This window comes from Afifella marina DSM 2698 (genome assembly GCF_900102695.1).
Taxonomy (GTDB): domain Bacteria; phylum Pseudomonadota; class Alphaproteobacteria; order Rhizobiales; family Afifellaceae; genus Afifella; species Afifella marina.
In genome coordinates this window covers 172,417-214,759 of record NZ_FMVW01000006.1, presented here as the reverse complement: position 1 = coordinate 214,759, position 42,343 = coordinate 172,417, and the positions used below count along the sequence as shown (strand labels likewise).

Below are 42,343 nucleotides of genomic sequence, written 5' to 3'. Positions count from 1 at the left end.
TCGCCGATCAGGAAGGCCTCAAAGGTTGCCAACTTGCCACTGCCGCGCGGTCGCCCCTGACGCGCCGGGGCCGCGGACCCAGCACGACTCTGGCGCTGCATCAGCTTGATCGCAAAGCTCTCGCTCACTCCGAAATGCTCTGCCGTCGAACGACGCGAATGGCCGCTTGCAATACGAGCCACCACCCGCTCGCGAAGATCCATCGAATAGCATCGGCCCATGATCCACCTCCTCAAACAGTGAATCATGCTTCAGCCAATCCGCAAACCTCCGATTCTCATTTCAGGTCCGATGCTCTAGGCGGCGCTTGCCGGCGTGAGCGCCACACCCTTGATCTGCGCATAGAGCTTCTGGCCCACCTCGAGCTGCAGGTGGTGCCAGGAGCGCCGTGTGACGCGCGACAGGAGCCTGGCGCCTTCGCCGTTTTCGCCGAGGCGCAGGACGAGGAGAGTTTCGTGCGCGCCGACTGGTGTTTCGGAGAGGATCCGCACCGGCAGGATATTGATGATCGTCGTGCCTTCGGGCGGCCGGCGGGTGAGGCTCACATCGCCCGCCGCGATGCGGATCCGGCGGCGGGTGCCGGGCGCCCCGGCCGCGGCGGGGATCTCGAAATGCCCACCGGCGACGGCAAGCCGGGCAAGGCCGAAAGAGGCATCATAGCTTTCGACGACCGCATCGAGGCTGACGACGGCCTCCCGGGAGGCGGCAAGCGGCAGGTTCGGGTCGGCCTGCAATTCCGCGAGGGGACCTGCGGCGAGAACCTTGCCCGCCTGCATCAGAACGAGATGGTCGGCAAGCCGCTCCACCTCGGCGATGTCGTGACTCACATAAAGCACGGGCATGGCGAGGCGGTCGTGCAGACGCTCCAGAAAGGGCAGAACGCCGTCCTTGGTCTGCCGGTCGAGTGCGGAAAGCGGCTCGTCCATCAAGAGGAGCTTGGGCTGTGAGAGAAGTGCTCGGCCGATGGCGACACGCTGGCGTTCACCGCCGGAGAGGTTGCTTGTCGAGCGTGCCAGAAGGTCGCCGATGCCCAACAGCTCGATGACTTCCTCAAAACTCGTGCCGGTGGCGGAGGAGGGCGGTTGTCTCCCGGGCGCGCCAAAGAGAAGATTCTGGCGAACGCTCAGATGCGGGAAAAGGCTCGCCTCTTGAAAGACGTAGCCGATCGGGCGCCGATGCGTCGGACGGAACGTCTTGTCGTCTTGCCACACCTCGCCGTCGATCGAGAACGTGCCCTGCAATCGATTGAGGCCGGCGGCACAGCGCAGCACCGAGGTCTTGCCGCAGCCCGACGGCCCGAAGAGCCCGGTGACGCCTCTTGCCGGGACGGAGAAGGAAGCGTCGAGCGCAAAATTTCCGAGCCGGCCGGAAAAGGCGGCCTCGATCGTGCTTCCTGCCATCGGCGGAGGTGTCTGAACCGTCATTTCCCGGGCCGCGCCACGCGTTTTTCGATGAGTGTCATGGTCAAGATGACGATGAAGGCGAAGACGACCATGCCGGCCGCCAGCACCGTCGCCTCGGCCCAGCGCAACGTCTCCACGTAGTCGTAGATGGCGACCGACAGAACCTTGGTCTCGCCCGGAATGTTGCCGCCGATCATCAGGACCACGCCGAATTCGCCGACCGTATGGGCAAAGCCGAGGACGGCGCCTGTGAGAAAGCCGGGCCGGGCGAGTGGCAGCGCGACGCTCCAAAAGGTGCGCAAAGGCGAGGCGCGCAGGGTCGCGGCCACCTCCAGAGGTCGTTCGCCCATCGCCTCGAAGGCATTGCGGATCGGCTGCACGACGAAGGGCATGGAATAGATGACCGAGCCGATGACGAGGCCCTCGAAGGTGAAGGCGAGCGTGCGTGCGCCCCAGAGTGATGCGATCTGCCCGCCCGGCCCCGAAGGGCCGAGCGCAACGAGAAGATAAAAGCCCAGAACCGTCGGCGGCAGGACGAGGGGCAGCGCCACCACGGTGGCGATTGCCTCCTTCCACCACGCCTTGGAGCGCGCCAGCCACCAGGCGATCGGTGTGCCGACGAGAAGCAGGATCACCGTCGTGATCGCAGCAAGCTCGATCGTGAGGCGGATCGCCGAGAGGGTTTCAGACGAAAGCTCCGGCACGGACAATCAGCTTCCCGCGGCCGTGCCGTAGCCGTATTTCTCGATGATGGCGCCGGCTTCCGGTCCCTTCAGGAAATCGAGAAAGGCCTTCGCCGCAGCGCTCTCCTCGCCCTTCTTCAAGAGGACGGCGTCCTGCTTGATCGGCGTGTAGAGATCGACGGGCACTTCCCAGCGCGAGCCTTCGCTGTTCGCCGCAATCTGCGACAGGGCCACGAAACCAAGCTCGGCATTGCCAGTTTGCACGAACTGAAAGGCCTGGGCGATGTTGTTGCCCTGGACGATCTTCGGCTCAAGGTCGTCGTAGACGCCGAGCGCCTTCATCGTCTCAACAGCGGCCGCGCCATAAGGGGCGGTCGTCGGATTGGCGATCGAGATCTTGTTGAAATCGCCGGATCTCAGGGTGTCTTCGCCGCTGACGAGGTCGGCGTCGGTGCTCCACAGCACGATCTTGCCGATCGCATAGGTGAACGCGCTTCCCTCCACCGCATAGCCTTCGGAGACCGCTTTTGCCGGCCGCTCGTCATCTGCGGCAAGAAACACCTCAAACGGCGCATCCTGGCTGATCTGCGTGTAGAGCTGGCCGGTCGAGCCGAAAGACAGAGCCGCTTCGTCGCCGGTCTTTTCCTTGAAGGCCGCGGCGATCTCCTTGGCCGCCTCGGTGAAATTGGCGGCGACGGCGACATTCGTCTCAGCCGCCGCAGCCATCGATGCCGGCAGAGAGATGGCGGCGACCACAAGCCCGGCCGCAAGAGAGCGCAAAGACATCATTTCTGTTCCCCCAATGATCAGTCGATCGCAAGAATGACATGGGCCGCGTCGAAGAGAGCACATGCCGGTTTTCCGGGTTCGAGCCCCAGAGATCTGGCGCTTTCGGCCGTGATGGTGGCGGCGAGGCTTTTCTCGCCGCCGATGTCGAGAACCACTTCGGTGGTAACTTCGGAGGGCGTCAGCCGGCGCACCTGGCCGGCGACGCAATTGCGCACCGACATGGGCGGGGCGCTTTTGCCGGGCGCGATGATGACGAAGGGCGCCTTGATGAGGGCGACGGCCTCCCGGCCGATGCACAGGCCGAGCGCCTTCAGGCTCTCCTGGGTGACGACGGCGTAGATCGTCGTATCCTCGTTGACCTTGATGGCCACCTCGCAGGCGACCGTGTCGGAGACGATCTGCGTGATCGTGCCTCTCAGCGCATTGCGGGCCGAGGTCTTCATGAGAACTCCCGAGACGAGGTTGAGCGGAGAAATGCCGGTGCCGGACAGATGCGGCTCGATGGAGCGCACGACGCGCGCCATCTCCACCTCGAGCTTGTGATAGGCCTCGATGACCTTGATGCCGGTCGGGGTCAGGGTCGCCCCGCCGCCGGAACGTCCGCCGGTGCGCTTTTCCAGAAGGGGCTGACCGAACAGATTGGCCATGGCGTCGAGCGCATCCCATGCGGCCTTGTAGGTGATGCCGGCAGCCTTCGCCCCGGCCGTGATCGAGCCCTCCCGCGCCACGGCTTCGAGCAGGCGGATCCTGTCGCGGCCGACCGCCGGCGATTCCGCGCTGCGCAAAGATACGAGGGCTTCGATTTCCATTGCCGGGGGTGCTCGTCTAACGTCGTATAGTCAAACTACATAACGTGTCGCTAAGTTCATAGATAGTTCGACGTTTGGGGGACAAGGATATGAAGCTTAGTGCGCGCAACCAGCTCAAGGGCAAGGTCGTGGAAGTGTTGAAGGGGGCGACCACGTCGCATGTTCGCATCGACATTGGCGGAGCGGTCATCACCTCATCGATTACCAACGAGGCCGTCGACGAGTTGGGCCTTAAGGTCGGTCAGGAGGCTTATGCGGTCGTGAAGGCTTCCGACGTGATGGTCGGCGTCAGCGACTGACATGAGCGGGCGAGACGTGGACGATCAAAGGGAGCGCGCCGTTTCGGCGCCTCCGCCCGTCGATGCGGGCCTCGTCTTTATCGGCCGTGCCCGTACCCCCTGGAAATCGCGGATGGATTGTCCGCGCATGGGACGACCGGACGGGCCTTTGTGCCGGTTGGAAATCTTCGAGCCGTGGACCGAGGCGCTGCAGACCATCGCGCTCTACGAACGGCTCGAAGTGCTCTACTGGCTGCACCGGTCCCGCCGCGATCTCGTCCTGCAAAGCCCCAGAGGCGGCGGCGAGGCGCGGGGAACGTTCGCGCTCCGCTCGCCGGTGCGGCCAAATCCGATCGGTTCTTCGATCGTCAGACTGGTGGCGGTGGAGGAGGGGGCGCTCTTGGTGCGCGGCATGGATTGTCTCGACGAGACGCCGCTCATCGACATCAAGCCGGACCGCTGCCTCTATAAGCCCGCCGGACCTCCGCATCCGGGCGATCAGCAGGTGGAGGCGACGTGAGCGCGCGTTCGCGCCCTGAGTTGCGGGTTGCGGCGAGGTCAACCGAGGTCTGCGGAGGTCCTATTCCCGTCACGTCATAACGGTCGATCCGAGGCCTTTAGACGTGCGGCAAGGCGCTCCGCTTTAGGCGATGCTAAGCATTGTCCGCCGGTGAAAATTTGTTACAGAAGTGGCGTTGCTCCTGCCTACGGACCGGACAGTGCCAAAGGACAAGCTTCTCAATCCGGCGCGCCAGCGCGCGGCTTTCGAGCGGGTGCGCAAGGCGCACCAATCGGAAGTGGCGGAGGATTATGTCGAGCTGATCGACGATTTGATCGCCGTCCGTGGAGAGGCGCGTGGAACCGACCTCGTGGAGCGCTTCGGGGTGACGCACGCCACGGTCAACCGCACGATTCAGCGGTTGATCCGCGACGGGCTGGTGCGCTCTGAACCCTATCGTTCGATCTTCCTGACCGATGCCGGCAAAGCCCTGGCCGCACGCGCACGCGAACGCCATGCGCTGGTGCGCGATTTCCTCCTCGCGATCGGCACGAGCCGCGAAATCGCCGAACAGGACGCGGAAGGCGTGGAGCATCATGTCAGCGACGAAACGCTCGCGGCATTCCGGGACTTTCTCAAACGCCAGAACTGAACGTGCGGTGCTGAACGGGTCGCCGGGCGTTCGCAAAGAGCATTTTTATGAGCTGGGCAAGGGATCGACGGCGCGCCTTGACGGCCTTCCAGTTGCGCCCGAATTCTCAGTGGCGTGGGCACCTTCGGCACCGTCCGGACGGTGCGCCCTTTGCCGCCGACGCGCAACGTCGCATCCCTGGCTTGCACCATGGGATTGTCATCCGGCGCCGATATTGTGACAAGATCGACGCAAAGCGCACTCAGGAGATGGGATTGTCATGAAGATCGCGGTTTTAGGAGGCGACGGCTTCGTCGGCTGGCCAACCGTCTTGCATTTGTCGAAGCGTGGGCACGAGGTCCACATCATCGACAATCTGAGCCGTCGCTGGATCGACACCGAGCTTGGCGTTCAGTCGCTTACCCCGATGGATTCCATCCAGGAACGTTGCCGGGTCTGGCGCGAACTGACAGGGGTTGCACTGCGCTTCCATCTGATCGACGTCGCCAAGGAATACGAGCGGTTCAAGAACTGGCTTGATGAGAATCGTCCCGCGGCGATCATCCACTTCGCCGAGCAGCGCGCTGCGCCCTATTCGATGAAGTCGGACCGTCATAAGACCTACACGGTCGACAACAACGTCAACGCCACCCACAACATTCTGAACGCCATGGTCGCGGTCGATCTCGACGCGCATCTCGTGCATCTCGGCACCATGGGCGTTTATGGCTATGGCACGGTGAAGGCGCAGATCCCGGAAGGCTATCTGCCGGTCAAGATCCAGAGCCAGACGGGCGAGTGGGAGGATCGCGAAATCCTCTATCCGGCCAATCCGGGCAGCGTCTATCACATGACGAAATGCCTCGATCAGCTGCTGTTCCAGTTCTACGCCAAGAATGACGGCATCCGCGTCACCGACCTGCATCAAGGCGTCGTTTGGGGGACCAACACCGCCGAAACGAAGATGCACGAACAGCTCATCAATCGTTTCGATTATGACGGCGATTACGGCACCGTCCTTAACCGCTTCCTGATTCAGGCCGCGGTCGGCTATCCGCTCACCGTGCACGGCACCGGTGGGCAGACGCGCGCTTTCATCCATATTCAGGATTCCGTGCGCTGCATCGAAATTGCTCTCAAGAATCCGCCGGCGGCGGGTGAACCGGTCAAGATCTTCAACCAGGCGACGGAGACCCATCGGGTGCGCGATCTCGCCGAGCTCGTTGCGAAGATGACGGACGCGAAGATCATCAACCTGCCGAACCCTCGCAAAGAGGCGGACGAAAACGAGCTTTCCGTCTGCAACGAAAAGTTCCTAGCTCTCGGCCTCGATCCGATCCGGCTTGAGGAAGGCCTCTTGTCGGAAGTGATCGACGTGGCCCGCAAATACGCCTACCGAATCGACAAAACGCGCATTCCGTGCGTGTCTGGGTGGACGAAAGAGCGTAACAAGGCGATTAATACCCACCCAGGTTCGCCGAAATTGACGGCAATCTCCTAAAGTTCATAGAAAGTCTCGGCCGTATGGCGAAAGTTGCCTATGCTACCCTTGCCGCAAATCCTGATTACTTGATCGGAGCGACGGCGCTTGCGCGTTCATTCCGTATGACGGAATCGGAAGCGCCGCTGCTTGTCCTGGCCCCGGAGGATCTTCCGGGGCTCGATCAGATGGAAGCGGAAGGGGTGAGGGTGGTTCCGACACGTCCGCCGGAGGTGTCGGAAGCTTTCCGCGAACGCCATAGCCGGGCCGCCCAGCACCGTGAAGCGCCCTTCACGAGGGGAGAGAAGCCGAGCTTTCACGACCCGCTTCTCAATTTTGCCAAGCTGCGGCTCTGGGAGCTCGATGAATACGAGCGCATCGTCTTCGTTGATGCCGATGCGCTCTTTCTGCGCAATTGCGACAAGCTCTTCGGCTATCCGGGGTTTTCCGCCGCGCCGAACGTCTATGACGCGCTCGACGGTTTCCATCGGCTGAATTCCGGCGTCTTCGTAACCGAGCCCAACAAGGCGACCTACGAGACGATGATGCTGGTCCTCGACGCGCCCGACGCGTTCTGGCCCCGCACCGATCAGAGCTTTTTGCAGGATTACTTCGCCGACTGGCACGGCCTGCCGTACATCTACAACGTCCTTCAATACGTCTATTTCCGGTTGCCGCAGCTGTGGAACTGGGATGCCACCAAGATCCTGCACTACCAATACGAAAAGCCCTGGCAGGAAGATCATCCCAAGCGCGCCGAGCTCGGGCCGCTGATCGATTTGTGGTGGAACGTCATGGAAGGGCGTGGATTGCCGGAATCGCTCGATCCGATCGTGCCGGTCGCGTAGGGATTTTCCCTGCGCATGAGCGACAAGTCGCCCCTCGTTCTCGTCACCGGCGGGACTGGCTATGTCGGCCAGCTGATTGCCGGCTATCTGGCCGGCCATGGTCTTCGGATCAGGCTCGCCTCGCGGACCCGGCCGCCCGAGGGGCGTTTTTCCTTTCCCTTTGAGTGGGTGCCCTTTGCGCTCGATCCGCAGCGTGAATTCGGCAACGCCCTTGCGGACGTGGATCACGTCGTCCACGCCGCTTTTCGCCATGTGGCGGGCCGCTACCGCGGTGGCGAGGGCGACGACGTCGAAGGTTTCTACCGCGCCAACCGCGACGCTTCTTTGCGCTTTCTGGCTGAGGCCAAAGCTTCGGGCGTGAAGCGTGCCATCTTCTTGTCGAGCCGTGCCGTCTACGGTTCGCTGGAAGGACCGCTCGATGAGACGATGGTGCCCGAGCCGGACACCCATTACGGCCACGTCAAGCTCGCCGTGGAACGGGGACTGCGCAAACTCTGCCTCGCCCCGCCGGAGGCGTTTGCTCCGCCCGCCGTTCCAGCCGTCACGCCGGCCACCCCGCCTATGGGCTTTGCCGGGGCCTCGCTTAGAGTGACGGGTGTTTATGGTCTCGTGGAACCGGTGGAGCGGACGAAATGGATGAGCATCGCACGCCAGATTCTTGACGGGACTCTTGAAATTGCGCCGCGCGTCGCGACGGAGGTTCATGGCGAGGATGTCGGGCAGGCCGTCGCTATCCTCCTTGGTGCTCCCGCGGAAATGGCTGCCGGACAGGTCTACAACTGCTCCGATCTTCTTCTCAGCAACCGCGAGATCGTGGCGGCGTTGCGCGAGGCACTGGCCCGGCCAGGATCGCTACCTGAAAGGGGCGACGAAAGAAGTGTCGCCATCATGTGTTGTGATCGCTTAAGGAGACTGGGCTGGCAACCGGGCGGGCGGACGCAATTCGCCGGCACGATCGATGTACTCGCCGGCGTTTGTGGAGCCGAAGCGAATGAACACACAAGCTTTCCGTGAGCATCCGCAACGGGAATACCTGATCCGCGAGCTGCATGCGCGGCCGTCCGAGCCGATGCGCGCCCCCTTGCGCATCTCGCAATTTGCCGCCTTGTCTGGCGAGAAGAGCCTGGAGGCGGACCGGGAGCATCTGGCGCGCCTTTGCGCCCGTCTCGGCGGCTCAGCTCCCTCAAGCGACGCGAAACACCATACATCCGAGTTTGGTGGTCTCACCGTAAAATGGGAGCGCCATACGGAATTCTGCTCCTACACTTTTTTCCGGCGGGCGCATTTCACCCACCCCTTCGAAGACACGATCATCGAGGAACTGCCGCGCGACTGGCTCGCGGAAGTGCCGGGGGAGATCTTGTCGGCGGTGCATTTGGCGATCATCCCGAAAGAAGTGGAGATGCCGAGCCCGGAGGAGATCTCGCTCCGGCATTTCAATGGCAATCCTCTGATCGGCAATGCCGTGGCCGGTGGCAAGGCTCTGGTATGGGCCGATTTCCGCCTGCATTCCGACCATTTCACGCGCATCCTGATCCAGGACAAGGGGCTCGAGGAGCGCCATGCCGGCCGTACCGTGCAGCGGCTTGTCGAACTCAACACCTATCGCGCGCTCGCGCTACTGGCTCTGCCGATCGCCCAGGAGGCAACGCCGCGGCTGCGCTCGGTCGACGAGGCGCTCGCTGATATCAGTGCGCGCATGGCCGACCGGACAGACAAGACGAGCGACGCCGATCTGCTGCGCCATCTGTCCCAACTCTCTGCCGAGATCGAAAGCGTGGCGGCGCGCACCAGCTATCGTTTCGGCGCATCGCGCGCCTATTATCAGCTCGTCAAACAGCGGCTGCGCGATCTGCGTTTGGAGCGCATGGACGAGGTGTTGACCATCGACGGCTTTTTGGACCGGCGCATGGGGCCGGCGATGGCGACTTGCGAATCGGCTGAGGAGCGCCAGGAGGCGCTGGCGCAGCGTGCGGCCCGTGTCGGCAGCCTTCTGCGTGCGCGTGTCGAGGTGGAACTCGAAGAGCAGAACCGCGACCTTTTGAAGAATATGGACGAGCGCGCGCGCGTTCAGCTCAAACTGCAGGAAACGGTCGAAGGCCTGTCGGTGGTGGCGATCAGTTATTACGCCATCGGTCTCGTCGGCTATCTCTTCAAGGCCGCGGAAAGCGCCGGCACGCCGATCAATGTTGGTCTGGCGACGGGTCTTGCGGTGCCGTTTGTGGCAGGTCTCGTGTGGTACGGGGTCCGCCGGGCACGTCGTGCAGCTGCCAAAAAGAATCCCGATTAGACCACGACCTGAACCTCAGATTGACGTTGGTCGAAGGCACGGGCTCGCAGGCTATCCCATCCTTGTCGGCGTCGTGGTGTGGCCGGCGTGCGCACAGCGGTGCGGCTTTCTGAAGCTATGTTGTGCCGAGGTTACTCGCTCGCCTGCGCCTGTTCGGCAAGGCGCGAGGCGATCTCCGCGCCGTTGGTGCCGTTGCGGGCGCCGATCGTGCTGAGCGTATCGCCAAGGGAAGCCTTGATCCCGGCCTGATGCAGCACCGCCAGTGCGGTCTCCGGTTCCAGTCCGAAGGCGGGGGCCGCTTTCTCAAGGGGCGCGCTCGATAACGCCTGAAGCACGGTGGTCGGGCTCACATGCTGAGCGTTTCCCGTCATTCCGGTGAGCGCCACCGATGCCACAAGGGCGATCCCGAAGGCGCCCCGGCCGGAACCCCGTTTGAACGACCGCGCAAAAATTCGCCAGTTGCGGACCAAGAGCCAGAGTGCGGCGACGATGAAGAGAACACTCAGCCATTCATGCGCGAAGCGAACGAGATCGCTGTAGCGATGCGTGAGCATCATGATCCCGGTCACGCCCGAGACGACCAGGAGCGCGATCATGGCCGGCTTCACGATCGTGTCGGTCGGGTCGCTGCCGCGCGAGTCCATGTTTGCGTTCCTTCCCGCAGACGGGGAGAGAGAAGGGCGGGCGTCCCGCCCTTCCGACAGAAATCAGTCGCGCGGCGGCAAAAACGTCTTGTTCGAGCGCCAGGCATCGACGCTCCACGGGCCGGGCCCGGCGAAGACGAGATAGAAGAACAAGAAACAGAAGAGGATCGCCGCATCGCCGCCATTCAGCACGGGATAGAAGGCACGTGGGAAATGCGCGATGAAATAGGCGAAGGCCATAAGGCCGGAGAGCACGAAGGCTACCGGCCGCGTGAACAGGCCGACAACGAGGAGCGCGCCCCCGCACATTTCGAGAATGCCGGCGTACCAACCGAGGCTGAACGCCGCCGTCACATGGTCTGCAGGCGGGAAGCCCAAGAGCTTCTGCGTGCCGTGCTCCATGAACAGGAGTGCGGCGACGATGCGCACGATGCTGAGGACGCGTGGCGCCCAAATTGTCTCAAGATCCTTGGTGGTCATGGAAACGTCCTTCTTGATGATCGCCTGGATCCGCGAGCCTTGCCCGCAAACCGCCCCGGCCGCTTCGTTCGCCCGCACGCGGAGGAGGAGCCGCGTCCCACGGGCGATGACGAGCGATCAGCCTGCCCGGAGAAAGCCACAGCATGGCTTCTCCCGCAAATTAACAGCTGGTAAGTCAGGGGCTTAAGAATGGACTCAGATGAGTCGCATGAGGAGGCCGTGGAGCTAAGTTATAGGTCCCGCAGGGTTTTCTTTGTTCCTGCACACACTCTTCAACCTGCCGTGACCCTCTCTCACAAGGTTTCACGCTCAACCTCTGCCTCCACGGGCGCGGCAACTTTCCTGTCTCATGCAGGCAGTTTGCCGATGTCGTCCGGGCGTGCGGCGAAGGCGTTTTCGCCTCGACCGCGCGTGCAAAAAGGGTGCGGGAGACGTTTCTCATGACGCGCGTCCTGGCGATCGATCTCGGGGGCTCGGCTCTCAAGGCATGCCTGTTCGATGCGGACGGGTCGGTTGCGGCGAGCGCGAATGCCGAAACGGGCTTCGAGGAGAAGGCGCCCGGAAATTCCGAGCAGGAGCCGGCGTTCTGGTGGGAGGCTCTGACAAGCGCCTGCGAACGGATCGCAAGCGAGAACGAGGGGGGCCTCGATGGCGTTGCGGCGGTGGCGCTGTGCGGTTTCACCCGCACGCAGGTCTTTCTCGATCAGGCGGGGAGAAGCGTGCGTCCGGCGCTCGGCTTTCGCGATTCGCGCGCTGAAAGCGTGCTTGCGGCTGTGCGCAGAGACGAGGCTCTCTGTGCCGACGGTGTGCTCGCAGGCCTCAACGCCTTCCATCCGACCGCGCGCCTCCTCTGGTTGAAGGAGAATGAGGCGGCGAATTGGGAACGAACGCGGCTCGTTCTGGAGCCCAAGGATTATCTCAATCTGCAACTGACCGGCATCGCCCGGTCCGACCGCGTCTCTCAGCATTGGCTGGCGCAATCTCTCGCAGGCGGCGACGCCTCGGTTGCGGCGCGGCTCGGCATTGCACGCGCGCTTCTTCCCCCGCTCGGGCGGCCGGAAGACATCGTCGGTCAGGTGCGCGAGGGGCTTGCGGGCGCGCTGGGCGCGCTTGCCGGAGCCAAGGTTCTGTGCGGCTCCAACGACAGCTGGACGGCGGTCGCCGGTCTCGGAGGCCTCAAGAGCGGGAGCGCGTACTGCATTTCCGGCTCGTCGGAGGTCTTCGGCCTGCTTTCGCATCGGCGCGGGGAGGCTGAAGGGCTGATCACCATCCCCTGGGGGGAGGAGCTGTGGCATCTGGGTGGTCCAGGTCAAAACGGCGCCAACCTTCTCACCTGGATCGTCGATTGGCTCGATACGACGCCTCGTCCGTTCCAGGAACGGCTGGCGGCGCTTTTGGGAGAGCCTGAAAATCCGCGCCCGCTTCTCTTTCACCCGTATCTGCACGGAGAGCGCACACCGTTCTGGGACGGCGATCTTGCGGCCTCCTTTCTCGGCATGACGTCCGGCCATGGCCGGGGTGATCTCGTGCGCGCCGTCATGCAGGGGGTCGGCTTCCTCAACCGCACCGTGCTGGAGCGGGCGGAGACCGCGACAGGCCTCACGGCGGAAGCCGTTCGCATGGCCGGAGGTGGCACCAAAAGTCCAATCTGGAACCAGATGCGTGCCGATATTCTCGGCCGTCCCGTCCTCGTCTCTCGCCACGTGGAGATGGGGCTTGCCGGTTGCTTTGCCCTTTGTCGGGTTGCCCTTGGATTTGCCGAGAACATTGGCGCAGCCGCACCCGAGGCAGATTTTACCTCCTACCTGCCGCATGCGGCACAGCATGCGCATTACGATGCGCTCTATGCCCTTTTCACCGAGATGCACGAGCCGGTGGCACATGCGGCTCGGTCTCTCGAGAAGCTTCGCCGGGGGGCGAGTTGAATGCGCCGGCCGGGGAGCGACATGCGGCTTTACGAGCAAAGTGCCGATCCGGCCCTTGACCTTACGCCGCATTCTGCGCCACGCGAACGTTCACGCATAATGTACTGAAATGACTCTTGGATGCAGGATGGGGCGAAGGATGAGGCATGGCACAATGCTGCGAGAGCGTCGGGGCGTGGCGAGATGAGCGGAAAACCGGTCGTTCTCATCACCGGCGCCAGCGGTGGCATCGGGCGTGCGACGTCGGCGGCCATGCAACGCGACGGGTGGCGGATCTTTGCGACCGATCTCGATGACGGCGGCAAGCTCGCCGATCTGTTGGGCGAAGATGACGGCTACGCGTCTGCCGATCTTCTCGACCGGTCGGCGCCGGAGGCTCTGGTCGATGCCTGTCTCGCCCGCTTCGGCCGCATCGACGGCCTCGTGCATTGTGCCGGGACATCGCATGTTGCGGCCTTTCCCGATCAGGACGACGAGGGCTGGGAGCGGGTGATCGACGTCAATCTCTCAAGCGCCCACCGTGTGGGACGGGCAGTGGGGCGTGCCATGCGTGCTGCCGGAAATGGCGGTGCGATGGTTTTCGTCTCCTCGATCGCCTGGCTCTCGGGCGGTGCCAATCCGGCTTATGGCGCGGCCAAGGGCGGCGTCAACACGATGACCTTCAACATCGCCCAGGCCCTGGGGCCGGATGGTGTGCGCGCCAATGCGGTCGCGCCGGGCATCATCGCCACCGAAATGGTGCGTGGAGCTTTCCCGGGCGATGCCTTCGGAAAACTTGAGCGGGCAGCCTCGGCGCGGACACCGCTTCGCCGTCTCGGTCGGCCTGAAGATGTCGCTGAAGTCGTTGCCTTCCTCATGTCGTCGCGCGCCGCCTTTGTGACGGGCGCCGTCATTCCCGTCACCGGGGGGCTGGAATTGATCCCGCCGATCGGCAAGCTCGCGGACCAGGCCGGGTGAGGGATTTCATCGCCAAATATGGGACGGCGCTCGCGGGGCTCCTCGTTTTCGTCTTCCTGCTCGTCTTCGCGCGCAATTTCGCCTCCAGCGCCAATCTGCTGAATGTGTTGAAGCAGACGAGCTTTCTGGCGATCCTCGCCACCGGCTTCACTTTCGCGCTTTTGACCTCCGAGCTCGACCTCTCCTTCGCCAATCTAGCGAGCCTCGCCGCCGTCGTCACAGGTGGCCTCATCGCGGGAGGCACGTTTTGGGCGCTTGCCGTCGTCGCGGGCCTTGCCGTCGCCACCCTCGGTGGGTTGGTGAACGGGTTCCTGGTGACCGGCGTGAAGGTGCCCTCGCTCATTGCCACGCTCGGCACGGCTGCGATCGCCAATGGTCTGACCTTCATGATCACCGGCGGTGTCGCTTTCGTCGGGCGCTGGGATCCGATGTTTCTCGCCCTGGCGCGCGGCGAGCTCTTCGGCATTCCGGTCCTCGTCGTGGTCATGGCGGCCGTCGTTCTGATCGCCTGGTTCGTGACGCGTAAGACGCGGCTCGGCACGCATATGCTGGCAACCGGCGAGGCGCAGGAGGCGGCCCATCGCGCCGGCATCGCGACCCGGCGCATGAAACTGATCGGCCTCACGCTCTCGGGCTTTGCGGCCGGTATCGCGGCCGTTCTTCTCGTCGCCAATCTGAGCTCCGCCTCACCGCAGATGGCCGGCGATTATCTCTTGAACGGCATCGCCGCGGTGCTTCTCGGCATGACTATGTTCGAGCCGGGACGTCCGAACATCGCCGGCACCTTCGTCGGCGCCCTGATCATTTCGATGCTTGCCAACGGTCTCGTGCTTCTCGGCGCCCCCTATTACCTGCAGGATATCATGCTCGGCGTTATCGTCATCGCCTCGGTGAGTGTCTCCGCCAGCGTTCTGAAGAAGGCCGCATTTTCCGTATGAAGCGCGCCGAAAAAGCCGCGCTCTGCCAACGATAAGAGGGATGAACATGAAACTCAGATTGCTGCTTTCGCTTGGCGTCGTCGCCTTCGCGGTGACGCGGGCGGTCTCCGCCCAGGCCTTCGAGCTCGGCGTCGTCGCTTTTCAGATGTCGTCGGAGACGCATGCCCGCGTCGCCAATGCCGTCGAAGCCGCCGCGAGAAAAAAGGGCTGGGACGTCGTCGTGCTGAATTCCAACGGCACGCTGCAGACGCATTCCGAGCAGATCGAGAACCTCGTTCAAAGCGGCGTGGACGGCATCGTGCTCGCCATGTCGAAGCCCGTCGAGTTCGATGCGCAGATGCAGGCGGTGAAAGACGCCGGCATCCCGTTGATCACGGTGATGAGCGGGGCGAGCCCGCATGCGCTTTTCGATATCCAGGTCAATGAGTACGCCGTCGGTTCTGAATCGGCTCTCTATCTTCTGGGGCAGCTCGGCTATGAGGGGAAGATCCTGACGGACCGCTTCGAATCCAATGTCGGCACACGCATCCGCGGCAAGGTGCTCGACGTCGTCCTGAGCGAAAACCAGGCCGTGGAGGTGGTCGGAAGCCATTCCATGGCCCGCACCAAGAGCTGGCAGGAGGATGTGCGCAACGGCATGAATGCTCTCATCATGCAAAATGCCGGCAACTTCGACGGCATCTGGGCTTCCTTTGATGGCCAGGCGTTCATCATCGACGATCTTCTGAAGCAGCAGGGCATGCAGAAGGGCGACGTGGTTCTCGTCTCCACAGATGGTGGGCCGGAAACGTTCCGGCGCATCAAGTCGCCGGATTCCATGCTGATGGCGACGGTGGCGATTCCGTTCGAGGCGATGGGCGAGGCAGCCGTCGATGCCATGCAGAAGATCGCCGTCGAAGGCGCCGAGAAGGAAACCATCACCTCAGGCCCTTATCTCTACATGAGTGCCGATCTCGTCGATCAGTCGAACGTCGACGACTTCATCAAGGAGTAGGCGAGGGGGCCGGGGGCGAGCCGCCGGCCACTTTGGAAAAAAGATGAGCGACATCCTCACCGTCCGCAACGCCCGGAAATCCTATGGTGCCGTCAAGGCGCTGCGCGGCGCCGATCTCAGCGTCGCGGCCGGCGAGGTGCACGCGCTCTGCGGCGACAATGGCGCCGGAAAATCGACGCTGATCAAACTCGTCTCCGGCGTGGAGCGTCCGGATGAGGGCGACATTCATGTGCGTGGCGAAAAGGTGCGGCTTGCAAACCCGCATGACGCGCTTGCGGCCGGCATCGCGACCATCCACCAGGATCTTGGTCTCGCGCCGCGCATGATGATCTATCAGAATATTTTCATGGGCTCCGAGCTGGAGAGGCGGGTTCTCGGCATCAAGGTGCTCGACCGTGCCGCCATGATCGCCCGCTCGCAGGACTTCCTGATCTCGCTAAATTCGGTGATGCGCGACATGACCGCCAAGGTGGAGAACCTGTCCGGCGGTCAGCGTCAGGCGGTGGCGATCTGCCGGGCGCTCCGCTGGAAGGCGGAAATCATCATCATGGATGAGCCGACCGCCGCGCTTGGCGTGCGCGAGACGGAAGAGGTGATGAAGCTCATCCGCAGGCTCAAGGAAAACGGCGTCACCGTCATCCTGATCAGCCACAACATGCACGACGTCGTGGCCGTCGCCGACAGGGTCACCATCCTGCGTGGTGGCCGGACCGAAACCTCGCTGTCGACCGACGGCCTGACATCGCAGGCCCTGTCGGAGCGCATCATGGGCGGCGCCTGAGCCCGGTCCTGGGCGCGACGTGAGTGGAGAGCCGCCGGACGCCCGTGTGCCGTCTCGGATCGAGCCTCGCATTCGCCAAAAATAGCAATTGCCAAAGATCGCAGCTGCCAGGGATCGCATCGGCCTGACTAGAACCCGTTCCGTGTAGACACAGACCGCATATGCGCCTATACGCATATGCGCGAAAGGGTGAATACGCGATGGACGCTTTTCTTGTTCTCTCCGCCCTGGCTGAGCCGACACGGCTGGCCGCCATTCAAATCGTCTGGGACGGTGGCGAGCATTGTGTCTGCGAGTTGATGGAAAGCTTGGACGCGACGCAATCGCGGATGTCGAGGCATATGGGCGTGCTGAAATCTGCCGGCCTCGTCGTGGACCGTCGCGACGCACAATGGGTGCGCTACCGGCGCAATCCGGACCTGCCGCGAGAGCTTGTAGCGATCGTCGATGCGGCGGTGGCGGCTGTCGAAAGCAAGCCGCAGAGGGCGGCGGCATGAGCGCCTCCCACCTCGCAGAAAGCGTCACGCCTGCGGCCGGAAGTGTCACGCCTGCGGCCGGCCGGCGATCTTCTCCTCTTCTGTGGTACGGCGGCACCGTCCTCGTGTTGGCGCTGTGGCTCGCCGTCTATATCGGCCTCAGGCCGGCTGCCGACGCGCTGACCGGCTTCCTTCCCGTGGCGCGGGAAAGCCGCCTGGGCGAGGCGCTCGCCTTCTTTCTCTACGACACGCCGAAAGTGCTGATGCTGTTGGCGCTCGTGGTTTTCGTGATGGGGGTGGTGCAATCTTTCTTCTCGCCCGAGAAGACGCGGGCCTTTCTGTCGGGTCGGCGCGAGGGTGCTGGCAACGTCATGGCGGCTGGGCTCGGCATCCTGACGCCCTTTTGCTCGTGTTCGGCCATTCCGCTCTTCATCGGTTTCGTTCAGGCCGGCATCCCGCTCGGTGTGACCTTCTCCTTCCTGATCGCCGCGCCGATGGTGAACGAGGTGGCGCTTGGCCTTCTCTTCGGTCTGGTCGGCTGGCAGGTGGCTCTCCTCTATCTCGCCTTCGGACTTGGCGTTGCAATCGTGTCGGGTTGGGTCATCGGCCGCCTGCATATCGAGTCCTGGCTGCAAGATTGGGTGCGCGAGTTGAATGCGACGGGCGGCTGCTGCCGCGTGCCAGAGGATGAGATCACCGGCGTTGAGCGTCTCCGCGAGGGCCTTGCCTCCATGAGGGAGATCGTCGGCCGTGTGTGGCTGTGGATTCTCGCCGGTATCGCTGTTGGCGCCGGCATCCACGGCTATGTGCCGGCGGAGCTGATGGCGCGCATCATGGGCGCAGAGGCCTGGTGGTCGGTGCCCGCCGCGATCGGCCTCGGCATACCGATGTATTCCAATGCTGCCGGCATCATTCCAGTGGTGGAAGCGCTTCTCGACAAGGGCGCCGCGCTCGGCACGACCTTGGCCTTCATGATGTCGGTCCTGGCGCTCTCCCTGCCGGAGATTGTCATTCTGAAAAAAGTACTGAAGGGACGGCTCATCGCGGTCTTCGTCGCCATCGTCGGGACGGGCATCCTCAGCGTTGGCTTTCTCTTCAATGTTCTGTTCGGCTAACTTCGAGGCGTTTCTGCCATGAAAGACGTGAAAGTACTCGGCCCGGGCTGCAAGCGCTGCGAGACGACCGAGGCCATGGTGCGCAATGCTGCCGAGAGGCTCGGCATTGATGCAAAGGTGCAAAAGGTAACGGACTACGCCGAGATCGCTCGATATGGCGTTGCCTCCACTCCGGGCATCGTCATAGACGGCAAGCTTGTCCATGCCGGAGGCCTGCCGCGCGAGGAAAAGCTGGAGGAATGGCTCACGGCATGAACGCGACGGCGTCTTGCTGCGGCGGGCGCCCTGGAGACGTGTGCTCCGCTCGCACAGGAATGCGCCGCCTATGCAATGAAGACTGATCCAGCCGAGGCCCCAAAAAGGCCCGGACATCGGGGGAGGGGAAAATGGGAACGCCTTACAATGTCTTGTTTCTCTGCACGGGCAATTCGGCCCGTTCGCTTCTGGCCGAGGCGGTCTTGAACCGGGAGGGGCATGGCCGCTTTCGCGCCTATTCCGCGGGTGCACATCCCAAAGACACGCCGCATCCCTATACGATCGACCTGCTGAAATCGCTCGGCTACGACACGTCCTTTGCCCGCTCCAAGAGCTGGGACGAATTTGCCGCGCCCGACGCGCCTGAGCTCGATTTCGTTTTCACGGTCTGCGACCAGGCAGCGGCGGAGCCGTGTCCGGTCTGGCCTGGCCAGCCCGTCACGGCGCATTGGGGCGTCACCGATCCCGCCGCCGCGACCGGCAAGGAAAGCGAGAAGCGGCTTGCCTTTGCCGAAGCCTATCGCATGCTCTTCAACCGCATTTCGGTCTTCGTCAGCCTGCCGATCACCTCGCTCGACCGTCTTGCGCTTGAAAGGCGGGTGCAAGAGATTGGAACGCTCTCACAGGCGCCTGAGAGCGCCTGACGAGAAGGAACTGCGAGCCGACCATGGACGTCGTCATTCATCACAATCCCGATTGCGGGACTTCGCGCAATGTTCTCTCGATCATCGAGAAGGCCGGTTATCGGCCGACGGTCATCGAGTATCTCAAGGAAGGTTGGACCCGCCCGCAGCTTCTGGCGCTCTTTGCGGCGGCAGGGCTGACACCGCGCGAGGCGCTCAGGACGACGAAATCACCCGCGGAAGAGCTCGGCCTGCTCGATCCCGAGGTGAGTGACGAGAAGCTCATGGAGGCGATGATTGCGCATCCGGTTCTGGTGAACCGGCCGATCGTCTGCACGACAAAAGGTGTGCGGCTGTGCCGGCCGAGCGAGATGGTGCTCGATCTTCTCGACCACCTGCCGCCCGGTCCGCTTGCCAAGGAGGATGGCGAGCTGATCATCGATGCGGACGGACGCCGGGTCGCATGACGGGTGTGTCCGCTTACATTTCTGTAACCCGTTGATTTGCCTCAAGCGCGGTATCGCCGGATCTGCTAGATTGCAGAGGATGCTCGCAACTCGGATTCCACGTCTGGCGTCGCTGCTTCTCGCGCTTCTCCTCGCACTCGTCGGCGGACAGGCGAGCTACGCCTCCTCGCATGGCCGGACGATGGCGCCGATGGACGTGTCAGAGATGCGCCTCGTGGCCGAGCAGCCGCATGATTGCTGCCAGGAGGCGCCAGCGGAAAAGACCGGCTGTACCGCAATCTGCGCCGCAACCCTGCAAGCATTCGCCACCACCCACATGCCGACTGTGCCTGCACCGCGCAGCGATGTCGTGGCCACGATGCGTCCGGATGCGAGAGTGCTGGTCGCAACCGATCCGGAAGCGCTGTCGCCGCCTCCACGAAGCATCCTTTCCTGAGAGACGCGGGCAAAGCCCGCAACAGACTGAATCGCCGGGGCGAAACCCGGCCCATCTGCACTTTGGAAAGATGCTTCCGATGAAAACTCGTTTTCTTCTCGCCGGCGCTGCGTTTGCCGGCATGCTCGCGGTTTCTTCCGTTCACGCGGAAGGACTCCCGGCCATGACCGTCTACAAGGATCCGTCCTGCGGCTGCTGCACGGCCTGGGCGGATAAGATGCGTACCGAGGGCTTTGTCGTCGAGATCGTCCCGACCGACGATATCGCCGCCGTCAAGCAGCAGTTCGGCGTCCCCGACGAACTCGCCTCATGCCACACGGCCGTGGTTGGCGGCTACGTCCTGGAAGGTCATGTGCCTTCGGCGATGGTTGAGCGGCTCCTCGATGAAAAGCCCATGACGGCGGGTCTCGCCGTGCCGGGCATGCCGGTCGGCTCGGAAGGTATGGCCATGCCCGGCATGGAGCCGGACACCTATCCGGTCGTCTCTTTCGGAGCTTCCGGGCAGTCGACCTATGCCCGCTATCGCGGCGAGGAACGCCTGTCGGATTAAGACGCTTGATGAAGAAGAAAGGGCGCTCACCCTTGCGGGGGTGAACGCCCTTTCGACTGGCTGGAGGTGCCAGGCTTTTTTCTTGTCTATCGATGACGGGCGGGCAGTTGGGCGTTCATGATCCACGCCAGCGCTTCCCGTGTCTCCTTGGTGGAGCTCTTCGCGTCGAGCTTGCGAAAAATCTCCCGCGCCTCGGCGATCTGATGCAGGTGGTAGAGGGCCCAGCCTCGGAGCATCATCATGCCGCGCGACTTGCCGTCGAACTCGTCGAGAAGCGCCAGAGCCTCTCGATAGCGCTTCGCCCCGAAGAGATCGTTAACCCGCTGCGCAACCCGCGCCGCCCGCACCTGCTGCGCCTGATCGACCGTCGAGGCGGTCCGCGTCGGGCGCTTGAGCTCCGGTGCGATCGCGGCGACGCTCGGATAATCCGGCGAGAAATTCTTCAACAGATCGGCGAGGTCGGACCATTGTTTGAGATGGAAGGTCGCAAGAACGAGGCCGAGTGCCGTCGTGTCCTGCGGCTGCCAGTCCATCGCCTGTCGGAACCAGTGTTGGGCATCATCGAAGGACTTGGTGTTGTAATGGTACCAGGCGAGCGCCTGCGCGCCGTCGCCGGATTGCGTCTGTTCGATGGCGTTGGCGAGTTTGGCGACGTAGTCGCGTGTGAGATCGGGCGGGGGATCCATGCTGAGACGCGCCGCGCCGAGACCGAGAAAGAGGCTGCGCACCTCGGCCGATTCCGCTTCCCATTTGGCGGCAATCGCTTCCGCCTCGTCGGGCTTTTCAAGCGCGCTCAGTGAAAGCACGGACCCCTCCGCCGATTTCACGTCACCACCGCGATCGAGCGCCGTCTTGAACCAGCGCGCCGCGTCCTGCCAGTCGTTCTGGCCATAATAGAACCAGCCGAGAAGCGCCGCATCGGACATGGCGCTCTTGTCGGCCTCTACGCCGTCTTCGAAGCGCACGAGTTCGCTCCGGGACACTGTTCCCACGTCTTCACCGGCGGCGATGGCGCCGATACGCGCTCGCAGAAGATCGTCTTCGACAATGTCGAATTCGTTGCTGCCGTTCGGATTGGTGCGGCCGAGAGAGATGAGCGTTTCGACCTCGCGCACGGGCAGGAGCCCGAGCGCCTTCTGTATGGTCCCGAGCCGCTCGCCAGAGTTTGTCGAATCTTGCAGGATCTTTTCGTAGAGAGCGAGCGCTTCCTGCTCGGCATGGTTGTGCGCCTCGGCTTCCGCCACCCGCCACATGACGTCGACGTCCGCCGTGCTTAAGATGATGTCACCGCCTCCGGCGATATCGAGAACCTTGCCCCATTGCTTGAGATCCGAGGCGTTGACGAGACGCTGACGGGCGCGCTTGTGAGCGACTTTGCTCCTGAGATCTTCGGATGGCTGCCAGCCCGGCTCGGAACGGCGGCGCTCTTCGATCGCAGCTTCGAGATCATCGAGCCGGTCGGCCGCGAAAAGCTCCCAGAATTCTGTTTCGTCGCTGCCTCCGGTCACCTGGGTGAAGAGGTCGTCGGGCGGCGTCCATCCCGGATGCAATTGCTGCAGCCGGTGGATTTCGGCCTCGACACGGTCGAGCTCCTGGTTGCGCGCATAGTAGCGCAAGGCACTTTCATCGACCTTTGTCACGGCAGCGCTCGACACGGGGCCAGGTGCCTTGATGGTGATTGTCTGAGCCTGCGCGGGTGCGATCCAGGCCGCCCCTGCGAGAAGAAGAAGCGGGAGCGTTTTCAGCGACATCCGGAATATGCCTCCTGTGCTGCAACGACAGAAAGGGCCTGTAGGGCACTCGGATAATAGAGGTCGGGAAGGCTGCTGCGCGCCGAGGAAGGGAAGGGCGTGCCTTCGCGTGCGCAGGCAACGAGCCCCGCGACCGCCGCATAGCCGGGGCCGCCGAGAGGCTGGACTGCCCGACCCGACATGACATCGACGGTGCTCGGCTGCGCCCGCTCCCACAGCGCCTGATAGGGGGCGAGGTCGGAACGATCTCCGGCCTTCGCCCAGGCGGCATAGAGAGGAATGCGGATCGCATTGTAGGCAAAGGTCGGGGGGAAGCCGTTGGCCGGCCGCGGTTTCTCGCCCGACAGCGAGATCCAGTCGCTCGGCAGATTGCTTTTGCCGAAGCGGGCGGCCCGCATCAACGCGACACCGCTATCGCGCAGGGCATTCCAATCATATTGTGGAGCGGCCTTTGCGAGCGCCGGGAAAGCCGGAAACACCCAATAGGAGAGATTGATGACGGGCCCGTCGCGGCGATTATCGGCGCGGAAACCGTGGACGCCCGGCAGGATGACGCGGCCGTAGGCACTCTCTTCCGTCGTTTTCTCGTAGATCGCTGCTGCGATATCGGCGGCGGCCTTGCGGTATTCCTGTTCGTTGAAGCGGGTCGCGCCCTCCATCAGCGCCCAGGCGATCAGGATGTCGCCGTCGGTGGCGTTGTTGGGGTCCGTGACGTGCGGATCGGCATCGGGCTCCCAGCGCCAGGCAGCAAGGCCGTCGTCGCGGATTAGGAGCTCGGTGACGGTCCAGTTCCACAGGCGGCGAAAGGTGACGGGGTCATCGGCGAAGGCCGCCAGCAGCAGGCCGTATCCCTGGCCTTCGCTGTGACTGATCTTGCCATTGCCGTCGTCGATCACGCGCCCGTCGTCGCCGATGAAATTGTCACGGAAATTCGCCCAGAGAGGCGCGGGCAGGACTGCCTTCGCGGCAACGGAGTGTGAGCCGGTCGCAGCGCCGGCGGCCGCGATTTCGATCGGCTTCGAGACGGGTGCTGCTGTGGCCACGCCTGCAAACGCCGGATCAACCCTTGTATCTGCGACATGCGAGGCGTTTTCCCCTGATGCCATGGGCAGGCGGAGAGCGATGTTTTGAGGAACTGCGCTCGCCATCGTGACCGCGCTCTCGCCCGGCTCGCAGGGCAGCGCGGCTTTCACCGACGGGCTCTCGTTCAAAAGCGCCGCACCCGCCGAAATCGCCAGAAGCGCGGAGAAGGACGCGACGATAGCGGTGACGGAAACGCGCGCGCTCATGACGAATGCCCCACGCGCCGAAGAAGTGCAGCCGTTGCGAGACCGAGGCATACGCAGGCGGCGATGAGGCCGAGGACATAATAGATGATGTTGAGCGACATCCATCCTGCCGCGACGAGGCGGATATTCTGAAAGGAGAGCGGCTGTGTGGTCACATAGTAGAAGCTGCCGTTCGTGGCCCTGGTGATGTCGCTGTTGTTGCGCCCGAAAGCGAGCGCCCGCCCGTCCAGCCGGTAAAGCAGCGACGCCGTGTTGATCTGCGCAACGGAGGCCGCGAGCTCTCTGCTCGTTGGTGCCGTCACCACCGTCCAGGTGCGTCCCTCGTTGGCCGGCGCTTCCGCTTGGGCAAGGACGAGCGTGCTGCCGGGCTTGATCCGAAGCGGATCCGGTCTTTCGCCGAAGCCGATGTTCCCGGTTGCGCTCCCGACCTGGTCCTTGAGCCAGGAGATCGCCCGCTCGAACGGTCCGCCGAAGCCACCATTCTCGCGCATCTGCTCGGTCCAGTCATCGAGCGAGACAGAGGGTTGCATGAAAAGCCTTTGCGAGACGCGTTGCGGCGCCGGATCGTCGCGGCCGGTTGAGCCCGTGTAGAGCGGGGCTTCTCCAAGACCGGCTGTGCCGACACTGCTGTTGAGCATCTGCGAACGCCAGGCTTGGCGCATGCCGGCGGCGTCGAGACCGACAGCGTCGGCGACCGAGCCTGGCAGAGCCTGGGCGGCCGCCACGACGATCGAGGTGCCGGCGTCGGCCGGGGGTGCAGAGAAGGCAACCTCGAGATTGAGTGGGGCTCCGCTGACCGCTGCAAGATTGGCTGCGAGCGTCCCGGCGGCGGAGAGCGTGTCGCTGTCGGGATCGGGGATGTAGGCGGCTGTCGTTCCGCCCTTGGCGTAAGGGAACCCACCGCTGAGGGTCGAAGCGAGATTGGGCATGCGTGCGACGCGTGCGACCTGCGGCAGATAGAACTCGCTCGTATCCATCATGAGGAAGCGGCTCGGGCTGGAGAGCCCGGCAAGCGTGTCACAGCTGCGATCGCTTTGGGAGCGGAGCTGCGCCTCGATCTCTACCCGATTGATGCCGGGATGTAGCACCTTCAGCGGGATCGGGATTTTGCGTCCCCGCATCAATGCGCCGTCGTCGTCCAAGAGCGGCAGGACGGAGGCGGTCTGATCGTTCACACGCACGAGGAGTTGGCTCTTGGGATCGAGCCGCGGCGCGAAGCCGGCCGTCAGCCGAATGACCGCCTGGCTGTAATCGGCCGACAGAAAGTCATAGGGCATGCGAATGTTGAAGGAGGTGCGGTAGAGGCGACCGTTGAACTCCTCCGAGACGACGCCGAGGTCGCGCAGGCTCACCGAACTTCCCGGCGGCACGAGATGGCCGAGGGCGTTTTCAGCGGCACGCAGCCCGGACGGCGTTCCTTCCGAAGGCTCCGTGTTGCTGCCGGCCTCAAGACTTGCGAGTGCCGCGTCGATGGCGGCGTCGCTGCCTCCCACGATCCAGATGGATACACGACCATGGATCAGATCCATTTCGTCGGGAAGGATGACGGAGACGCCGGGCTGCGCGGTCTCGCCTGGCTTCAGCACACCGAGCCGACGCAGTTCCTCCGGCGTTCCGATCGCAATCTCGACGCCGGGTCCCGAGGCGGGCTCGCTGTCGAAGCGGACTTCGCTGCGGGACGCCTTGGTCATGATCGCGGCGATCTCGGCCACGCGCAAAAATCTCTCGGTCGCCTTTGGCGTGGGCGTCTCAGGTGCCCGCACGCTGATGCTGACGGCGCCGTCGAGCCCCGGATTGACGGCTGCGAGATCGCTCAGGCGCTCGAAGCCGGCACCGGCCCCCGCGAAGGCAAACCCGGTGACGCCAGGATAGATCTGGGTCCACAATTCGTAGGTTCCCTCGAGAGAGCAGTCGACGCGGTGCCGCTGCTGCACCGAGATGCGTACGGAATTGTAGCCAGGCTGGAGCAGTCCTGGGGGAACGGAGAGGCGCGTGCGGGCGAGCTCGTCAGGTGATGCGATCGGGATTTCACCGATGCTGACCTCGTTGACCGTCACCGTCAGCGTGGAGCCCTCCGACATTACCGACACGCTGTTGATGTAGCCGAGCTGCATCTCCGCCCTCGAGGCCGCCTGCGTCCTCGTCAGATAGACGGGCCACTCATGACCGGCGGTTTCGCCGTTGAAATGCAAATCGCTCAAGGCCGCGGGCAGGCGACGAAGGTCTGGATCGACCTCGGCCGCGAGCGGCACGCCGGTGTCGGAGAGCGCCATCTGGCTGGGGGCGGGCTGCGCCATCGCGGGCGCTGCGGATCGAACCTGATCGAGAGATAGGACGACCTTGCCTGCCTGGGCCTGCGGTGCGAGCAGGAGGAGTGCGAGGCCGGCGGTTGCGAGGCTTCTCATACCGCATACTCCCAGACGTCGTGGCCGAGCGAAGCTGTCGCGGCCGTCGATGTTGAGATGGAGCGCCGGCGTTGCGCCTCTGTAAGCTCCGCCTGCTCGACCTGTGGTGTGGCGAGAGCTGCTGCCGTCGCGCTCGGCTCCGCAGGAGGTGTTGCAGGGGTCAGAGCAGGTGTCGTTGCGACGTCGACCGGTGCGCCCGGCGCGACATGCAGATGGGACTGAGCCCGCGGCAAGGCTGGTTCCGATCGCCCGATTTCGGCGCCGAAACCGCTTTCGGCGCTCGTAAACCCTTCCATGTCCGCTGCGGCTGGGGGATTGCGCCTGAGACCGATGCGGAAGGCCCGCAGTGTGTAATAGAGGCTCCAGGAGAGGAAACCGAACGTGGCGCCGATGACGCTCCGCGACTGGCGCCGCCGGCTGCGGAATGTCTCGAAGACATTGGCGCTGTGGTAGAGGAGATCTGCGATGAGTTTGTATTGCGGCGCCGTGAGCTGGATGAATTCCATGCCCAGGAAGCGTCCGCGGTCATCATTGCCGGCCCGGCGCAGAACGACGGCGATCGCCTCTTTGGTGAGGCTGCCGTCGTCGTCGACCAGACGCAGCATGGCAATTGTCGCTCCGGCCTTCATCGGCGGCAGCGCATCTTCCAGCGGGCGCACCCGCACGCCACAGGTGGAGACATCCTCCACCGAGACGGCGATTTCACCGACACCCACGATCTCGAGCACCGCGCGGCGTACGACGGCGAGGCGTTGCGCCCGGCGCCGCTCTGGCATCTCGGACACGACGCCGAGCGCGACACCGGCAATGACGAGATTGATGGCGTTCCACACGCCGCAGATCATCAACAGGTCGTTGCCGGTAGGCTCGGTAAAGTAGCGCCACGCGGCATAGGCACCAGCGACGGCGAGGACGCCGAAGATCGCGAAATAGGGGCCGGCGAGGGCCGAGAGCTGCTCTTTATCGCTCGTCTGGCCTTTCGCGGTGACGTTGAACGTCGGCGCACGCGGATTGACGACGACGCTCAGAATCGCCCGCCCCAGATAGACCGACTGCACGTATTCGTAGAGTTCCGACACCCAGGGCCAGCGCAGCCTGCCGTAGAGATAGCTCTGCAGCATGATGTTCACAGCCATGTAGGCGACGGTGTAGCCGACGAACTCGCGGAAGCTCGCTTCGTAAATTTGCAGCGAGAAGATGATGTAGAGCAGCGGCGCCACCATGAAGGTGAGGCGCGTCAGCGGGAACAGCCAGAAAAGCGACGAGGAGAGATAGGCAATCCGCTGTTCCAGTCGAAGTCCCCGCTTAAAGAGCGGGTTCTTCAGCATCAGGATCTGCACCATGCCGCGGCACCAGCGCGAGCGCTGGCCGATGAAGGAGACGAAGTTTTCGGGCTGCAGACCGGCGATCAGCGGGATGTCGACATAACGGCTGTTCCATCCGCGGGAATGAAGTTCAAGCGCCGTCTCGCAATCTTCGGTGATGGAGACGCCGGAAAAGCCGCCTGTCTCCTCGAGCGCTGCACGCCGAAGCACGGCCGCCGAACCGCAGAAGAAGGCCGCGTTCCACTTGTCCAGACCCTTCTGGATCACGGAGTAGAACATCTCGTTTTCCGATGGCATCCGCTCGAAGGTCGAGAGGTTGCGTTCAAGCGGATCCGGATTGAGGAAGAAGTGCGGCGTCTGCACCAGGAAGAGACGCGGATCGTCGGCGAAATGACCGACGGTTTCGCGCAGGAACGAGCGGACCGGGCCGTGATCGGCGTCGAAGACCACGATCAGATCGGCGGTGGAGCAGTCGAGACCGTTGTTGAGGTTGCCGGCCTTCGCGTGTTCGTTGCGCTCGCGGGTGAGGTAGTGGGCGCCGAGCTGCGCGCAAAGCCGCTGCAGTTCCGCACGCCGGCGCTTGGCGGGGACTGAGACGTTCGGGTCGGGATTGTTGACCTTCTGCTCGGTGCCACCGTCGTCGAGCAGCCAGACCTGTCTTTTCTCATGCGGATAATCCATCGCGAGCGCTGCCGCGATGGTGGTGGCGAGAAGGCTTTTGTCTTCGTTGTAGGTCGGAATGAAGATGTCGACGGTCGGAAGCTCCGCATCCCGCAGTTGGCGCGCCCGCTTCCTTTCCAAAGGGTCGGCCGTGATGAACAGGCTGATGAACAGCATCAGCACTGAGAACATCTCCATGAGGTAGACGAGAAAGCCTGGAACGAAGTTGATCGGTTCCGAAATCGGCGGCAGCGTCGAGGTCGTGCGCCAGTAGACGTAGCGCAGCACCACCGCCGTCGCGAGCGCCAGAAAGACTTGGCGCCAGACGCCTTCCTTGCTGAACATCCACACGGCCGCCATCCCGCCGACGGCCGCTACGCCCATGACGAATTGTGCCTCGATGCTGATGGGCTGCATGATCAGCAGCAGCGTGGCGGTGGTGGCCAGAAGCCACAAAACCGCCAGCGGCATCGTTTTCGACATGACGCCTCTCCTACCCCTTGTTGCGGGGATACTGAGCCGGCGCTCGTATTTAAAAGCTTAATTAAATTGCGAATAGGCCGCAGTTTGGGCGGCATGGTTTCACAAAAATTAATGAGATCAGAGAAGGGCTTGGGGTAGATCCTTCATTTAAGCTGAAAAGGTTGTGTGCGATGCAACTACAAGGAGTTACGCAACGGCAAGGCGGAACGCCGATCGCCTTTCACGGCCGTCGCAGAAGATAGGCATCCATGATCCAGCCCTGGCGCGCGCGCGACGTCTCAATCGTTTCGGCGATTTCGTCCGCCTTCTCCTTCAGCGGTCCGGCAATGAGGATTTCTTCCTCCATGCCGAGATAAGCGCCCCAGTAGATATACAGATCGGTCTCTTTGAAGTGCAGGAAGGTGGCGCGCCCATCGAGCATCACGAGGGTATTGGAGATCTTCTCAGGCTCGGTCTCGGCCAAGAGGCGGGCGGTGGTGACGGTGATTTCTTCGCCGATGCGGTTCAATGGAATGCGGTGACGGGCGGCGAGCGTCTGCAGGCTCGTGATGCCGGTGACCACCTCGAAGTCGATCTCAAATCCCTCGGCGGCGAGCTCATGCAGAATCTGCGTGGTGCCGTCGTAAAGCGCCGGATCGCCGATGATCAGAAAGCCGCCGGTCTCCTCGGGGCCGAGCTCCGACAGCATCTCGCGAAAGATCCGTCGCCGCTCGCCACGCCACCAGTCGATGCCCTTTTCGTAGTCGCGCCCGTCTTTCGGGCGTTCCGGGCTGGTGGCATGAACGCTCCGATAGGAGGCCTCCGGCACGGCCCGTGTGAGCACCTCCTGGCGGAAGGCGATCAAATTCTCTTTGCCGGCCCCGTCCTTGTCCATGAAGAAGAAGACGTCGACGGCCCGCATCGCCTCAATCGCCCGCAGCGTGAGATCAGACGGATCGCCGGCCCCGATCCCGATGACGTAGACTTTCTTCATCGCCGATGTCCCATTCTTCTTCTGCGCGCATGTGTCTTGCGGCTTGCGGTCGGGCCTTCTTAGGACGAAGGTTGCCGCGACCCAAGATACGACCGACGCGAAGCGGGAGTGCGCCACAGACAAATTGTCTTTCGTTGCGTGGCGTGAACAAAGCCGCCGTGCCGACGCAGCGTCACGGATCTGTCATGGGCCGGTTCTAGTGGACGTTCGGCTTGGCGACTCTCTTTCGAACGGGGGCCGAGCCACAGCACGGAGTCGCATAATGAAAACCAAAACTCTATTCGCTGCCTCGGTGTCCGTCGTCGCTTTGCTCGCCACGACGATGACGGCGAGCGCCGAGACGGACCTTGATGCGCTGTACAAAGCTGCGAAGGAAGAGGGGCAGCTCACCACGATTGCGTTGCCGCATTCCTGGTGCGGCTACGGCGATGTGATCGATGGCTTCAAAGAGAAGTATCCTGGCATCCAGGTGAACGAACTCAACCCGGATGCGGGTTCAGCCGATGAGCTGGAGGCCGTCCGCGCCAACAAGAACAACACTGGCCCACAGGCGCCCGACGTTCTCGATGTCGGCCTCGCTTTTGGTCCGCAGGCCAAGGAAGAAGGCCTGATCGAGCCCTACAAGGTCTCCACCTGGGACGAGATTCCGGATGACGCGAAAGACGCCGACGGTTACTGGTACGGCGATTATTACGGCGTTCTGTCGTTCCTCGTGAACACGGATATCGTCGGCGAAGCGCCGTCGAGCTGGGCCGATCTCCTCGACGAAAAATATGCCAACGCCGTTGCCCTTTCCGGTGATCCTCGCGCCTCCAACCAGGCGATCCAGGGTGTCGTCGGAGCCGGTCTCGCCGAAAACGGCGGTGATCTCGATCAGGCCGCAGAGGCCGGGCTGCAGTATTTCAAGCAGCTCAACGAGCGGGGCAATTTCGTCCCGGTGATCGGCAAAGCAGCCTCTGTCGCACAGGGTACGACGCCGATCGTCGTTGCCTGGGACTACAATTCGCTCGCCTGGCGCGACGGTTTTGAGGGTAACCCCGCCGCCGACGTCGTCGTCCCATCTGACAGTGTCGTGGCCGGCGTCTACGTCCAGGCGATCAGCGCTTACGCGCCGCATCCGAACGCTGCGAAGCTTTGGATGGAATACCTTTATTCCGACGAGGGCCAGCTTGGCTGGCTTGCTGGCTACTGCCACCCGATCCGCTTCAATGCGCTCGCCGAGCAGAAAAAGATCCCGCAGGAGCTTCTCGATGCGCTGCCGCCGGCGGAAGCCTACGCCAAGGCCGTGTTCCCGACCATCGAGCAGCAAAATGCCGCCAAGGCCGTGATCACGGAGAAGTGGGATTCCGTGGTCGGCGCCAATGTCGCCGAATAACGGCAAGCCGCTCGCGCTTCCGACTGAAACGACTGGCCCGGATCATTCCGGGTCAGTTGCCTTGCCCACGCCGAAGCGCCGATTTTCGCAGATGTTCGCCGAGTTGAGGCTCGGGGAAGCGATCGCCATCCTGCCGTTTCTGGCGTTTGCGGTCATGTTCCTCATCCTGCCGACGCTGGGCCTTTTCGCGACAGCCTTTTCCGACGGGCAGGGCGGCCTGACGCTCGACAATATCGGTGCACTCTTCACACCGCAGATCCTGCGCTCTTTCTCGATTTCGATCCGGGTCTCTTTCGCGTCCTCAGCGCTTGGCTGCCTGATCGGGCTTGCGATCGCCCTTGCCGTCATCCGCGGGCGTCTGCCGCCGGTGATCCGCTCCACGCTTCTGACATTCTCTGGCGTCGCCTCGAATTTTGCCGGTATCCCGCTGGCGTTCGCGTTTCTCGCAACGCTCGGGCGCGTCGGCCTCGTCACCATCATTTTGCGGGAGGTTTTCGGTCTCGACCTCTACCGCGCAGGCTTCAACATCCTCTCCTTCTGGGGCCTGACGCTCACCTATCTCTATTTCCAGATCCCCTTGATGATCCTCATCATCACGCCGGCGATCGATGGGTTGAAGCGGGAATGGAGCGAAGCGGCGGAAACGCTCGGCGCCTCCACCTGGCAGTTCTGGCGGTATGTCGGCCTGCCGGTCCTGTGGCCGAACCTTCTCGGCACGCTCTCTTTGTTGTTCGCCAACGCCTTCGGAGCGATCGCGACGGCCTATGCGCTCACCGGTTCCTCGCTCAACATCGTGCCGATCCTGCTCTACGCGCAGATCCGCGGCGACGTGTTGCAGAACCAGCAGCTGGGGGCTGCCCTTGCCGTCGGCATGATCGCGATCACCGCTCTTGCCAACGTCGTCTATCTGGTCGTGCGCACCCGCGCTGAGAGGTGGCTCAAATGAGAGGCAATCGCTTCTGGTCCTGGGTCGTCTTCGGTCTCGGAGCGGCCTATTTCCTGCTGCCGCTGCTCGCGACGCTCGAATTCTCGCTGAGCATCCGGCGCGACGGATATACGCTCGACGCCTATCGCAATGTCTTTGCCGATCCGGGCTTCCAGCAGACTTTCAGCTATTCGCTGATAATCGGCCTTTGCACCATCATCGTCGGCATCGTCATCATCATGCCGGCCGCCTATTTCGTGCGCCTGAGGATGCCGCAGATCAGGCCGGTGGTGGAATTCCTCACGCTGATGCCCCTGATCATCCCGCCGATCATCCTCGTCTTCGGCTATATCCGGCTCTACAACTCGTCGTCCTTTCTGCCCCTGACCGGTTCGGTGATGGGCACCAATATCCTGCTGACGCTCGGCTATGTGGCGCTCGCCATGCCCTATATGTACCGGGCGATCGATACGGGTCTCAGGACCATCGACGTGCAGACCTTGACGGAGGCGGCGACCATTCTTGGCGCCAGCCGCCTCCGGATCCTGACGCGGATCATCTTTCCGAATGTCATTACGGCCGTCTTGTCGGGCGCCTTCCTGACGCTTGCCATCGTCATGGGCGAGTTCGTCCTGGCGAGCCTGCTCAACCGTCCGGGCTTCGGCCCTTACATGCAGAATATCGGCGCCAACCGGGCCTACGAGCCCTCGGCGCTCGCAATCATTTCCTTCGTCTTCACCTGGAGCGCGATGGTCGCGATCCAGCTCCTCGCGCGCTTCGCCCCGAAGAGCAGCGCCAGAAAAGATTGATATGGCCGAAGAATTCCTCAATCTCGAAGCGATCACCAAGACCTTTGGCACCAATACGGTGATCAAGGACCTGGATCTTTCGTTCAACAGCGGTGAGTTCGTGTCGCTGCTCGGTCCGTCCGGATGCGGCAAGACCACGGTTCTGCGTATGATCGCGGGTTTCGAAAAACCCACGAAGGGCCGCATCTTTGCCGACGGGCGGGAGATCACCCACCTGAAGCCGTCGCAGCGAAATGTGGGAATGGTTTTCCAGTCTTACGCGCTTTTCCCGAATCTGAATGTGAGGGACAATATCGGCTTCGGGCTGAAGGTCGCCGGCGTGCCGCGGGCGAAGGCGCGCGAGCGCGTCGCGGAGATGCTCGAGCTCATCGGCCTGCCGGATCTCGGCCGGCGCTATGCCTTCGAACTGTCCGGCGGCCAGCAGCAGCGCGTGGCGCTCGCCCGCGCGCTCGCCCCGAGCCCACGGATGTTGCTCCTCGACGAGCCGCTCTCGGCACTCGATGCGAAAATCCGCGTGTCGCTGCGTGAGCAGATCCGCAACATTCAACGTGAGCTCGGCATCACCACGATCTTCGTGACGCATGATCAGGAGGAGGCGCTGTCGATCTCCGATCGGATTGTGGTCATGAATGCGGGGCACATCGAGCAGGTCGGTGCGCCGTTCGAGGTCTACAACCGGCCTGCAACGCCGTTCGTTGCCAATTTCGTTGGCACGCTCAACCGCGTCGAGGCGCGTGTGAAGAACGCTGCGGCGCAGGAAGTGGCGATCGGCGAGCAATCCGTGGTTCTGAAAAAGCTCCCGGCGACCGTCCGTGACGGGGAACCGATCGTCCTGGCTCTCCGCCCGGAGGCGCTCAACCTCGTCAACGGAGCCGATGACGGCATCTGCCTCAACGCCCGGGTCGAAGCGGTGAGCTTCCTTGGCTCGGTGATCCGCGTTGGGGTCGCGGTCGGCGACACGCGTCTCCATGTCGATCTCTTCAACGACCGTCGCTCCGCCCCGCCGCAGCCGGGGGAGACGCTGCGGGTCGGTTTCAAGGACGAGGACGTCATCTCCGTCACAGCGTGAAGGTGGTTCCTCACCAGAACGCGAGAAAGGCGACCCAGGCCGAGAGCGCGAGCCCCGTCACGACGACATAAAGGCCGTTCCAGACGAGCCCGACATAACGGGCGGTGACGCTGCCGAAGCCGCCGACGACGAGCGTGCTTGCGGTAAAGGGCGAACTTGCGGCGGCAAGCGCCCAGCCGGCGGTCATCGCGACGGCGATATCGCTTGCATCGATCCCGACATCGCTGGCGGCAGGCAGGAGCGGCGCGATCAGCGAGACGGCAAGGATCGGGTTCATGCCGAGCTGGCCGGCGGCCGGAATGACCCAGAGAAGCCCGATGAGAAGCAGCCAGCCCGGAAGCGACGACAGATCGAAGCCGGCGCCAAGAACGAACGGGCTCAGGAGATGTCCTCCGAGGCCGCCGATGAAACCGGCCATGGTGAGGAGCACGAGCTCGTTGCGATAACCGAGGAGCTGGCGCGTCACGAAGAGGCCGGTGCGTTCTCGAACGCGCCGCACGGGTGCGTCGTGCCTGTTCTGGAAGGCGATCCACGCCATGGAGAGGATCGGCACAACGAGAATGACGGCGGCCGTCGCCCGCACGCCCGTGGCAAGGTGAATGCCGCCCACGCTCACGCCGAGCACCACGAGGAGGACGGGAAGCGGCCAGATGCTGGTCCAGCTCAGCTCCGTCACGACGGGCGTTGACGGCGAGGCCGAAACTCTGGGTTTGATGAGGGTGTCGAGAAGCCAGCCACCTGCCGCCAGGATGAGGGAGCTGACGAGGCTCGGTCCCAGAATATCCTTCCACGTCGTATCCGGCACGAACGAGATCGAGATCGCCGTGGCGAAGGCGAGCGGCGACCAGGTGAGGGCGGAGGCGAAGCCCCGCTGAATGGCAAGCAACATGCGCCGCAGGCGAACTGCGCGGATATGTGGGTTGTCTTCTCGGCGCGAGCTCTCTTCCGCGAGGGCACCCAGAAGCGCGATCGAGCCGTAATTGAGGACGAGCGTGAAGAGATGTCCGCCGGTCGTTAGCGCGAGGTAACGCCGGCCCGGAGGCTGCTCGGCGAGAAGGCGGCCGCATTCGATGACCGCCGGCGAACTCGTGGCGGCATAGCGGAGCGCGGTCGTCGCGGTGAAAAAGGCGGCAATGAAGGCGGTCGTTTTCAGGGCCGATGTCGTGAGCGTCAGCCAATCCGCACGTGTTGCCAGCGTCGCGATAAGGAGGATCGCGGCGACCGAAAGGAACACGGTCTGCATGCGACCGGTGCGGCGCGCCAATAGAAGCACGGCAGGAATGACGGTGACGATCTCCGCGCCAACCAGAATGCTCTCGCCCGACCATTGCGCCAGGAAGACGAAAAAGCATGTGGCGATTAGCAGCCAGCCGGCGAGCCGGTCGGGAAAGGGGGAGGTGTTCATCGACAAAATTCTGCGGGCAATAAAGCCACTGTAAGCTTTGACGGATTGAAGAACAGCCCACTCAGTCGATCGATCAGCATCCTCTGTCCTGACGAGCTTGGAAACCGCCTTTGCGGCCATTTGCATGGACGCCGTCATCGGATGTGGCAATTGCGCAGGGAGCAAAGTCCGTCATCAGCAGTTGTGCTCCCCAAAGACGAAGTTCGTGGCGGGGAGGTTCGACATGCCCGAAGATGGCACCTTTGCAGGCAAGGAAGCACCCGTCGTTGTTTTTGGCGGCGGCGGTTTTCTCGGGCACCGGATCTGCCGGCGCCTGCTGGAGAAGGGCAGGAGCGTGCGGGCGGTCTCCCGCCATCCGAACAAGATCACCGATCTCCTCGGAAGGCCGCCTGGGCTCGCCGCCGTGGAAGGCGACATCGAGAGGCCGGAGGATGTGGCAAGGCTTGTCGAGGGCGCAGGTGCCGTCGTCAATGCCGTCAGCCTCTATGTGGAGCGGGGTGGCAAGACCTTCCGCAACATCCATGTGGAAGCGGCCGGCCAGCTTGCTGCTCTGGCGCATCGACACGGCGTACCGCTTCTCGTTCAACTCTCCGGCGTGGGTGCTGATCCAAATTCTCCCTCCCGCTACATCGCGGCGCGGGGTGCAGGAGAGGTCGCGGTGCGCCGCGCCTTCGGAAACGCAGTCATCGTGCGGCCAGCCGTCATGTTCGGTCCGCAGGATGGCTTCATCTGCACGTTCTCCGATCTTCTGCGGAGATATCCGGTCTTTCCTCTCTTCGGGAGTGGAGAGACGCGGCTGCAGCCGACCTTCGTCGGAGATGTGGCCGAGGCGGTCGCCTGTATCGTGGTTGCGGGGCCGGACCCCGAGCCGCGCACTTACGAGTTTGGCGGCCCGCGCACATACACCTACCGCGAGCTCGTCGGGATCGTTGCAGACGAGGTCGGTGTCCGGCGCTTGCTCATCCCATTGCCGATCGGCATTTGGAAAGGCCTGGCGGCAGCAGCGGAGCGACTGCCGAAACCGCCGGTGACCTCCACCGAAGTGGAATTGATGGAGGCGCCGAATGTCGCGACCGAGGAGCCAGGCTTTGCGGCCTGGGGCGTGACGCCGACCTCCGTCGAAGACTTCCTGCGGGAGCGCGAGGACCGAAAGGCCGCGCAGGCCCGGCATTCGGTCGAATAGCCGGCGTTGAGTTCGGTATGGCGCCGTCGCAACGCGGCGGCGAGCCTGGAGCGGGCTCAGTGCGATAGCCTCAAGACATGTCCCCGAATGCGACCGTCTTGATCTCAAGAAAATCGTCCAGACCGAAGATTCCGCCTTCACGTCCGTTGCCGGATTGCTTGTAGCCACCGAAGGGGCTGCCTTGCGCGAAGGGGGCGCGGTTGACGCGCACCATGCCGGCCCGTAGCTGCAGTGCAACGTAGCGGGCGCGCTCAGCGTCCTGGGTGCTGAGATAGGCGGCGAGCCCGTAAGGCGTGTCGTTGGCAAGGCGGATGGCCTCCGCCTCGTCCTTGAACGGCGTCATCGCAAGCACCGGCCCGAAGATTTCCTCGCGCCAGATGCGCATCTCGGGCGTGACATCGGCAAAGACGGTCGGGCGGGCATAATAGCCGCGATTGAAGCCGGCCGGGCGGCCCGCCCCGCCGGTGACGAGACGCGCGCCTTCCGCGATGCCGGCCTCGATCAGATCCTGCACCTTGTCGAACTGGGTCTGCGAGACGAGCGGGCCGATATGGTCGCCTTCCTCATGTGGATCGCCGACGGCAACCTTTTCTGCGGTCTCCTTGGCGATCGCGATCGCATCCTCGTAGACCGAGGCCTCGATGAGCATCCGCGTCGGCGCGTTGCAGGACTGGCCGGTGTTTTCCATGCAGAAGCGGACGCCGCCCTCGACCTGCGATGCGAGATCGCAATCGGCGAAGAGGATGTTCGGCGACTTGCCGCCGAGCTCCAGCGTCACGCGTTTGACCGTGTCGGCGGCCGCCTTGGTGACGGCGGAGCCGGCGCGCGTCGAACCGGTGAACGACATCATGTCGACATCGGGATGGGCGGAGAGCGCTGCACCGACGCCCGGCCCGTCGCCGTTGACGAGATTGAAGACGCCGGCCGGCACGCCCGCCTCGTCGATCATCTCGGCGAAGAGGAGCGAGGAGAGAGGTGCGATTTCCGACGGCTTCAACACGACCGTGCAACCGGTGAGAAGCGCGGGCACGACCTTGAGCGTCACCTGATTCATCGGCCAGTTCCACGGCGTGATGAGCCCACATACGCCGATCGGCTCCTTGATGATGCGCTCGCTCGGCGCCTCGGCACGCAGCGGCCGCTCCCATTCGATTTCGTGGATGGCCTTCAGGAAGCCTTCGATGTGCCAGTCGCCGGCGCCGACCTGTTCGTCGCGTGAGAACGACAGTGGCGCACCCATTTCGGAGCTGATCGCCTTGGCCATCTCCTCGGCGCGGGCCCGGTAGATCGTCAGGAGCCGTTCGATCACGGCGATGCGCTCGGTGACGTCTGTCGCGCTCCAGGTCGGAAAGGCGGCCCGCGCCGCCGCCACGGCCTTGTCGATATCGGCGGAGGTGCCGAGCGAGATTTCGGCAATCGCGCTTTCCGTCGCCGGGTCAATGACGGGGAACGGGTTCGGTTCGGCCGGGGTCACCCAGCTGCCGTTGATGTAGAAATCGGTCTTTTTCAGCATTGAGATCTCGTCGGTGTGCGGTCGCAACTCAGGCCCGGCTCAGAAAGGCCTCGGCGAGTTCCGTCCAGAAAGCGACGCCGGTCGCCAGAATGTCGTCGTTGAAGTCGAAGGACGGGTGATGCAGCGGCGGATCGTCTGGTCCTCGCCCGGTCCCGAGAAAGAAATAGCTGCCCGGACAGGCCTTTAACATATAGGCGAAGTCCTCCGAGCCCATGAAGGGACGGGCAAGATCGGTGACGTTCTCGGCACCCGCGAAACGGATCGCCTGGGCGCGGAGGAAGTCCGTTTCAGCCGGATCGTTGATGGTGGCGTCGTAGCTCCTGAGATAGTCGATCTCAGCGCTTGCGCCAAAACTCTCCGCCTGGCGTGTCGCGATCAGGCGGATCTTCTCTTCCAGGAGGTCGCGCGTCGCCTCGTCGAAGGAGCGGATGCCGACGACGAGTTCCGCGCTCTCAGGGATGATGTTGCTTGCCGAGCCGCCGTGGATGGAGCCGACCGTGATGACGGCGGGGTCGATCGGATGCGTGTTGCGGGCGACGATCGTCTGCAGGGCCATGACGATGGAGGAGGCGGCAACGATCGGATCGACCGTGTCCTCAGGATGCGCGCCATGGCCTCCGCGGCCGGTGACGACGATGCGCGCTTCGTCGACCGCCGCCATGATCGGCCCCTCTTTGAGCGCGAACTGGCCGAACGGAATCTTCGGCTCGTTGTGAAGCGCAAAGACGGCGTCGCAGGGGAAAAGCTCGAAGAGCCCTTCGTCGACCATCATCTTGGCTCCGCCGAAATTCTCTTCCGCCGGCTGGAAGATGAGATGCACGGTGCCGTCGAAATTCCTTCGCTCAGCAAGCCGCTTCGCCGCGCCGAGAAGCATCGCCGTGTGGCCGTCGTGACCGCAGGCATGCATGCGGTTGGGAATTTCGCTCTGGTAGGGAAGGCCGGTCTTTTCCTGGATCGGCAAGGCGTCGAAATCGGCGCGCAGGCCGACCGCACGTTTTGCCGAGCCATTCTTCAGGGTCGCGACAACGCCCGTCTTCGCAAGCCCGCGATGCACCTCGTAGCCGAGGGCCTTAAGCTTTTCTGCGACGTAGGCGGACGTCCATTCCTCTTCGAGGCCGAGCTCGGGATGACGGTGCAGCTCATGCCGCATGGCGACGATGTCGGGCAGGTCGTTGCTGAAGTCAGGCGCGATACCCATTCACACTCCTCGGGTGGGGATGCGATTTTCGAGATAGCGGAAACCGGCGACCAGAAGGCCGGTCAGGCAGAGATAGATGAAAGCCAGAAAGAGAAGTGGCTCGTAGATGATGTAGGTGTCCTGGCGCACGTCGCTGATCACCGCATAAAGGTCGATGACGGTGATCGTGGCAACAAGCGGCGTCGCCTTCAATTGCAGGACGATCTCGCCGTTCAAGGTCGGCAGAGCGCGCTGGATGGCGCGCGGCAGCCAGATACGGCGCAGCACGGTGAAGCGGCTCATACCGTATGCGCGTGCGGCTTCGAGCTCACCTTTCGGCACGCCGGCAAGCGCCCCGCGCATCACCTCTCCCTCATAACCCGCAAAGGAGATGGTGAGCGAGGCGAGCGCATAAGGCCAGGCCTCGCGCAGATAGGGCCAGATGAAGGAACCGCGGATCCACGGGATCTGCGGAAACAACGAGCCGAGCCCGTAATAGAGAAGCCAGAGCTGCAGGAGCAGAGGCGTGCCGCGGATCATGGTGCAGAAGCCGCGGGCGGCCCACGCCAAAGGAGCGGGGCCAGAGACTTGTGCGAGACCGAGAGGCACCGCCATCGCAAAGCCGAGGATGCTGCTGCTGACGAGAAGGGCGAGCGTGACCCACAATCCGCCCAGCATTTCCGTCCAATAAAGCGGCAGCCAGTCCCAGCGCATATTGAACGCCATGAGGGCGACCATGAGAGCGGCCAGCAGAAGCAGCACGATGCGGTGCGGCTTCAGCCAGTTTTCGCTTTTCGCCGCCTTGTCCTTCTGCGGGTCGATGATGTCGGCCATGGCGTGCACGGCTTCGGCATTGTCTTCCCTCATGAGGAGAAACCCGGCATGCCGCGCCTTGCCCGTCGCTCGATGAGTGCGATGACGACATTGGAGACGAGGCTCACCATCAGATAGAGCAGCCCCGCGGCGCAGAAGAAGAGCATGTATTCGCGCGTTGCACCGCCGGCCTGGCGTGTCGCGAGCGTCAGTTCCGTGAAGCCGACGACGGCGAGAAGGGCCGTGTCCTTGGTGGCGATCAGCCAGAGATTGGCAAGTCCCGGAATGGCGTGCGGAAGCATGGCGGGCAGGGTGATGCGGCGCACGAGGAGAAACGGCGGCATGCCATAGGCGCGTGCCGTTTCGATCTGTCCGGCAGGCACGGCCTTGATGGCGCCACGAAGGACCTCGGTCGAGTAGGCGCCCTGGACAAGACCGATGACGGCGATGCCGGCCGCCATGCCCGAAATGTCGAGGCGAGCGTAGCCGAGGGCTGCCATCAGGCGGTTCAGGAGATCGGTGCCTGCGTAATAGACAAGGACGATGAGGACGAGTTCGGGAACGGCGCGGATAATCGTCGTGTAGGCTTCGAGGAGATCGCGCAGGATCGGTCCGCCGTAGAGCTTTCCGAAAGCGCCACCGACGCCGATCAGGAGCCCCACCAGATAGCCGCCGGCGGCGACTTCGAGCGAGGTCAGGAGAGCGCGCAAGAGGACTCCGCCCCAGCCGGGCGGAGAAAAGGCAAGAAGTTCTAAAGGACCCATTACATTACGGTTGGAAGTGGCGCATCGGTGCTGGCACGGCCGCGTGACCGCACCTGGCTTCTAGCAAGCGGCATGCCTTTTCAGGCGGGGTGCGACCTGCGGGGACAGAAACCGGGCGGAAAAGGGGAGGGGCGGTTGCCCACTCCCCAAGCTGCGAGCGAGCCGCTCACTTTCCGTAGATGTCGAAGTCGAAATATTTCTCGGAGATCTTCTCGTAGGTGCCGTTCTCGCGGATCGCGGCAATCGCCTTGTTGAGCTTCTCCTTGAGCTCGGTGTCGCCTTGGCGAATGCCCACGCCAACGCCCGGTCCAAGAATCTCCTCGTCGGGCTCGACCTCGCCCTTCATGTCGCAGCACGCCTTGCCGGAATCGGATTCCAGGAAGGTTGCGAGCGCGAGGGAATCCGCCTGGACGGCATCGAGGCGGCCGGCCACAAGATCTTGGTTGGCCTCGTCCTGCGTCTGATAGGTTTTCACCTCGGCGTCGGGAAAATGCTTGCGGACGTAGTTTTCGTGGATGGTCGAGCGCTGCACGCCGAGAAGCTTGCCCGAAAGGCTCTCATTGGTGGGCTCGATCTCCACCTCCTTGAGGCCGATGATGGCCGTCGGCGTGTTGTAGTATTTGTCGCTGAAATCGATCACCTTGAGACGCTCTTCGGTGATCGACATGGAGCCGATGATCATGTCGATTTTGCCCGAAGTGAGGGCCGGAATGATGCCGTCCCACGCTGTCGGCACGATGGTGCAATCGAGTTTTGCCTCTTCGCACAGCGCATCCATGATTTCGATCTCCCATCCGGACCAATTGCCGGCGGCATCCGGGACCGTGAATGGCGGATAGGGTTCGGCGGCGATGCCGACCTTGGTCTCGGCGCTGGCAGCGCCCGCTCCAAGGACGACGACGGCCGCCGCTGCGGCGAGGCGTGTGAGAATACGGTGCATGAGGAGTTCCCTTCTTGCTTGGTGCGGTGACGGCCGGCGTGAGGCTCCGGCACATCGCCGCTATTGAATTGATCCGATGAACTTTTGCAGACGCTCAGATTTTGGATTGTCGAAGATGGCTTCCGGCTGGCCTTCTTCTTCGATCTCTCCGTCCGCAAGAAAGATGATATGACTGGCCACCTCACGGGCGAAGCTCATCTCGTGGGTGACGAGAACCATCGTCCGGCGCTCATGCGCGAGGTCGCGAATGACGGAGAGGACTTCGCCGACAAGCTCTGGATCGAGCGCTGAGGTGGGTTCATCGAAAAGCATCACCTCCGGCTGAATGGCGAGCGCGCGTGCGATCGCGGCACGCTGCTGCTGCCCGCCGGACAGGAAAGCCGGATAGACGTCTTCCTTGTCGCTCAGACCGACGCGGTCGAGGAGGGCGCGCGCCCGCTCCACGGCTTCGCCCTTGGGTACGCCGAGAACATGGACGGGCACTTCGATGACGTTGCCGAGAAGCGTCATGTGCTGCCAGAGATTGAAGCTCTGGAAGACCATGGCGAGACGCGTGCGGATGCGCTGCACCTGGCGCCGGTCGGCAGGTACGAGGCCGCCGTCGCCATCGCTCTTCATGGCGATGGTTTCGCCGTGCACGCTGACGCTGCCTGCGGTCGGGTGCTCCAGCATGTTGATGCAGCGAAGAAGCGTCGATTTCCCCGATCCCGACCCGCCGATGATGGCGATCACGTCGCCTTCCTGGGCCGTGAAAGAAATCCCCTTCAGAACTTCGAGACTGCCGAAGGATTTGTGCAGGTTCTCGACGCGAACGACTTCAGCGCGCTCCGCGGACGGCGCCGCAGTTGTGCCCGACGCTGGCACGTCTTCCTGGATCACTGGCCTGTCCCCAAAGCCGCATTCGAAGCGGGGATCAGATCTTCAAACCGGGGCGGCGTCAAACGCCGAAACCGCCGCGAGGCTCGTATGAGCGCGTTCGAGAAGCCAGTGATTGGTCCATTCCTTTCGTGAGAGATCGGAGTGTGTCCCGACCGAAGCCGAGGGCCGAATTGATACACTTGCACGATAGTTATGCAAGTGCATAAATGCGCTCATGGCCAAGCGGGTGGCGGCGGATTCGCCGAAATCGACAT

The 42,343-nt window shown here is 63.3% G+C and carries 42 protein-coding genes and 1 pseudogene; 24 read left to right on the top strand and 19 right to left on the bottom strand.

Going from position 1 to position 42,343, the window contains the following annotated elements; genetic code table 11:
• The 5 genes and pseudogenes from BLP76_RS13770 to BLP76_RS13750 form a co-directional block, all read right to left on the bottom strand.
• Positions 1-221: pseudogene (locus BLP76_RS13770) on the bottom strand (IS630 family transposase); the annotation flags it as partial.
• 75 nt (positions 222-296) lie between these two features.
• Positions 297-1,400 (bottom strand): molybdenum ABC transporter ATP-binding protein, encoded by a 1,104-nt coding sequence (modC, locus tag BLP76_RS13765; protein WP_092814412.1) that lies wholly within the window; start codon positions 1,398-1,400, stop codon positions 297-299.
• Positions 1,401-1,420: 20 nt separating this feature from the next.
• Complete coding sequence (gene modB / locus BLP76_RS13760; protein ID WP_092814409.1) at positions 1,421-2,107, bottom strand: molybdate ABC transporter permease subunit; 687 nt, start codon at positions 2,105-2,107, stop codon at positions 1,421-1,423.
• A 6-nt stretch (positions 2,108-2,113) separates the two neighbouring features.
• Entirely contained in the window at positions 2,114-2,875 is a 762-nt protein-coding gene (gene modA, locus BLP76_RS13755) for a molybdate ABC transporter substrate-binding protein (protein ID WP_092814318.1), read from the bottom strand.
• Between the two features lie 17 nt (positions 2,876-2,892).
• Positions 2,893-3,684 carry a TOBE domain-containing protein gene (locus BLP76_RS13750; RefSeq protein ID WP_092814315.1) on the bottom strand — a complete coding sequence of 264 codons (792 nt, stop codon included), beginning with the start codon at positions 3,682-3,684 and terminating at the stop codon, positions 2,893-2,895.
• Positions 3,685-3,773: 89 nt separating this feature from the next.
• Between BLP76_RS13750 and BLP76_RS13745 the strand changes: the two genes are divergently transcribed.
• From BLP76_RS13745 to BLP76_RS13715, 7 genes are all read left to right on the top strand, one after another.
• Complete coding sequence (locus BLP76_RS13745; RefSeq protein WP_092814312.1) at positions 3,774-3,983, top strand: TOBE domain-containing protein; 210 nt, start codon at positions 3,774-3,776, stop codon at positions 3,981-3,983.
• Positions 3,984-3,999: 16 nt separating this feature from the next.
• Positions 4,000-4,482, top strand: coding sequence for a tRNA (N6-threonylcarbamoyladenosine(37)-N6)-methyltransferase TrmO (tsaA, locus tag BLP76_RS13740; RefSeq protein ID WP_425284197.1), 483 nt, complete (start codon positions 4,000-4,002; stop codon positions 4,480-4,482).
• Between the two features lie 199 nt (positions 4,483-4,681).
• On the top strand, positions 4,682-5,113 hold the full coding sequence (gene mntR / locus BLP76_RS13735; protein WP_244514585.1) for a manganese-binding transcriptional regulator MntR: 432 nt from the start codon (positions 4,682-4,684) through the stop codon (positions 5,111-5,113).
• A 259-nt stretch (positions 5,114-5,372) separates the two neighbouring features.
• Positions 5,373-6,593 carry an NAD-dependent epimerase/dehydratase family protein gene (locus BLP76_RS13730; protein ID WP_092814304.1) on the top strand — a complete coding sequence of 407 codons (1,221 nt, stop codon included), beginning with the start codon at positions 5,373-5,375 and terminating at the stop codon, positions 6,591-6,593.
• 23 nt (positions 6,594-6,616) lie between these two features.
• Complete coding sequence (locus BLP76_RS13725) at positions 6,617-7,420, top strand: glycosyltransferase (protein ID WP_092814301.1); 804 nt, start codon at positions 6,617-6,619, stop codon at positions 7,418-7,420.
• Between the two features lie 15 nt (positions 7,421-7,435).
• Complete coding sequence (locus BLP76_RS13720; protein ID WP_092814298.1) at positions 7,436-8,434, top strand: NAD-dependent epimerase/dehydratase family protein; 999 nt, start codon at positions 7,436-7,438, stop codon at positions 8,432-8,434.
• On the top strand, positions 8,412-9,710 hold the full coding sequence (locus BLP76_RS13715; RefSeq protein WP_092814295.1) for a DUF3422 family protein: 1,299 nt from the start codon (positions 8,412-8,414) through the stop codon (positions 9,708-9,710). Before BLP76_RS13720 ends, BLP76_RS13715 begins: the two co-directional genes overlap by 23 nt.
• A 131-nt stretch (positions 9,711-9,841) precedes the next feature.
• Here the strand turns inward: BLP76_RS13715 and BLP76_RS13710 are convergent, their stop codons facing one another.
• The gene (locus tag BLP76_RS13710; protein WP_092814292.1) at positions 9,842-10,354 is read right to left on the bottom strand and encodes a DUF4405 domain-containing protein; all 513 of its coding nucleotides are present in this window, start codon (positions 10,352-10,354) and stop codon (positions 9,842-9,844) included.
• A 63-nt stretch (positions 10,355-10,417) separates the two neighbouring features.
• The gene (locus BLP76_RS13705; RefSeq protein WP_092814406.1) at positions 10,418-10,834 is read right to left on the bottom strand and encodes a DoxX family protein; all 417 of its coding nucleotides are present in this window, start codon (positions 10,832-10,834) and stop codon (positions 10,418-10,420) included.
• A gap of 440 nt (positions 10,835-11,274) precedes the next feature.
• Here BLP76_RS13705 and BLP76_RS13700 point away from each other — a divergent pair, with 440 nt between their 5' ends.
• From BLP76_RS13700 to BLP76_RS13645, 12 genes are all read left to right on the top strand, one after another.
• Positions 11,275-12,759, top strand: coding sequence for a xylulokinase (locus BLP76_RS13700; protein ID WP_111328826.1), 1,485 nt, complete (start codon positions 11,275-11,277; stop codon positions 12,757-12,759).
• A 183-nt stretch (positions 12,760-12,942) separates the two neighbouring features.
• The gene (locus tag BLP76_RS13695; RefSeq protein WP_170130454.1) at positions 12,943-13,716 is read left to right on the top strand and encodes an SDR family NAD(P)-dependent oxidoreductase; all 774 of its coding nucleotides are present in this window, start codon (positions 12,943-12,945) and stop codon (positions 13,714-13,716) included.
• Complete coding sequence (locus tag BLP76_RS13690; protein ID WP_092814283.1) at positions 13,713-14,654, top strand: ABC transporter permease; 942 nt, start codon at positions 13,713-13,715, stop codon at positions 14,652-14,654. Before BLP76_RS13695 ends, BLP76_RS13690 begins: the two co-directional genes overlap by 4 nt.
• Positions 14,655-14,700: 46 nt before the next feature.
• Positions 14,701-15,648 carry a sugar ABC transporter substrate-binding protein gene (locus BLP76_RS13685; RefSeq protein WP_092814403.1) on the top strand — a complete coding sequence of 316 codons (948 nt, stop codon included), beginning with the start codon at positions 14,701-14,703 and terminating at the stop codon, positions 15,646-15,648.
• Positions 15,649-15,691: 43 nt separating this feature from the next.
• Positions 15,692-16,429 (top strand): ATP-binding cassette domain-containing protein, encoded by a 738-nt coding sequence (locus BLP76_RS13680; protein ID WP_092814280.1) that lies wholly within the window; start codon positions 15,692-15,694, stop codon positions 16,427-16,429.
• Between the two features lie 200 nt (positions 16,430-16,629).
• Entirely contained in the window at positions 16,630-16,926 is a 297-nt protein-coding gene (locus BLP76_RS13675; protein ID WP_092814278.1) for an ArsR/SmtB family transcription factor, read from the top strand.
• Positions 16,923-18,020, top strand: coding sequence for a permease (locus BLP76_RS13670; protein ID WP_092814275.1), 1,098 nt, complete (start codon positions 16,923-16,925; stop codon positions 18,018-18,020). Before BLP76_RS13675 ends, BLP76_RS13670 begins: the two co-directional genes overlap by 4 nt.
• A gap of 18 nt (positions 18,021-18,038) precedes the next feature.
• Positions 18,039-18,275 carry a thioredoxin family protein gene (locus BLP76_RS13665; RefSeq protein ID WP_092814272.1) on the top strand — a complete coding sequence of 79 codons (237 nt, stop codon included), beginning with the start codon at positions 18,039-18,041 and terminating at the stop codon, positions 18,273-18,275.
• A 131-nt stretch (positions 18,276-18,406) separates the two neighbouring features.
• On the top strand, positions 18,407-18,919 hold the full coding sequence (locus BLP76_RS13660) for an arsenate reductase ArsC (RefSeq protein WP_092814269.1): 513 nt from the start codon (positions 18,407-18,409) through the stop codon (positions 18,917-18,919).
• 23 nt (positions 18,920-18,942) lie between these two features.
• Positions 18,943-19,365 (top strand): arsenate reductase (glutaredoxin), encoded by a 423-nt coding sequence (gene arsC / locus BLP76_RS13655; RefSeq protein ID WP_092814266.1) that lies wholly within the window; start codon positions 18,943-18,945, stop codon positions 19,363-19,365.
• 79 nt (positions 19,366-19,444) lie between these two features.
• Positions 19,445-19,801, top strand: a complete 357-nt coding sequence (locus BLP76_RS13650; protein ID WP_092814263.1) for a hypothetical protein — start codon at positions 19,445-19,447, stop codon at positions 19,799-19,801.
• Positions 19,802-19,880: 79 nt separating this feature from the next.
• Positions 19,881-20,351, top strand: coding sequence for a DUF411 domain-containing protein (locus tag BLP76_RS13645; RefSeq protein WP_244514584.1), 471 nt, complete (start codon positions 19,881-19,883; stop codon positions 20,349-20,351).
• A gap of 86 nt (positions 20,352-20,437) precedes the next feature.
• Here the strand turns inward: BLP76_RS13645 and BLP76_RS13640 are convergent, their stop codons facing one another.
• From BLP76_RS13640 to cobF, 5 genes are all read right to left on the bottom strand, one after another.
• Positions 20,438-22,102 carry a tetratricopeptide repeat protein gene (locus tag BLP76_RS13640; protein WP_092814257.1) on the bottom strand — a complete coding sequence of 555 codons (1,665 nt, stop codon included), beginning with the start codon at positions 22,100-22,102 and terminating at the stop codon, positions 20,438-20,440.
• The gene (locus BLP76_RS13635; RefSeq protein WP_170130455.1) at positions 22,093-23,391 is read right to left on the bottom strand and encodes a glycosyl hydrolase family 8; all 1,299 of its coding nucleotides are present in this window, start codon (positions 23,389-23,391) and stop codon (positions 22,093-22,095) included. Before BLP76_RS13635 ends, BLP76_RS13640 begins: the two co-directional genes overlap by 10 nt.
• Positions 23,388-25,796, bottom strand: coding sequence for a cellulose biosynthesis cyclic di-GMP-binding regulatory protein BcsB (locus BLP76_RS13630; RefSeq protein WP_092814248.1), 2,409 nt, complete (start codon positions 25,794-25,796; stop codon positions 23,388-23,390). Before BLP76_RS13630 ends, BLP76_RS13635 begins: the two co-directional genes overlap by 4 nt.
• Positions 25,793-28,264 carry a UDP-forming cellulose synthase catalytic subunit gene (gene bcsA / locus BLP76_RS13625; RefSeq protein ID WP_244514583.1) on the bottom strand — a complete coding sequence of 824 codons (2,472 nt, stop codon included), beginning with the start codon at positions 28,262-28,264 and terminating at the stop codon, positions 25,793-25,795. Before bcsA ends, BLP76_RS13630 begins: the two co-directional genes overlap by 4 nt.
• Before the next feature lie 220 nt (positions 28,265-28,484).
• Positions 28,485-29,237: a precorrin-6A synthase (deacetylating) gene (gene cobF, locus BLP76_RS13620; RefSeq protein WP_092814245.1), complete on the bottom strand. Its 753-nt coding sequence runs from the start codon at positions 29,235-29,237 to the stop codon at positions 28,485-28,487.
• A 262-nt stretch (positions 29,238-29,499) separates the two neighbouring features.
• Between cobF and BLP76_RS13615 the strand changes: the two genes are divergently transcribed.
• The 4 genes from BLP76_RS13615 to BLP76_RS13600 all read left to right on the top strand — a co-directional run bounded on the left by BLP76_RS13615 (position 29,500) and on the right by BLP76_RS13600 (position 33,415).
• Positions 29,500-30,612, top strand: coding sequence for an ABC transporter substrate-binding protein (locus BLP76_RS13615; RefSeq protein ID WP_092814242.1), 1,113 nt, complete (start codon positions 29,500-29,502; stop codon positions 30,610-30,612).
• 91 nt (positions 30,613-30,703) lie between these two features.
• Positions 30,704-31,558 carry an ABC transporter permease gene (locus tag BLP76_RS13610; RefSeq protein WP_092814397.1) on the top strand — a complete coding sequence of 285 codons (855 nt, stop codon included), beginning with the start codon at positions 30,704-30,706 and terminating at the stop codon, positions 31,556-31,558.
• Positions 31,555-32,346, top strand: coding sequence for an ABC transporter permease (locus BLP76_RS13605; protein ID WP_092814239.1), 792 nt, complete (start codon positions 31,555-31,557; stop codon positions 32,344-32,346). The genes BLP76_RS13610 and BLP76_RS13605 overlap by 4 nt, the downstream gene beginning before the upstream one ends.
• Position 32,347: 1 nt before the next feature.
• Positions 32,348-33,415, top strand: a complete 1,068-nt coding sequence (locus BLP76_RS13600) for an ABC transporter ATP-binding protein (RefSeq protein ID WP_092814236.1) — start codon at positions 32,348-32,350, stop codon at positions 33,413-33,415.
• A 10-nt stretch (positions 33,416-33,425) separates the two neighbouring features.
• On the opposite strand, the gene BLP76_RS13595 is transcribed toward BLP76_RS13600, so the two are convergent.
• Complete coding sequence (locus BLP76_RS13595; RefSeq protein WP_092814233.1) at positions 33,426-34,820, bottom strand: hypothetical protein; 1,395 nt, start codon at positions 34,818-34,820, stop codon at positions 33,426-33,428.
• A gap of 223 nt (positions 34,821-35,043) precedes the next feature.
• On the opposite strand from BLP76_RS13595, the gene BLP76_RS13590 reads away from it, so the two are divergent.
• The gene (locus BLP76_RS13590) at positions 35,044-36,003 is read left to right on the top strand and encodes a complex I NDUFA9 subunit family protein (RefSeq protein WP_092814230.1); all 960 of its coding nucleotides are present in this window, start codon (positions 35,044-35,046) and stop codon (positions 36,001-36,003) included.
• A 70-nt stretch (positions 36,004-36,073) separates the two neighbouring features.
• On the opposite strand, the gene BLP76_RS13585 is transcribed toward BLP76_RS13590, so the two are convergent.
• The 6 genes from BLP76_RS13585 to BLP76_RS13560 form a co-directional block, all read right to left on the bottom strand.
• Complete coding sequence (locus tag BLP76_RS13585; protein ID WP_092814394.1) at positions 36,074-37,516, bottom strand: aldehyde dehydrogenase family protein; 1,443 nt, start codon at positions 37,514-37,516, stop codon at positions 36,074-36,076.
• A 28-nt stretch (positions 37,517-37,544) separates the two neighbouring features.
• A complete protein-coding gene (locus BLP76_RS13580; RefSeq protein ID WP_092814227.1) occupies positions 37,545-38,714 on the bottom strand; it encodes a M20 aminoacylase family protein in 1,170 nt (389 codons plus the stop codon).
• Entirely contained in the window at positions 38,715-39,560 is an 846-nt protein-coding gene (locus BLP76_RS13575; protein WP_420867622.1) for an ABC transporter permease, read from the bottom strand.
• Entirely contained in the window at positions 39,557-40,270 is a 714-nt protein-coding gene (locus BLP76_RS13570) for an ABC transporter permease (RefSeq protein ID WP_092814223.1), read from the bottom strand. The genes BLP76_RS13575 and BLP76_RS13570 overlap by 4 nt, the downstream gene beginning before the upstream one ends.
• A 166-nt stretch (positions 40,271-40,436) precedes the next feature.
• On the bottom strand, positions 40,437-41,210 hold the full coding sequence (locus BLP76_RS13565; protein ID WP_092814220.1) for a transporter substrate-binding domain-containing protein: 774 nt from the start codon (positions 41,208-41,210) through the stop codon (positions 40,437-40,439).
• A 60-nt stretch (positions 41,211-41,270) separates the two neighbouring features.
• Positions 41,271-42,074, bottom strand: coding sequence for an ABC transporter ATP-binding protein (locus BLP76_RS13560; RefSeq protein WP_092814388.1), 804 nt, complete (start codon positions 42,072-42,074; stop codon positions 41,271-41,273).
• Between the last annotated feature and the right edge of the window lie 269 nt (positions 42,075-42,343).

Bases quoted from the DNA above. Each gene is read 5' to 3' on its own strand.
- modC (WP_092814412.1), bottom strand. From the start codon at position 1,400: ATGGCAGGAAGCACGATCGAGGCCGCCTTTTCCGGCCGGCTCGGAAAT.
- modA (WP_092814318.1), bottom strand. From the start codon at position 2,875: ATGATGTCTTTGCGCTCTCTTGCGGCCGGGCTTGTGGTCGCCGCCATC.
- BLP76_RS13750 (WP_092814315.1), bottom strand. From the start codon at position 3,684: ATGGAAATCGAAGCCCTCGTATCTTTGCGCAGCGCGGAATCGCCGGCG.
- BLP76_RS13745 (WP_092814312.1), top strand. From the start codon at position 3,774: ATGAAGCTTAGTGCGCGCAACCAGCTCAAGGGCAAGGTCGTGGAAGTG.
- BLP76_RS13730 (WP_092814304.1), top strand. From the start codon at position 5,373: ATGAAGATCGCGGTTTTAGGAGGCGACGGCTTCGTCGGCTGGCCAACC.
- BLP76_RS13725 (WP_092814301.1), top strand. From the start codon at position 6,617: ATGGCGAAAGTTGCCTATGCTACCCTTGCCGCAAATCCTGATTACTTG.
- BLP76_RS13720 (WP_092814298.1), top strand. From the start codon at position 7,436: ATGAGCGACAAGTCGCCCCTCGTTCTCGTCACCGGCGGGACTGGCTAT.
- BLP76_RS13715 (WP_092814295.1), top strand. From the start codon at position 8,412: ATGAACACACAAGCTTTCCGTGAGCATCCGCAACGGGAATACCTGATC.
- BLP76_RS13710 (WP_092814292.1), bottom strand. From the start codon at position 10,354: ATGGACTCGCGCGGCAGCGACCCGACCGACACGATCGTGAAGCCGGCC.
- BLP76_RS13705 (WP_092814406.1), bottom strand. From the start codon at position 10,834: ATGACCACCAAGGATCTTGAGACAATTTGGGCGCCACGCGTCCTCAGC.
- BLP76_RS13700 (WP_111328826.1), top strand. From the start codon at position 11,275: ATGACGCGCGTCCTGGCGATCGATCTCGGGGGCTCGGCTCTCAAGGCA.
- BLP76_RS13695 (WP_170130454.1), top strand. From the start codon at position 12,943: ATGAGCGGAAAACCGGTCGTTCTCATCACCGGCGCCAGCGGTGGCATC.
- BLP76_RS13685 (WP_092814403.1), top strand. From the start codon at position 14,701: ATGAAACTCAGATTGCTGCTTTCGCTTGGCGTCGTCGCCTTCGCGGTG.
- BLP76_RS13680 (WP_092814280.1), top strand. From the start codon at position 15,692: ATGAGCGACATCCTCACCGTCCGCAACGCCCGGAAATCCTATGGTGCC.
- BLP76_RS13675 (WP_092814278.1), top strand. From the start codon at position 16,630: ATGGACGCTTTTCTTGTTCTCTCCGCCCTGGCTGAGCCGACACGGCTG.
- BLP76_RS13670 (WP_092814275.1), top strand. From the start codon at position 16,923: ATGAGCGCCTCCCACCTCGCAGAAAGCGTCACGCCTGCGGCCGGAAGT.
- BLP76_RS13665 (WP_092814272.1), top strand. From the start codon at position 18,039: ATGAAAGACGTGAAAGTACTCGGCCCGGGCTGCAAGCGCTGCGAGACG.
- BLP76_RS13660 (WP_092814269.1), top strand. From the start codon at position 18,407: ATGGGAACGCCTTACAATGTCTTGTTTCTCTGCACGGGCAATTCGGCC.
- arsC (WP_092814266.1), top strand. From the start codon at position 18,943: ATGGACGTCGTCATTCATCACAATCCCGATTGCGGGACTTCGCGCAAT.
- BLP76_RS13650 (WP_092814263.1), top strand. From the start codon at position 19,445: ATGCTCGCAACTCGGATTCCACGTCTGGCGTCGCTGCTTCTCGCGCTT.
- BLP76_RS13645 (WP_244514584.1), top strand. From the start codon at position 19,881: ATGAAAACTCGTTTTCTTCTCGCCGGCGCTGCGTTTGCCGGCATGCTC.
- BLP76_RS13640 (WP_092814257.1), bottom strand. From the start codon at position 22,102: ATGTCGCTGAAAACGCTCCCGCTTCTTCTTCTCGCAGGGGCGGCCTGG.
- BLP76_RS13635 (WP_170130455.1), bottom strand. From the start codon at position 23,391: ATGAGCGCGCGCGTTTCCGTCACCGCTATCGTCGCGTCCTTCTCCGCG.
- BLP76_RS13630 (WP_092814248.1), bottom strand. From the start codon at position 25,796: ATGAGAAGCCTCGCAACCGCCGGCCTCGCACTCCTCCTGCTCGCACCG.
- bcsA (WP_244514583.1), bottom strand. From the start codon at position 28,264: ATGTCGAAAACGATGCCGCTGGCGGTTTTGTGGCTTCTGGCCACCACC.
- cobF (WP_092814245.1), bottom strand. From the start codon at position 29,237: ATGAAGAAAGTCTACGTCATCGGGATCGGGGCCGGCGATCCGTCTGAT.
- BLP76_RS13615 (WP_092814242.1), top strand. From the start codon at position 29,500: ATGAAAACCAAAACTCTATTCGCTGCCTCGGTGTCCGTCGTCGCTTTG.
- BLP76_RS13610 (WP_092814397.1), top strand. From the start codon at position 30,704: ATGTTCGCCGAGTTGAGGCTCGGGGAAGCGATCGCCATCCTGCCGTTT.
- BLP76_RS13605 (WP_092814239.1), top strand. From the start codon at position 31,555: ATGAGAGGCAATCGCTTCTGGTCCTGGGTCGTCTTCGGTCTCGGAGCG.
- BLP76_RS13600 (WP_092814236.1), top strand. From the start codon at position 32,348: ATGGCCGAAGAATTCCTCAATCTCGAAGCGATCACCAAGACCTTTGGC.
- BLP76_RS13595 (WP_092814233.1), bottom strand. From the start codon at position 34,820: ATGAACACCTCCCCCTTTCCCGACCGGCTCGCCGGCTGGCTGCTAATC.
- BLP76_RS13590 (WP_092814230.1), top strand. From the start codon at position 35,044: ATGCCCGAAGATGGCACCTTTGCAGGCAAGGAAGCACCCGTCGTTGTT.
- BLP76_RS13585 (WP_092814394.1), bottom strand. From the start codon at position 37,516: ATGCTGAAAAAGACCGATTTCTACATCAACGGCAGCTGGGTGACCCCG.
- BLP76_RS13580 (WP_092814227.1), bottom strand. From the start codon at position 38,714: ATGGGTATCGCGCCTGACTTCAGCAACGACCTGCCCGACATCGTCGCC.
- BLP76_RS13575 (WP_420867622.1), bottom strand. From the start codon at position 39,560: ATGAGGGAAGACAATGCCGAAGCCGTGCACGCCATGGCCGACATCATC.
- BLP76_RS13570 (WP_092814223.1), bottom strand. From the start codon at position 40,270: ATGGGTCCTTTAGAACTTCTTGCCTTTTCTCCGCCCGGCTGGGGCGGA.
- BLP76_RS13565 (WP_092814220.1), bottom strand. From the start codon at position 41,210: ATGCACCGTATTCTCACACGCCTCGCCGCAGCGGCGGCCGTCGTCGTC.